Here is a 57,671-nt window from a genome sequence, read left to right as displayed (position 1 = left end):
GAAGCCATTCTAAGACCGTGATGAAGCAGGAAGTAAACACTAAGGTTATCGCTGTCCAGATGTGTCTAGACTTTGGTGATTTTGGGTAAGTTTTATAGAACGGAAGACAATTATTGATAGTGTTGAGTGGATATAGATATTAGAAGATAATATGAAGAGTTCAGTGGCTGTACTACCACCGTTTTTGGTGCTGGATCAATTGTTGCAAAGTTGGTTGTTGGAAGATATTGGTAGAGGAGATCGCACTACTCAATCTTTATTATCCCCAAATTCCGCGAGAGGACAAGCTAAGTGGATAGCTAAAGCACCTGGGATAATTGCGGGTTTACCAGTTGCGGCTAGGGTGTTTAAGCTTTTAAATAATGAGGTTGATTTTATCAGTTTGACTGATGAGGGTACACCATCTGAACCGGGACAGGTGATAGCAGAAATCAATGGTTCTCTGGATACGCTGTTGATGGGGGAACGGGTGGCGTTGAATTTGGTGATGCGGTTAAGTGGAATTGCGAGTTTGACTAATATATATGTGAAAAAAATAGCTGACTTACCTGCTCAGTTGGTGGATACGCGCAAAACTACTCCAGGGTTGAGGATTTTGGAGAAGTACGCTAGTGCTTTGGGTGGGGCGATGAATCACCGCATGGGTTTGGATGATGCGGTGATGATTAAGGATAATCATATTGTTGCTGCTGGAGGAATTGGGGAGGCTGTTACCCGCATTCGTTCTCATGTTCCTTATCCTCTGACTATTGAGGTGGAAACGGAAAATTTAGCTCAGGTGCGGGAAGCGTTACAGCACAAAGTTGATATTATTATGTTGGATAATATGTCTTTGTCTATGATGAGTGAAGCTGTATTATTGATTCGTGAAGAAGATAGTCGGGTGAAGATTGAGGCTTCGGGAAATGTAACCTTGGAGACTGTTCGCGCTGTGGCGGAAACTGGTGTTGATTATATTTCTACTAGTGCGCCTATTACTCAGTCCAAATGGTTGGATTTGAGTATGAGAATGGTAAACTGTCTGATAGCGTAGCGTGGCGCAAGCCATATCAGGATATCCACCGATTAAAGGATTAACAGGATGAGAAATTTACCAATTACCAATTACCAGGCTCAATTAGATGACTAGCAACTTGAGTTAATAGAGGAACTGGGAAATTCTCTCTACAGCAGTTTCTAAGATTTCTGGTTTTTGTACTAATGCAAAGCGAACGTATCCTTCACCGAATTGACCGAAGCCGACTCCTGGCGAAGCTGCTACACCTGTTTGTTTAACTAATTCGGTGCAGAATTCTATGGAATTATGACTCCATTGTGGGGGTAGTTTTGCCCAAATGTACATTGTGGCTTGGGGTGTGGGAACGTTCCAACCAATACGGTGTAAGGCTTTGATGAAGGTGTCGCGGCGTTGACGAAAAGTATCAACGGCAGATTTTACACCATCTTGGGGTCCGGTGAGGGCAGCGATCGCTCCGTTCAAAATTCCCAAATATTGGTTAAAATCAACGGTGGCTTTGATTTGCTTTAAGGCTTGAATTAATTGCGGATTCCCAATTGCATAACCAATGCGGAAGCCACCCATATTATAAGACTTAGACAGGGTAAAGAATTCAATGGAGACGCTTTTTTCGGGGTCTGCTTGCAATATTGAGGGAACAAGAGATTTTGAAGTTTGGGTTTCTGCTGCGAAAACTAAGTCTACGTAGGGGAAATCGTGAACGAGGACTATATTATGTTGTTGACAAAAGGCTACGGCTTCTTGAAAGAAGGATAACGGGGCGATCGCACTGGTAGGATTATGGGGATAGCTTAATACCATTAACCGCGACTGGGCTAAAATGTTGGCGGGAATATCACTAAAAACTGGTAAAAAATTATTTTCTGGTTTTATTGGCATGGTGTAAATTTGACCACTAGCCAAGTATACTCCCCCGGCATGGGAAGGATAACCAGGATCTAATAATAAAGCAAAATCGCCGGGATTAAGCACGGCTAAAGGCAAATGGGCTGTCCCTTCTTGAGAACCAATCAGGGGTAAAACTTCTGTTTCTGGGTCAACTGGGATACCGAATTTTTGCTCGTACCACTGGGCTGCGGCTTGACGGAAATTTTGAGTACCACGAAATAATAAGTAGCCATGAGTGCTAGGATCATAGAGAGATTGGGCGATCGCTTCTATGACGTGATTCTCGGCTGGTAAATCTGAAGAACCCAAGGACAAATCAATTAATTCTCTTCCAGCAGCCAAAGCAATGGTCTTGGCTGTGTCCATATCCGCAAATACATTAGATTTTAAAGGTTGTAACCGGGTGGCAAATTGCATTTTAATTATTAGTCATTGGTCATTAGTCATGAGTGAGTGATCAGAAACTATGGAGTTTTGATCACTGACGGGTAACTAATTATTATTTAAATGCTGATCTAAAAAACTGAGTAATTTATTTTTACTAATTACTCCTTCAGTAGATTCTAATACTGTTTCTCCTCTTAGTAACCTAAGAGCGGGAAGACCTTCTACCCGATATTCCTTGACAGCGACTGGATTGGGATCAGCTTCTATCTTAACAATTTTTAAGCGATCGCCATAAGTTGTTGCAGCCAAGTTAATCAGTGGTGACATCAATTGACAAGGACCACACCAGGAAGCCCAAAAATAGACCAATACAGGCTGCTCGGCTTTTAATACTTCTGTTTCAAACTCAGCATCAGTGATAGTGATTATACACTTGTTCATTATAATCTCCATTAGGCGGTATTGATCAAAGTTGACACACAGAATAGAGAATACTTTATCCCAATCTGTTCCCACTTCACTATTTATAGCAGGCAGAGGGAAATGTTTATTTCGTTTTACTCAAAAATCAGAAAGTACAAACTATATAGATTTGAAAAATGATTGTGAGACAACAGAGGATTTCTCACCTATGCCTACTTGCTTATAATTGTCAACTAGATAATACTTAAAAAATTCTGTTATTTTATCAGGCAAATATTATTACAGCATATTGCAGGTTAATAAAGGACAAAGCTTAGTGATAAAGCTATATGGCTCTAGGGGTTGAGTAATGCTGTAATGTCAGTATTTATAAAAATATTTTCAATGCTTATTGCAAATAGTTGACAAAAACAGCGATAAAGATTTATGCTATTTTTTGTCATTAACTACGCCAATTTAATACCTTAATCAAAATCACTAGTCGTGAAAACTCTTGACTAGTAAGCTTTTTATTGAGGATAAGTGAGTATTGTCGTGACAAAAGAACCAATAAGCATTTGGAAAAATTATTTTGTTAATGCTAAATAGTGTCAAAATAAGCCTTGGAGAAAATTTACTAATAGCTAAACTACAAGCTTATTCACAATTTTTGGCAACTAAATGCGATTACTTTAATTTATCCGAGAGGAGGATTACTTAAATGATGAAAGAAGAATATACCGACTTAGTCAACACAGAGTTTCCTAGACAGCTAGATATCGCCAAAATCAGCGTTTATGGCTTAAGTATTCTTTCAGCAGCATTGTTTCTTTCTCTGCCTTTTTTTAACATCTTCAATCCTAGTCCGTGGCAAAGATGGATAGGTACAGTACATGGCTTCGGTTCTTTACTATCCACAGTAGTTGCAGTGTATACAGGACATTTAGCCTTTCCCTTGCTGCGGGGAGGGAGTAAAATTTTACCGCAGATGCGGACTTTGACATTTTGGTCAACAGCGATCGCATTTTTAGGTATTGCCACAGGCAACTTAGCATATATGCGCTACCGAGCTAATATAGAATTTGGTGGCGCTCGTGCGTGGTTAATAGAAAATACACCATTAGGACAATACATATTAATGGAATATCACGAATTTACCGTGTTATTTACATTGCCAATAGGTGTAGCTTGTACGTTGATTTTGTGGCAATATGGCGACTCAATTTTAGAAAAAGAAAATCGCCCAGTTTTAACAGCAACTTGTGTGGCTTTAATGGGAATGATGTTTTTTGCAATGGGTGGACTAGTCACCGGACTTAGTATTGCAAAACTTCATACTTTGTAAGTTTTTCAATGTTAACTATTAACCAATAAAAATCAGAAAATGACTAAAGATCTATCACGGGCATCTGAATTTAAAACAGAGCCTATCTATGGCAAAATTTGGAGTTCATTGAAAAGATTTCCTGGTGTTTTAGCTAAAGGAGCAAACAAGCCGCCTGCAACTTCTGGTCCTGCCGCCGCAGCATTAATTAGTGGAGGAATAGGATGTTTTACGATGATGGTGGCACATCATTTATCAGACACATCTAAACAGCGAGAAAAAATACTTAAAGACCTTGGTGGTTGGATACCCGGAAGCCATAATCCTAGTAAACTTTGGGGAAACATTGGCAGCTATGCCGGCAAAGAAACTATGTTGCTGATTGGTTGGCTGGTCAGTTGGGTGATTCTTTACTTTTTGTGGAAAGACAAACAAATTAAATCTAAAACCATCTTTTTCTGGATATTTTTCCTATTTGTTGCGGCTACAGCTATGAGTTGGCATCCCCTGTTTCCATATTTACCTTTGCATTAAAGATTGAGGAATTTAAAAATGCTACAAACGCCAAGAGACGTTCTTGAAAAAAGAATGCACAAGTATGTTTTTGGTTTAGTAGGAGTGTTTCTTTTGTTTGCAATTACCTTACCGATTGCTTGTTTAAGAGTAAAGCAAGATAAAAGACTTATTAACTACAACTTCCATTTAAAGTCTTTAACTTTGGAAGGTAAATTAGTTGAACCCTCTAGTCCATCACAAGAGACTCAGCCACAGAAGCATTAAAAAATGAAAAAACTACAAAAATCAAGAGACCCACCAAGCGGTTTAAACTCTTGATTTGGTAACCACAAGATTTTGTTGTTGGTTTATAATCCGTTAAATATTGTCAAATATCTGGAACATATTTGCATTCATATTTTGACCCCAGAATTTTGCTTCAGTTGAGCGATGGCACTTCGTGCTGGCTAAGGGCGATATCACTTCGCTGATTGCTTGTGGACTGGGTAATATTTTCATGGGCATTTACCATACCAATTTTTAGGAAATTTTCTCAATGATATTCAACGCAAATGACACATCTTCTCTGCTTCCAGGCAGCACCGCCTTTCCAATAGGTAATTTATCCGACCCATTATTACCCCTAAATCCCCCACCCCTCGGCTCTGCTGCCCCTATCTATGGCACAGGGGCGGATGATGTGATCAATGCCGTAAGCAAAGTTGTCGTCTACGCTGGTGATGGCAACAACGTCGTTCTCACGGGCAACTACAGTGATGTGATTTATGCTGGCTCTGGTCGGGACATTATTGATGCAGGCAAAGGCAACAACTTCATTTCTGCGGGAGAAGGAGTAAACCTGATCACCACTGGGTTGGGTAATGATGTCATCTACTCCGGTGCGAGTAGTGATTTTATTGATGGGGGTGCTGGGAATAATGTCATCTTTGCAGGGGAAGGCAACAACCGCATCCTGACGGGTAAAGGCAACGACACAATTTATGCCGGGGCAGGGAACGACACGATCTACTCTGGTAAAGGCAACGACACAATTTATGCCGGGGCAGGCAACAATGTGATCAACGCAGGTACTGGGAATGACTCGGTGTACCTCGGCAGCACCGGCAAAGACAAGCTAATCCTGGAAGGCGGCACAGGTTCCGTCGCTGTGTGGGGGTTCAATACCACGTCCGACAAAGTGCGGTTGGGGGAAAGCTTACTGGGTAAATCCCTCAGCTTTACCAGCAGCAATGGCGACACCTTGGTGTATGCGGGTAATGATCTTCTCGCAACGCTCAAAGGAGTGGCATCTGGATCTCAGGCTTTGGTGGACAACGGACCACTCTACCGTTACGCAGCAACTGATTTGGGTTCTCTCAGTACCAACCCTAATGGTTCAGTTAACGTAGCTTCGATTAACGACTTAGGACAAATCGCCGGACGCTTTGACACAGGCGCAACTTTCACCAATACAAACGCCACCACGGGTGTAGTAAATACTAACAACCTCGTGCGTCAAGGCTTCATCTGGGAAAATGGCGTGCAAACTGCCATAACCAGCACTGGATTGAAAAATGGTCAGTCTGATTTCGGTGCAGCAAATGGCGAAACAGTCACCCTGCTCACCCCCAATGTTAACACCATTAGCGATCGCGGTGTAATCCTGGGAACGGCTGATGAAGTGCGACAACCGAATCCTCTAGCCACGGACCGCGCCCTAGTTTGGGAAAAGAACGGCAGTAGCTACAACCTGACAATCAACGACTTTGGGGGCGTGGAGAGCTACTTCTTGGACATCAACAACAGGAACCTCATCTCTGGTCGTAATATTGAAGCATCAGGTTACGACAACCCGCTTTACTGGGAAAATGGCGTGGTAACTGCCTTGACAGATCTGTCCGTGAGCGGCGACGGCGGCACAGCCCGTGGAGTCAACGGTAATGGTCAAATCGTCGGATATGTGGACAGCGACCGAGTTTTGGATGGATCTGCCAAGAACACCGCCATTGTGTGGAATAAAGATGCCAACGGTGTATATCAACTCACTGATTTAGGCACTTTTGGTGGAGACCAAGCTACCTTGCGAGATATCAACAACGCGGGTCAGATTATTGGTTCTTCAACTAGTGGTAGTGGCAGCACCGCGACTAGTACGCCATTCTTGCTCCAAGCAGATGGTACATTCACTGCGATCGGTAGCTTAGGCGGTAACACTGGTTCTGTTAACGGAATCAATGAATTTGGTCAAGTCGTAGGGGCTTCTCAAATCGCCGCAGCTACAAATCATGCCTATGTTTGGAGCGGCGGTGTGCTGTCTGACTTGAACAACTTGCTGACCACACCGCTTACCTATAACGGTGCGACTGTAACTTTGACAAGTGCCACTAGCGTTAACAACTTCGGACAAATCGTGGCGACTGGAACCTATACTTACGTGGATAACTCAACTGCAACTCCAACCACCAAAACAGGGACTCGATCCTACGTGCTGAATGTTGCTTAGTAGTATTTAGGAAGTCACCAGAATTAAAAGGGGTCTGACTCCCGATGGGAACAGTAAATAGGAAAAACTGTTCCCTAATTTATCAATAATTTAGCAATTACCTTATCATTAACTGTGGTAGCTTAGATGTTACCGTGAAAATTTGGCGATCGCATAGATTATAGATATTGAAATTAAGCCTTTTTCAGATATTTACAATTATCCTTTTGACAGCAGTTTTCATATATATGAAAAATCCCACACAAATCAGATGTGTGGGATTAACTGGATTAAATTATCTGTAAAAACTACAGATTATCCAATTGTTTGCGTAGAGCCTCTAATTCAGCATCAACTGGTTGAGCAGGTTTAGTTGTACTGGTTGGTTGTGCTGGAGTTGCGGTGCTGGGTTGTTCTGGGGTGAGTAGTTTTGGTTCGGGTGCAGGTGCGAGCGATGCTTTCATTGCAGCTAATTCATCATCAACATCACTACCAGATTCCAAACGTGCAAATTGGTTTTCTAAATCTGAACCTACTAATTCTGCGGTAGACTGAGCGCGAGATTCTTGAAGCAACACTTTTTCTTCCATGCGCTCAAAAGCGGACATGGCACTGCTGGTACTCATCCCACTCACCATATTTCCCAATTGTTCTTGGGCTTTGGCCGCAGTAATCCTGGCTTTGAGCATTTCTTTCTTGGTTTTGGCTTCAGAAATTTTGCTCTCTAACTGGATTAAATTCTTTTTGAGACCTTCAACTTGAACAGTTTGCTGATCTAGACTAGTTTTTAAAGCCGTAGCAGTATCAGTGTAAGTTTTCTTCCGCTCTAATGCTTGACGTGCTAGGTTTTCATCACCTTTTTGGAGAGCAAGTTGGGCGTTGCGTTGCCACTTATTAATTTCATTTTGTCCCTCATTATACTGCTTCTCTGTACGTTTTTGGGCAGCGATCGCTTGCGCTACCCCTTGACGCAACTTCACCATGTCCTCTTGCATTTCCAAGAGGGCTTGTTCCAGCATTTTTTCTGGATCTTCGGCTTTACTGACTAAATCGTTGAGGTTAGCACCAACTACTCGTTTAAGGCGATCAAATAATCCCATAAATTTATTTTTCCTTTAGAGGTTTACGCTCTTGGTTAGATAGTTAGCTTTTCTACTATATTAATAGCTACCCATGCCAATGTAGTCTTTCCAGTCTGGATTACTATCTTTTTTTCTATTCTGAATCATGAACCTATCAATTAGCTATATTAACCAAGCAAACTTATTATTCGGGTGTTTTGGGTAAATTATGATCTGGTTGCGGATTTTCTCCTTGATTTAGCATATAAGTTTTCATTGCTGCCAGTTCTGTATCAATATCATGATCAGAATCTAAGGATGCAAATCTTTTTTCTAGATCATCACCACCCAGTGTACTAGCAACTTCTGATTGTGCTTCTATCTGTAAAACTTTTTCCTCCATTCGTTCTAATGCACCTAAACTAGATGTGGCAGAAGCACCAGTTAGCATTTCCTGAAGCCGATAAGAAGCTTCGGCCGAACGTGCGCGAGCGATATACATATCTTTTTTGGTTTTCACTTCAGCCAGTTTTAACTCTAGAGTCCGCATATCTTGCTTTAATTTGGCGACTACATCTTTTTGATGTTGAATTTGACTGGTTAAGGTTGTAGCGGTTTCTTGGTAAAATTTGCGTTTGCTGAGGGCTTCCCGTGCGAGAGACTCATTGCCTTGCTGGAGGGCTAATTGGGCGCGACGATACCATTCTTCACCTTGGGATTCTCCTGCGGCTGCTTGGCGTTCTGTGCGCTTTTGGGTGGCGATCGCTTGAGCTACCCCTTGACGCAATTGTACCAAATTCTCCTGCATTTCCATGAAAGCTTTTTCCAGAATTTTTTCTGGATCTTCTGCATTGCTGACTAAACTATTGAAATTAGCGCGAATCACCCGCAGAATACGGTTAATAACTTCCATGTTGGCTCTACCGAATGAGTATGAATTAGCCAGACTTCGCCCCGCTTCGCTAACACGCAAAGGCGCAAAAGCGCAAAGGTAAGAGTTTTCGGAATTAAAATTAAGTAAATTTCATTCCTGAATTCAGCAATACCAAGGTTTTTTTTATTATGGCTCTTCTAACCGTCCTTTGATCCCTTTTGCTTCTAGTTCTTGCAATTTCCGCTTAATCTCATCCTTGGTTTTCAATGCACCTAAATAAATAAATTTTTGATTGGGTGATAAATAAGCATCAGGAACTACTTGCTTTGCTGCTGTTAAAGCTTTGTCGCCTTGATTATCAGCAATAATATAATAGTAGCCGTTAGTTGACAGTTTCACATCTTCTGTAAGGGGTGATGCGGTGGCTGTAGGCTTTGGTAGAGGTGTGGAAAGAGTAGGAAGAGGGGAAAGAGTGGGTAATGAAGTTATAGGAGTTATAGGAGTTATGGGGGGTTGAATAGCTAGGGGAGTGGGGACGATTTGGGGAGTAGGTTTAATCTTTGGTGTTAAATCTACGATATCTTGAGGATTTCTGATTTGTCGAAATTCTTGGGTAGCTAAATTAGGATATTTGGCTATGGGAGTGATTTTGGGTTCGCTAGTTGGTTGAGAATTATTTTCTATTACTTCAGTATTTACCGCAATTGGTGATGAATTATTGTTTGGTAAGTTACTGAAATTAAATTTAGGCAAAGTTTTGGGATTTAAGACTACATAACCTAAAGTTAAAGTTGCTAACAATAGCAATAGCATTGAACCAATTTCCAGAGGGGATAGCACACTGTCACGGGATTTGGGAGAATTAGGAGTTTGAGTTTGTGGTGCTTCGGCAGTCAAACTCCGTAATAATGCTTCACTAGATTCTAAATAATCATCTAGTTGTTTAGGAGTATCGTTTGTGGTGAGGAGGGTTTGGTTTTCAACAGATTGAATTTTGGTGGGAACTATACTACTGCTAGATTTTTCTAAGTTTGGAGGGGTGGAGGTTTCTTCTATTTCGGAAATAGCAAAGTCTTGGGGAAAATTAATTGCTTCAGTCTCTTTCGTCAACAACGGATTTTCTGGGGGAGTGGCTATGGGAGGAACTGCTGGTAGTTGAATATCTGTTAACAAGGCTGTTTTTTTATTTCTTGTGTAACTTTCTACACTGCTTAATGGTTGTTGTCTGGCGTTTTTGCGTGTCCGTCGGTATCTGGTTAATTCTTGATCTAATTGTACTTCTAAACTAGCCAGTGCTGTAGTCAGAGCAGGGTTTAAGACTGGTGTTTGTGAAGAATCTATAAGAGGATTTTGATTCATTGTTTAAGATGGAGTTAGGGTAGATGATTAAATTAATTTTCAATATAGTAGCGAAAATTGTTTGCCAGTATTCAGCTATTTTACTTAACTTACTGGTTAGAAGTATAGCTGAGAAAATGCTGCTGTTGCCTATTCCCTAACTAGTAAATTCAGGTGTACTGTATTCAATTTGCACAATTTTGACAGGCAAGACTTAGGCGTGAGCGATTTGTAGAATGCTGCCCGTCCTACAATAGTTAAAATAGTAAAACTACTAACAAAATATGTCTTTTAAGTCAATTGATCAGGTTTTAGGGAATATTCAACGTTCACCACAATGGCAAGCACAGGTATTTCCACGGTTGCTGAAGTGTTGGGTGGAAGTTGTGGGGACTGCGGTTGCTGCTCAAACTCGTCCTTTGTCAGTTCAACGTGATGTAGTGTGGGTAGCAACTTCTAGTGCTGCTTGGGCGCAAAATTTGACCTTTGGACGGAAAACTATATTGATGAAATTAAATGATAAGCTGTCCACCTCTTTGGTGGATATTCGTTTTTCGACAGCAGAGTGGAAAAATTCCTCAACGACGGGAACAGAACCAACTGTTTCGGCATCTGAACATCCTAGTTATGTAGTTGATGATTTAACTACTGAGAAGTTAGTTATATCTAGTCTTGACAATGCTTTGGGTGTTTTTGAGAATTGGGCGAAGAAGATGCAAGAGCGATCGCATCATCTCCCTTTATGTCCCCAATGTCAATGTCCCACTCCACCGGGTGAACTAGAACGCTGGGATGTTTGTTCTCTCTGCTGCACTAAGCTGTTAGGGTAGAAAATAAGCCCTGAATTAAAAATATTGAACTATTATAAATCATTGAGTAAAGTAGATGCTAAGGATGAATTTTAAATCCATCTAAAGTCAGGTTTTTCCAAGATGAGCAAATCTAAAATAAAACTTTTAACCTTGATCCCCATTACGTTTCAGACAAAAACAAGTGTGTGAACACTTCAATAATCATTTACAAATATAACAAGAATCTAAAGACATCATAAAGTTTGTTTATCGCTAATAATCGCTAGAACCTATATCCAATAATGAGTTTTCGCCTTTCATGCCTATTTTGATGAAGAAGCAAGATATATAAGTGTGATAACTAGTCCTACGGTATTGAAGATGAAGGCACATGAAACTAATTAAGCGTTTAACATCTACCTGTCGTTATTGTCGTTATTACCAACCACAGGGTCGTCGTGGTGGTATGTGTGAAAAGTTGAGCGCACCAGTTCAAGGGGTTTGGAAGGCCTGTCCTTTCGCCTTAGCAGCTTTTGCACCTGCTTGGGAAACGTTAGAAGAAGCTTGGAGTTTACCAGTAGCCAGACCTATTTTTTCGGCTGCTCAAACTCTTCCGACCGATTTGGATCATCTTACAGTAGCCTCTGTTGAAGATATCCCTACTTCCGCTGCACAAGAAGTAAAAAATCAGAGCGTACTAATTTAACTACCTATTATTACGGTCATCAATTTTCCTTCTACCTTAATAAAATTTGACTGGCAATTTGTTAGATCTTCGGAAATCGCACCTTCCACAACAGGTGCGATTTTGGTATATTTCAAAATCTCAAACTTTGCGCCTTTGCTCCTTTGTGCCTTTGCGCGAAAGATAATTCATACAGCCATTATGCAACGGCGAATAAATTTAAGGCAACCAGGGAAAATCCCGAAAGTTAGGGGGACGTTTTTCTAAAAATGCTTGTTTTCCTTCTGCTCCTTCTTCTGTCATGTAATAAAGGAGAGTAGCGTTACCGGAGAGTTCTTGTAAACCAGCTTGTCCGTCGCAGTCGGCGTTAAATGCTGATTTGAGACAACGAATGGCTATGGGACTTTTTTCTAAGACTTCTTGCGCCCATTTTATGCCTTCTGTTTCTAGTTGTTCTATGGGGACGACTGTATTAACTAAGCCCATTTCTAAGGCTGCTTGGGCGTTATATTGACGACAGAGAAACCAGATTTCTCGCGCTTTTTTTTGCCCTACTATCCGTGCTAAATAACTTGCACCAAAACCACCGTCAAAACTGCCTACTTTGGGGCCTGTTTGCCCAAAAATGGCGTTATCGGCAGCAATGGTTAAATCACAAATTAAATGGAGAACATGACCGCCGCCAATAGCATAACCCGCGACGAGGGCAATAACGACTTTCGGCATGGAACGAATGAGGCGTTGTAAGTCGAGGACGTTTAAACGGGGGATTCCAGCATCATCTACATATCCTGCTTGTCCCCGCACACTTTGATCTCCACCTGAACAAAAGGCGTATTTACCGTCTGTGTGGGGTCCTGCACCAGTAAATAAAACTACGCCAATGGTGGTATCTTCTTTGGCATCCCAAAAGGCTTCGTATAGTTCAAATACGGTTTTGGGACGGAATGCGTTCCGTTTGTGGGGACGGTTGATGGTGATTTTGGCGATACCGTCGGTTTTTTGGTAGATGATGTCTTCGTAGGTTTTGACGGTTTTCCAATCGGTTTCTATCATGGATAATCTGCGATGCTGTGCTTGAGAATTTTATCTGTTTAACACTATCTACCCCTTAATGCAATAGATAATTGTCTTAATCTTTCGCTGACTTCTAAATTAGATTCTTGTGATTTTAAATTGTTTGGTATTTCTGCCAATAAAAGTGGATTTCCTTGTAACCATTCATTCATCGCTACCCCTGTCTAGTGAAATCTTTGCTGGGCAATATTTTCAGGCTTTTATTTCTCTAAATTTTTAATTCCTAAATTTGTTTTAATATCTGCAAAATGTGGGTTAGATGTCAGAATTTGTGTCATAATCAATCCTAAACGCATTCTGAGTACAGGGTGAGTCTAATGATAGGCACGATTATAGACAAGCGTTATCACATTATTCAAAGTCTGGGACAAGGTGGATTTGGGACTACCTTTTTAGCAGAAGACACCAAGCGACCGGGAAATCCTTTTTGTGTTGTTAAGCAGTTTACACCAGCCAGTACAGATCCAGCTACTTTAACAATACTTAAAAGGCTTTTTGACCAAGAAGCAGTAACGTTAGAAATGTTAGGCAAGCATGACCAAATTCCCCAACTTTTAGCCCACATAGAAGAATATCATAAATTTTATATAGTTCAGGAATATATAAAAGGTAATGATTTAAGTGATGAATTAACATTAGGTCAAAAAATGAGTGAATCTGATGTTATTCAACTCCTAATAGAAATTTTAGAAGTATTAGAATTTGTTCATAAATACAAAGTTATTCACCGAGATATTAAACCAGATAATATCCGTCGTCGTCATTTAGATAATAAAATTTTCCTGATTGATTTTGGTGCAGTTAAAGAAGTTCGTACACAGCTAGTTAATAAACAGGGACAAATTACTTCTACTGTAATTATTGGGACTCCTGGTTATATGCCACTTGAACAACAAAGAGGTAAACCACAATTGAGTAGTGATGTTTATGCAGTGGGAATAATTGCTATTCAAGCGCTCACAAGTTTATTACCTGATAAATTAGAAGAAGATGTAAAGACGGGGGAAATTATTTGGCGTAAATATGCAAATGTTAGTCCCAAACTAGCCACAGTTTTAGATAAAATGGTAAGTTATGATTTTCGTAACCGTTACCCTACAGCAAAGGAAGCATTACAAGCAGTTAAAAGCTTAGTGAACAAGCAGAAGATCCCCGACTTCTTAAAGAAGTCGGGGATCTATTATGGACTGCTAGGAATTACAATAGTTATTGGCTTAACTATTTTCTTTATTACTAAAAAATATGATTGGAATGGATATGAAAATTCTCAATATGGAATCACAATCAAATATCCAAAAACATGGGAAAGACAAGATTTAGAAAACCCAATTACAGCCGAAGTTGTGACTTTTATCTCTCCTCAACAAAGTGATAAAGATAATTTTCAAGAAAAGGTGACAATTAGCGTTGATAAGTTTTCTGGTACATTAGATGATTTACAAAAAGCTAGTATTCAGGAAATTAATAATACTGTATCGGGTGCAAAGATTGTTGATAAAAGTGTAACGACTTTGGCAAATAAAGAAGCTAGTAAATTGGTGTTTACGGGTAAAAATGGTAAAGATATTTTAAAGAATATGCAGGTTGTGACTTTAAAAGGTGATCAGGCTTATACAATTACTTATACTGCGAAAATAGATGATTATGATAACTTTGTGGAAACAGCAGAAAAGATGATTAATTCATTGGAAATTAATTAATTGTCTGAATCAGGATATCCAGGATTTGAGGATTTTCAGGATGAAATTAACATTCTTTTCATGTATCCGTATATGTTAATTGTCAGAATCAGGATGTCCAAGATTTGAGGATTTTCAGGATAAAATTAACATTCTCTTCGTGTGTTCCTGTGTGTTATGTTTCGCGCAAAGGAGCAAAGACGCAAAGAAGAAAGTAACTGTGAGAATAATAGAAAATTATCAAAATCTCATCATTCAATTACAATTAAACATCCTGTTAATCCTTAAATCCTGGATTTCCTTATTCAGACGTTCTTTGGGGCTTTGCATGAGATAATTATTAATTAGTTAAGCTTCATTATGGCTGAATCTTTCTAAGAACTTCCAAAACTTTTTGATAGCCTTCTGTGTTTCCTTGTTCATGAAAGAGGTTTGCAGCTTGCTGAAAATCACTAATTGCTGCTTGTTTGTCTCCTAATTTATAACGGACAATTCCCCGGTGGATGTAGGCTAGGGCTAAGTTAGGATTAAACTTGATAACTTGGTTAAAATCATCTATTGCTGCTTGTTTGTCTCCTAATTTATAACGGAAATTTCCCCGGTTGTTGTAGGCTGGGGCATAGTTAGGATTAATCTTAATGGCTTGGTTGAAATCTTGTATTGCTGCTTGCTTATCTCCTAATTCAGCCTTAGCAACTCCCCGGTTGTTGTAGGCTGGGGCATAGTTAGGATTAATCTTAATGGCTTGGTTGAAATCTTGTATTGCTGCTTGCTTATCTCCTAATTCAGCCTTAGCAATTCCCCGGTTGTTGTAGACTTGGGCTAAGTTAGGATTAATCTTGATAGCTAGGTTATAATCAGCTATTGCTCCTTGCTTATCTCCTAAATCATTACGGACAATTCCCCGGTTGTTGTAGGCTAGGGCATCGTTAGGATTGATCCTGATCACTTGGTTATAATCAGCTATTGCTCCTTGCTTATCTCCTAAATCATTACGGACAATTCCTCGGTTGCCGTAGGCTTTGTCATTGTTAGGATTCAGCCTAATTGCTTCATTATAAGCTACGATTGCCCCTCGATTATCTCCTTTGTTTTGCTTATCCAAACCCTGAATAAAGAAGTCGTCAGCTTTTGGTGCTGTGACTACTCTCTCTGGCGGTGGAGTTACACCCACATCTACCCCAGATTTAGCTGATAGTCGCAAAAAAGTATTAATAGGAATCCCCAAATTAAAACCTGATTTGATATAAGCAACTTCAGGATTAATCTTTGAAGTTGCTATCTCTGCTTCTGATTCATCTCCTTTTCCATGAACTCCTATTAATTCCCCTTGCTCATTAAACACAGGTCCACCACTCATCCCTGGTAAGGTAATATTGCTATACACCAAGGCATAGCCATCTTTAAGTGGTCTGGAAGCGTTTGCGGTAATCTTCCCATCAGTGAAATTGTAAATTGAACTGGAAATAGAAGCAGCTTTGGCTTTTGGGAATCCTGCTACATAAGCTATTGTTCCTTCAGAAGATTGATCAGAATTGCCGATTTTAGCAACTGGATAATTATTGCTGCTAGTAAATTGGAAAGTAGCTAAATCTACTCCTGGTAGAGGTTTAACAGTGCTGTAGTTGAGTTGGTAGCGTTTACCATCTGGAGTGACTATTTCAGCTTTATTTTTACTAGTGACAACATGAGCAGCAGTGAGAACAGTGTAAGTGTTGCCTGAACGCTTAACAATTACCCCTGAACCGGGAGCAGAACTATCAATTAAAACAGTGATTTGTTTGGCAATTTTCGCTACTTGACCTGATGATAGTGCGAAGGCTACTTGCGTTTGTACCAGTGCGATTGATACCCCTATCAGCACTGCTGGAAATGTGTATTTATAATTCATTTATTTTTTCTCCTCTTTCAAAATCTGGGATAATAAACTTGGTGCAGTATGAAAACCAGCCCGCCTCAGAATGAATTCTGAGTCTAATAGCAAAAGTCGTCTAAAGACGACTGAAGAAAAATTTATAGTCCGTTTTAACGGACTTTAGTTATTAGCCCTGAACTTGAGTTCGGGGCGGTTTATTTTTATAACGAAATCCGAATTAGATATCTCGAATTTATCCATCATTTGCACAACCCTATCTATCGGTATAGCCCAACTTAAACGCACAATTTGCTGATGTAAATTCTCCTCTACTTGCGAACCATCAACAAACACAGAGGGAGCATCCCATAAAGGATAAGCGTGCATCCCATTTACACCTACAACCTCACCCTGTTTATTCAATAAAGCACCGCCACTCATTCCCTTTTCCAAATGATTTGTATATCCCACCTGATAACCAGCTTCTAAGGCTTTTGATAACACCAAAGATACCTTACCACCAATAAATACAAAGCTGATTTTTTCGCTTTCTTCCTCCATAGGAAACCCGGCAATAAATACCTGATCTCCTATTTTGGGAACAGTACCCAAATTTGCAACAGAATAGATTTTTTTAATAGTCGAAAATTGCAATATTGCTAAATCATAATTCTGAAAATTTACATTTTTTTGTACATCTGCTTGATAGATTTCCCCATCTGGTGTTTGAATACGATAAGGGGGGTTATCTGCTCGTAAAACATGGGCATTTGTTAATACTGTATAAACTGAATTTTGTTTATTTAGTAATATTCCTGAACCCAAAAAATCTGTTGATAATATCTTGACAGTAATAGCCGCCGCTTTTTCCTGCAACTGTGCCACTGATAATGGAATTGGCGGTTTTGTCATGCTAGTTTCTTGATCAGAAATACTAACACTTACTGCTGAACTTGAAAGCAACATTGACAAACCGCCAATACAGGCGACAAATTTTAATATCCGCCAAGTCATGTTAATTTAATCCGGTTCAACAGTGGCATTATCGAGGTAAAGCTGGAAATCAATATTAATAGTGTCACCTGCACTTTCATTGAGTGTATTACCAGCAGCCAAACCCCGACGGTCTAAGAGTCTGCGGAGAGTAGCACTGGGATTAACTCCACGTTTGAGGGTAAATAATAAATTATTACTTGTACAAGCAGTATTTTGGCTAGTACCAGCACAAACAACTGGTTCACCTCTGAGCGTCCCAGTGGTGATATTTTTCAGAGTACCGTTGTCATTACTCCTTTGAAATCTGCGCGATACTTCGTCACAACGACGTTGAGCAGTCCAAGGTGGTGGAAAGTAAGCATTAGAAGTCCAGCGAACTATTGTTACTTTTCTACTATCTTGAGTACGGACAAAGGTAACAGGTATACCTTTACTTTTGCCACAGTAAAAGGTCTCACCTTTAGCGTGGCTGGGTTGGTTGGTAGTCGCAATTGTCGTTAATGCTGTCAAGGAAGCGAGAATAACAATTTGTGTCAACCCTATCCACCCTTGACTAAATAACCTTTGTTTCATAACTTTAGGTAATTTTTGCGATATTAATTTGATACTGTTATTATAATAAATTATATGTAAACATGGACAAGTTTGGGCAACTCACGGACTAATTTATATTCAAAACGTCTTAATCGTGTGATTCTATAGTAGGGGTTTAGCAGTACCAAACCCCTACAAATCTAGGTTTTTCCTAATCTTGTAAAAGTTAATTTCCCAAGCGTGTTTAGTATATAGCAGAAAATAGAGTTCTCTTAATTATTCATTTTCATTAACTTGTGTAAAATTCACCTGTTCATATAAGTCACTCAAAGCAATCTGAAAATCTATGGTTTCCAATGTCAAAATATCCGATTCAGACTGTAATTCTGTGAATATCCATTTACTATCGTCGGTTTTCACATATTGCATAACATGATATTGATATTGATTAATTAAAATATATTCTTTAAATTCAGGGATAGAACGATAGTACATGAATTTATCACTTTGGTCATAATTGCTAGTTGATTTAGATAAAACTTCAGCAATTAATAAAGGATTCATGACAGTAGTTGTATTTGCACCTGTGTAAATAGGTTCTCCTTGAATTACCATGATATCAGGGTATGTATGCTGACGATAACGCGGTATCCACAAACGCACATCACCAATATACACATCATAATTTTTCTTCTTTAACGCAAATTTCAGATAAGCATAAAAGTTACCTGCTATTTTATTATGATTTGTTGTTCCTCCAGTCATAGGGATAATTTCTCCGTCTCGGTATTCGCTTTTATATTCTGCTTTCTCTTCTAGTTCTAAATATTCTTCTGGGCTGTAATACCGTGTTTGTGTTTGCATAATATCAACAGAGAGTTAATTATTGTGATATTAGTAATATTCTATCATACACTAATGTTATACTCGTGTAAGTTCATTTTTGTTAATGTTCATGAAATTTCCTCTAAAAATATAACAAAATATCTAAATAACTTAATGATGAGGTAAAGACAATGGTAACAGTATCAATTAAAGATGAATAAATCGAAGTTTTATCTGCATTAGGATATTTACAAGAATCAATGAATTTGGCTCTTAAACAATATTTCTATTTCTCCTCCCTCTGTGTTCTCTGTGCCTCTGTGGTTCGTTTATTTATTTAAATTATTTTTTAGAAATCATAGATTAACTTTTTCCACAAAAAAAAGGTGAGCTTTTACAGCCCACCCCACAAAATCAGAAAATATCCTGTGATAATTAACCTAACAAAGCCTCAGCTTTAGCTAAAACATTATCAACAGTGAAGCCAAACTTCTCCAAACAAATACCACCAGGAGCAGAAGCACCAAAAGTATCAATACTTACAGTGTCGCCTTCGCTACCGATATATTTGTGCCAGCCGAAACTACTAGCAGCTTCTACAGATAGACGCTTAGTAACAGCTTTAGGAAGAACAGATTCTTTGTAAGCTGCATCTTGTGTGTCAAACAAGGTTGAAGAAGGCATAGAAACAACGCGAACCTTCTTACCGACCGCAGTTAATTTTTCCGCTGCACTAACGCAGAGACTGACTTCTGAACCAGTACCAATCAAGATGATATCTGGTGTACCTTCAGAATCAACAATTGTATACGCACCCTTAGCAACACCTGCAATGGATGTACCTGCCAAGTTAGGAACATTTTGACGAGTAAAAGCCAATAAGGTAGAAGCTTTTGCTTTAGACTTCTCAATTGCGACTTTGTAACCACCGGATGTTTCATTGCCGTCAGCGGGACGAATTACGGTTAAATCAGGAATAGCCCGCAAAGAAGCAAGGGTTTCAATGGGTTGGTGAGTAGGACCATCTTCACCTTGGCCAATGGAGTCGTGAGTCATGACCCAAATTGAACCAGCTTCGGAAAGAGCAGCCAAACGAATAGCAGCCCGCATATAATCTGTAAAGATTAGGAAAGTTGCACCGTAAGGAATCAAACCTGAGTTGTGCAACGCCATACCGTTACAGATTGCACCCATGGCGTGTTCCCGCACGCCGAAGTGAATGTTGCGATTAGCGAAATGTCCTTTTTGGAAATCACCAGCGCCTTTGAGTTCGGTGAGGTTGGAGTGGGTTAAGTCAGCAGAACCACCAATTAACTCAGGTAAAACAGCCCCTAGTTTGTTGAGGCAGTTTTCTGAGTGTTTACGGGTAGGTAATGCTTTATCTTCTGGTGTATAGGTAGGTAATACTTGATCCCAACCTTCTGGTAATTTGCCGCTAATGAAACGGTCAAATTCAGCCGCTTCTTGGGGGTATTTAGCTTTGTAACCAGCATAAACTGTGTTCCATGCGGATTCGTAACCAGCACCGCGTTCTACTGCTTTGCGAGTATGATTAAGGGCATCTTCAGGAACTACAAAAGCGTCATATTCCCAACCTAAATTTTTGCGGGTAGCGATGGTTTCTTCTGGTCCCAAAGCCGCACCGTGAATACCAGCGGTATCTTGTTTGTTAGGAGAACCATAACCAATGGTGGTTGTCACCTTAATCATGGTGGGTTTGTCGGTGACAGCTTTTGCGGCTTCAATGGCTTGGGCAATTCCGGCTAAATCGGTGTTACCATCTTTAACGTGGAGAACGTGCCAACCGTAGGATTCAAAGCGTTTAGAAACATCTTCAGTGAAAGCTACATCTGTAGAACCATCAATGGAGATGTGGTTGTCGTCATAAAGAGCAATGAGTTTACCTAATCCCCAGTGTCCGGCAATAGAAGCAGCTTCACCGGAAATACCTTCCATGTTGCAACCATCACCAAGAATTACATAGGTGTAGTGGTCAACAATTGTGGCATCAGGCTTGTTAAACTTAGCAGCTAGGTGTGCTTCGGCTACTGCTAAACCAACTGCATTGGCAATTCCTTGACCTAAGGGGCCTGTTGTAACTTCTACACCGGCTGTGACAAAGTTTTCGGGGTGGCCTGGGGTCTTAGCACCCCATTGACGAAATTGCTTGATGTCGTCTATGGTAACGCTATCGTAGCCTGTTAGGTACAGTAGGGCATACTGCAACATTGAACCATGACCTGCGGACAAAACAAAGCGATCGCGGTTGAACCACTGGGGATTTTTGGGGTTATAGCGCATGAAGCTATCCCAAAGCACAAAAGCCATTGGAGCCGCGCCCATCGGTAGTCCTGGGTGTCCTGATTTAGATTTTTCTATGGCATCTACAGCCAAAAAGCGGATCGAATTAATACAAAGTTCTTGGATGGATTGGGTTGCAACAGCCATAATCTCTTTATTGTTAACGACGGGTTAGGACTCTTTTTAGCTTTTTCTTGCTGGGGTCATTATAAAGTGATCCCACTTTCTTCATCATCTCATTCCCAATTGTCAATGGACAAGGGGGATATTCTGAGTTCTTGGTGATGAATAAAGCCGATAATTTGGTTATCCTAAACTAACTGTTCAGTTAGGAATGATCTCTATCATACTTGCCACAGGTTCACTTCTTTAAAAGCTAACCACTAGCAAAATTATTTGGGGATCAATAATACAAGTCGTGGTAATGGGTGATTAGGTTATTAACGTCACCTGTCACCTAATACCTGACTAGGAAGTATCTTTAGGGATTAAATTTCTTGAAGGCTAGGGTAACATTATGACCACCAAAGCCAAAGGAATTAGATAGAGCTACCTCTACTACTTGAGCGCGACTGGTATGGGGGACATAATCTAGATCACATTCTGGATCAAGATTTTCGATGTTGATGGTGGGAGGAATTTTATCATGAGCGATCGCTAAAATTGTCGCTACAGCTTCAATCCCACCAGAACCGCCTAACAGATGTCCTGTCATGGATTTAGTAGAACTGATGGCTACTTTATACGCATGATCTCCCAACGCTTTCTTAATCGCCGCGGTTTCATTCACATCATTAGCTGATGTGCTAGTTCCATGAGCATTGATGTAACTAACCATTTCCGGTGTCAGTGACGCATCTTTTAAAGCTAACTCAATCGCTCTGGCTGCACCTAAACCACCCGGAACAGGAGAAGTCATGTGATAAGCATCACAGGTCATCCCGTAACCAACAATTTCCCCATAAATCCTTGCGCCCCGGCTGAGGGCGTGTTCTAATTCTTCGAGAATTAAAATTCCTGCTCCTTCACCCATGACAAAGCCATCACGATCACGATCAAAGGGACGACAAGCATGAGCCGGATCATCATTGCGGGTGGACAGGGCGCGAGCAGCCGCAAATCCTGCCACTGACAGGGGTGTAACTGCGGCTTCACAGCCACCGCAAATCATCGCTGTGGCATATCCGCCTTGAATTTGACGAAAAGCATCGCCGATAGAATTAGAACCCGCCGCACAAGCTGTTACAGAGCAGGAATTCGGACCTTTTGCCCCAGTATGAATTGCTGTTAATCCTGCTGCCATATTGGCGATCATCATGGGAATCATGAAGGGACTACAACGACTAGGACCTTTATTAGGATCTAAGTAAATGGTTTGTTGGTCTTCTAAAACCTTAATTCCACCAATTCCCGAACCGATAATTACACCAACTTGTTCAGCGTTGAGATCATCAATTACTAAACCTGAATCAGCAACAGCTTGTTTAGCTGCTGATACACCCAATTGGGCAAACCGATCCATCCGCTTGGCTTCTTTGCGATCTAAGTAAGTGTGTGGATCAAAGTTTTTGACTTCACCCGCAATGCGGCAACTATGTTTAGAAGCATCAAAGGCGGTGATATAGTCAATCCCATTTCGTCCGCTTAATAATCCTTCCCAATATTCGGCTGGTGTGTTACCAATGGGTGTAATCGCGCCCACACCTGTTACAACAACGCGGTTACGTTTATAGTCTGTCATGATTGCATTAAATATGGCGAAAAAGCAGCAGGGGAAACAATTAAGAGGGCTGAGTTCCGAGTTAAGTATTCTTAGTTAAGACTATACTGTTTGCTCAATATTATGGACTTTTGGTGCTTTTTTTGAAGTCAAACTTACAGTTTAGACACTTAACACTCATCTCAGGACGGGTTTATCCAGTTAATTTGTATACTCTTAAAGTATTTGTTTAAACCCGTCAATTCTGAATCAAAATTTGCCTATGCAGATGCAGTAGCGTGACTAGAGATATAATCCACAGTGTCTTGAACAGTTTTAATTTTTTCAGCCGCTTCATCAGGAATTTCGATATCAAATTCTTCTTCCAAAGCCATAACTAACTCCACTGTATCTAGGGAATCAGCCCCTAAATCATCAACAAAATTGGCTTCTGGTGTAACCGTATCCGCATCCTCTATGCTAAGTTGCTCAACGATAATTTTTTTAACTTTTTCAAAAGTTGCTGCTTGGCTCATAAATAAAAGTCCTTAACAAGTTGCTATGATTTGCTCTAAATGAACAAAGTTTTTTTTGGGCATATACATCTTATCGGAAAGGGTGAACCTGAGTATAGGTTCTATCATTAAAACTGAGGATTAGAGATTAAGGAGATCCTGGAAATGAGAGATAAAGGTTTAATAACCACAGTAACCACCCAATTAATCAATCCTCATCACCTCTAAACAATAAACCAACTATACTTTTATGCTATCTAAACCGCTAAAATACGCTTACTATCCAGGCTGTGTAGCTCAAGGGGCTTGTAGGGAACTGTATATATCAACCCAATCTCTCACTCAAGCCTTGGGTATTGAATTGGTTGAACTGAAAAAAGCCTCTTGCTGTGGTTCAGGCACATTTAAAGAAGATTCCCAATTATTAGAAGATACCGTTAACGCCAGAAATATCGCTTTAGCAGAATCATTAAATCTTCCTTTACTTACCCATTGCAGCACTTGTCAAGGTGTTATTGGTCATGTTGATGAACGATTAAAAGAATGTCAATCAACAAATCCTGATTACGTGAATAAGGTTAATGGTTTATTAGAAAAAGAAGGCTGTTCACCCTATCGGGGGAGTACAGAAGTTAAACATCTTCTTTATGCTTTAGTCACAGATTATGGCTTAGAGGAAATTACCCAGCGTGTTACCAAGAAATTAAGTGGATTAAAATGTGCAGCTTTCTATGGTTGTTATCTCCTCCGCGCTCAGAAATCTATGCCCTATGATGATCCTTTTAAACCCGAAGCAATGGAAAATGTATTTCGGGCAGTAGGGGCGACACCTGTATATTATCGTGGCAGAACTCAATGCTGTGGTTGGCCTTTATCTAGCTATGCGACAACCGAATCTTTCCAAATGGCGGGAAATCACATCCAAGAAGCTTTAAATAATGGTGCTGATTGTATTGTCACACCATGTCCTTTGTGTCATTTGAATTTAGATTCTCGTCAACCAGAGGTAGAAAAAGTAATTGGGGAAAAGTTAGGTTTACCGATTTTACACTTACCCCAGTTAATTGCTTTAGCTTTAGGTGTCAGTCCCAAAGAATTGGGTTTAGACAGACATATTGTGTCTACAAAACCCATTTTAGAAAAATTAGGTTGGTAAAATATCACCGAGAATTTAGGAGAATTTAGATCCCCGACTTCTTAGAGAAGTCGGGGATCTGTGGATCACTCATTTTTACCAATCACCGATTTTTGATATTCTTCCTCACTAATTAAATCATGATTATTTTCCACACGATCTAAAAATACTAATCCTTCTAGATGATCATATTCATGTTGAAAAATTCTGGCAACAAAATCCGTTAATTCTTGTTTTTGTAAATTGCCATAACGGTCTGTATACTCAACTTCAATTGTTTGATATCTAGGGACTAAACCCCTAATTCCAGGAACACTTAAACAACCTTCCCAACCTTTAACCATTTCCGAAGAATGGGCAATAATTCGGGGGTTGATCATTGCTGTTGGTGGCATTTCTGGTGCGTGGGGATATCTGGCATTAGGACGGGAAGCAACGATAAATAAACGGTAGGATGCTGCTATTTGTGGTGCAGCAATTCCCACCCCATTAGCTTGAGCAACTGAGGTAATTAGTTCATCAATCAGGTTTTGAATTTTCTCATCTTGAATATTCTCAACCGCAGCAGCTTTTTGTCGTAATATCAGATTACCTAATTTAATGATTGGTGCTAATTCATTCATTATGTTTCAAATCTATTTTTTTTAATTCCTGTTTCCATCCTGTTCATCCTTTAATCGGTGGACATCCTGATTCTGACAGTTTCTAAGGAATTTTATTGCTTGTTAACTGGTAAAGGTGCAGGTTTAACTAAAAATTGAGAAACTTTACCATTACGATCTACTTGCACTTGGAGAGGAATACCGATTTTACTATTTTCTACTATTCTTTGCACCTCATCAACTTTCAAAACTGGTTGATTATTAATACTCTTTATAACATCTCCTGGACGCAATCCAGAAACCGCTGCGGGTGAATTAGCAACAATCCTGATTAAGAGGATTCCTTCATTTGCAGATAAATTTATTTTCTCGCCAAATCTGGCAATGATTTTTTCCTTAACTTCAGGTGTGAGTGTGACCATTTGTATGCCTAAATAGGGATGATCAACTCTACCTTTAGCAATTATTTCCTCAGCAATTTTTTGGGCAGTATTAATAGGAATAGCAAATCCTAAACCTTGAGCGCCTTGAATAATTGCTGTATTCATCCCAATGACTTCACCACGGTAATTTAGTAATGGTCCACCAGAATTACCAGGGTTAATTGCTGCATCTGTTTGCAGATAATCAACACGCTTATCACTTGCACCGATATCACTACTAGAACGATCTGTGGCGCTGATAATTCCAGAGGTGACAGTATTATTTAAACCCAAGGGATTACCAATAGCGATAACGGCTTCTCCTGGTTGCAAAGTATCCGACTTACCTAAAGCTAGGGTGGGTAAGTTATTAGCTTCAATTTGAATTACAGCCACATCTGTTACGGCATCTTCACCTAATACCTTACCTTTAAAAGTCCGGCCATCTTTGAGAGTAACTGTAACTAAATCAGCACCGTCGACAACGTGGGAATTAGTTAAAATTTGCCCAGATGAATTAATGATAAATCCCGAACCGCTACCTCTTTCTACTCTTTCTCTTTGTTGAGAAGGGATTCTATTGCCAAAAAAGCCGCGAAAAAAGGGATCAGAAAATTCGTCTGGTGCTTGAGTGGTAACGGTTCTCGTTGAATCAATGCGAACAACTGCACCTCCTACTTTTTGTACGACTTTGACAACAAAGTTAGGATCTCCAGAAGCGGAAAAAATCGCGGGAGGAGCAATTTCTGTGGTGGGTGTAGTAGTTTTTTGTGATTGAGCATGACTAGGTTCTATTTCTGAGGTGATTTTCTTGAGACTGGTACAACCTCCCAGCATGAAAACTGCTACACCACAGACTGCAATCCATTTTTTCCCTTTATTTTCCAAGTTTTGGCGTAAAAATCTAGTATTAATATTTCTAGCTGCTAGGTTATAATTATTGATCTTCATCATGTGATTATTGCTCCGTATTCGTTAGTAGTGCTAGGATACTGGCTACCCCTGGTTTTTATCAGGATAATTATATAGCCTCCTATTTGATTTATGTATCTTTAGAGTAGTTCAGATTCCCGACTTCTTTTTTGGCTTGTAAATAAATTATGAATTGAAATCAGAAGTTGGGGATCTTATTGTATGTGATTACAAATTAGGAATTAGGAATTACGGATAAAGGTGGCGTTAATGGAAATTCCCATAGATGGTTTGTGGAATCATGTATTAGAGCGTTTACAGTTAGAGTTAGCTCCTCCTACCTTTGAAACTTGGATTAAGACAGCTAAAGCACAGCAGCTAGAAAACAACTGTTTGGTAATATATGCTCCTAATCCTTTTGCTCGCAATTGGCTGCAAAAATATTACATTCATACTATTGCTAATGTAGTCCAAGATATTGTGGGTTATCCCATCGAAATTTATATTACTGTAGTTGAAGATGAGGAAGTTTCTCATTTGGGTAAACAGGAACTAGGGGGGAAATTACCAGCAATAAATCATATTTTGGCAAATGCTCCGATAAATACGCAAAAGACTTCAGATTTAAATTCTAAATATGTTTTTCCGCGGTTTGTGGTCGGCGCTAACAATCGCATGGCTCATGCTGCTTCTTTAGCTGTAGCCGAATATCCGGGGAGGGAATTTAATCCGTTATTTTTATGTGGTGGTGTGGGTTTGGGGAAAACTCACTTAATGCAAGCTATTGGTAATTATCGCTGGGAAATCTGTCCTAATTCTAAGATATTTTATGTGTCTACGGAGCAGTTTACAAATGATTTAATTACTGCTATTCGTCAAGATAGTATGCAAACTTTCCGCGAACATTATCGGGCTGCTGATATGTTGTTAGTTGATGATATTCAATTTTTGGAGGGGAAGGAATATACTCAAGAGGAATTTTTTCATACTTTTAATACTTTACATGAGGCAGGTAAGCAAGTTGTAATTGCTTCAGATCGTCCTCCTAATCAAATTCCCAGTTTACAAGAACGGTTGTGTTCCCGGTTTTCTATGGGGCTAATTGCGGATATTCAAACCCCTGATTTAGAAACCAGAATGGCGATTTTGCAGAAAAAAGCTGAATATGAAAATATTCGTTTACCACGGGAGGTAGTTGAATATATTGCTTCTAATTGTACTTCTAATATCCGTGAGTTGGAAGGGGCATTAATTCGGGCTTTGGCTTATATTTCTATTTGGGGTTTACCTATGACTGTGGAAAATCTTGCTCCCATTCTCGGAACTCCTAGCCAGAAAATAGCCACAACTCCAGAGATAATCTTAAATATAGTCGCTGATGCTTTAAATGTTTCTATTGAGGACTTAAAAAGTAATTCCCGTCGTCGGGAAATTAGTTGGGCTAGACAAATCGGAATGTATTTAATGCGACAACTTACAAATTTGAGTTTACCCAAAATAGGGGAGGAGTTTGGTGGTAAAGATCATACGACGGTGATGTATAGTTGTGAAAAGATTACCCAGTTACAAGAAAGTGATCAGAGTTTAGTTCAAACTTTACACCAATTGAGCGATCGCATTCAAATGGCGACTCGTTCCCTAAAATAGAATTAATTTTCTGGATGTTTTCCACAACCAAGAAACTAATTTATCAAATTCAAATCTCTCTTATTCAGTCCGAATTTTAAGAAAAATATAATAAATGATTAATTTTTATTTAAAATTGCGGTAAAAATCCAATTTTTTACCGAAAAGCTGTGGAAAACTTTAATTTATTATTTATGAGTTTCATGGAGGATCATTATTTTGTAAAAATTGAGGATGGGTTTTCCACAGTTTTTCCACAGGGAAGCATCAATAATACTTATCTTTTTAGATCAGGAGCATTGACAAATGGACGAATTTATGGATGCGGCAATTTTGGAAGCTCAACAAGGTAGACAAGAAGGGGGAATTCCCATTGGTTCTGTGCTGGTTAAGGATGGTAAAATTGTCGGCCGCGGACACAATAAGCGCGTGCAAGACGGTGATCCTGTGACTCATGCGGAAATTGATTGCCTCCGCAATGCAGGGAGAATTGGTAACTACAGAGGTACAATACTTTACTCTACATTAATGCCTTGTTATTTGTGTGCTGGTGCTGTGGTGCAATTTGGCATTAAAAAAGTTATTGCTGGAGAATCAAAGACTTTTTCGGGTGCGAAGGAGTTTATGGTATCTCATGGTGTGGAAGTAGTGGATTTAAATTTAGATGAATGTGAACAAATGATGAGTGATTTTATTACGACTAACCCGGAACTTTGGGATGAAGATATTGGTTGCGATTCGTTGTTGGTTGAATAACGGTAATCAGTCTGTACATACAAGCATAATTCAAGTTAAAATAATAAATAGAGTTCAAGTTAAAAATATGACTCACATCACATCAAAAAAAGTGGTAAGAAGAGGAAGAATTTTTCCGGAATTGATTATAGCACCAGAAGAATTAGCTAGACGAGAAGCGGAAGATGAAATATTTTATCAACGTTGTCGGGCAATTTTTAATCGTGTCCGTTCTGAATATATCGAAAGTCACTATGGTTGGTATATTGCCATAGAACCAAATAGTGGAGAATACTTTCTTGATCAAGATAATATTCAAGCTCATAAAAAAGTCCTTCAAAAATATCCAAAGGCTAAAAATTATGTGTTTTGCTTAAATGAAACAGGAACGACTGGGAGAATATGATTCAGGGAAATTTTGGTAGTGAGGGGCAGCTATTTTTTGAGATTGATTTGATTACTGCTGATGGGTTAAATCTACCTGTAGATGCGATGTTAGATACAGGATTTACCAAGTTTATGGCAATTAATACTCAAGATTTGGATGGACTGGATTGGGTTTTTCTTGGTAATGAACCTATGCAAACAGCACAAGGTGAATCAAGGTTTAATATTTATTTAGGTAGGGTAATATTGGATGGTAAGGAGTATGAAATTCCTGTTCATGTGGGGGATAATATTACAGAAGTTTTACTAGGTTCTGAATGGTTAAAGTCGTTGCGTTTGGTGGTGGATTTTCCAGAAAGTATTTTGACTTTGGGATAATTTTTTATTTCGCGCAAAGTCGCAAAGGAAGAATTGCAAGAACAAAGGTTTTTGTAATGTTACCTATTGTCATGGTAATACTTGCAATTAAGCACAATTTAAGTTAAAATAATAACTAGAGTTCAAATTAAAAATATGACTCACATCACATCGAAAAAAGTGGTAAGAAGAGGAAGAATTTTTCCGGAATTGATTATAGCACCAGAAGAATTAGCTAGACGAGAAGCGGAAGATGAAATATTTTATCAACGTTGTCGGGCAATTTTTGAGCGTGTCCGTTCTGAATATATCGAAAGTCACTATGGTTGGTATATTGCCATAGAACCCAATAGTGGGGAATATTTAATTGATCAGGATAGGATGCAATCTCATAAAAGAATGTTGGAAAAATATCCTCAAGCTAGACACTTCGTTTTTTGTTTGAATGAAACGGGGACAACTGGCACAATATGATAGAGGGTTACTTTGCAGAAAATGGGCAATTATTTTTTGAGATTGAATTAGTTACTAATGATGGCTTGAATCTTGCTGTAGATGCCCTATTTGATAGTGGTTTTGCAGGTTTTATGGCTATTAATACACAAGATTTAGATGGATTAGAATGGTTGTATAGTGGGGAGGAAATGTTACGGACTGCTAAAGGTGAATCAAAATTTCAGATTTATTTAGGTCAAGTGATATTAGATGGAAAGCAGTATCAAATTCCTGTGAATGTGGGCAAAGGCATTAATGAGATTTTATTGGGTTCTGAGTGGTTAAAGTTGTTGCGTTTGGTGGTGGATTTTCCAGAGAATATTTTAACTTTGGGTTGAATATTTTTATTTCGCGCAAAGTCGCAAAGGAGCAGAGACGCAAAGAAAGAGAAGTGTTATAAAATATATATAGGTCAAATACCAGGATAAATTATGCCTACTCAAATTAATGCTCCTCCTGCTATTGATTATGCACCTCTGGAATTACAAGGGGAATTAATTGCTATGCAAGAATTAACAATTGAGGAATTATTAACTATTGCTCAAAGTCAAATTCCAGAAAGTCAGCAAGAATTACATTTTCAACTGTTAGAAAAAAATCAAAATAATCAATTAAGTGAATCTGATAGGTTATTGTTGAAATCGTTGCGGGTGAGTGCTGATTATTTAATGTTAAAAAAAGCTTATGCCTATGCACTTTTAAAGTGGCAAGGGTTTTCTCTTCCAGATTTTGAGCAATTAGTATAATACCAGTGTCATCTATTTCTAAATCTCTTCGTCAACAAGTTATTAATGAGGCTGGTTATAGATGTGAATATTGTCGCACTTCTAGCCGGTTAACAGGTATGCCTTTAGTTATGGATCATATTTTGCCTAGTTCATTGGGGGGAAATGATGAGCGAGAAAATTTAGCTGCTTGTTGTTATCGTTGTAATGAGTTTAAAGGAGCGAAAATAACAGCTAATGATCCTGTAAAGAATGAATCTATATCTTTGTTTAATCCTCGTCTACAAAGATGGTTAGATCATTTTCAATGGGCAAATGGTGGTACTCATATTATTGGGATAACTGCTATTGGCAGAGCGACAGTTTTAGCTTTACGATTAAATAATGAAGATGTTGTCCAAGCTAGGGCTATTTGGATTAGTTTAAGTTGGCATCCTCCTAATGATTAATGATGGGGATTTTTGGGGTTTTTGTGTCATGCAAAGACGCAAAGTTTTAATCTTGTGCAAAATCAGTAAATTGTCTGATATGAGGCGCTCTAAAAGCTAAAACTATATCGCTTTTTGGTACTCCTAATTCTACCAATTCATTAGCTACCCCTTCCTCAGTTAAATCTCTCTGAATCCAGATTTTTCCATCTTTAATATCTACATGAATCATTGTACCATAGGTTCTATTTTCACCTTCCCAACCTATATGAATTACTAAATAGCGATTTCTTTGAATATCAAATATTAACTCGATTTCTGTTCCTTCAGAGCAATGACCGTCTGTATGTGTTGCTAACACTTGTTGTACTAATTCAGGGTAATCTAATTTTTCCATAATATTGGGAACTGGTTTAATTTCTGCGATCGCTTTACCTGCTTCAATGATAATAATGCTTTCTCCTGCTGCTACTTGGTGAAGATAGCTAGTGAAGTTTTTCTGGATTTCATCAATGGTTACGGTTAGCATGAGATGATGATTTAGGAATGCTTCTAGTATAGCAATGATCAAGATTTTTTATTTTATGTAAAGACGCAAAAAATCTAAACCGATGCAAAACCTGTAAACTGTCTGACATAAGGTGATCTAAAACCTAAAACAATATCTGTTTTCGGAACACCTAACTCTACTAATTGATGAGGAATTCCTTCTTCCGTAAAATCCCTTTCAATCCAGATTTTACCATTTTTAATACTAATATGAATGGGAAACCAATAAATTCTTTTTTCATCCTTCCATCCTGTAACCAATAATAAATAAACATCCCTTTCTGTATCAAAAACAATTTCGAGATTTTCTGAATCTTCTACACATTCTTCCTGTGCATATTTTTGGATGAAATTTTTAACTATTTCTCGATAATTTAATGTTTCCATAAGACTATAAAGTTATGAAGCTATTTGATAAATTACAGGTTTATATCTTGGTTCGGGAATGGGTTTACCTTCTATTTCCGCAGCTTCTAACCAAGCAGTTTTAGCTTTGAGAACTTCTTGTAGTGCTTCTTCTTCAGTTAAACCAAATCCTGAACAATATTTTAAATCAGGAATATCAGCAATATAACCTTCATCTTCTTGACTGTAGAAAATATTAATGTGATAGTGTTTCATTATTCATTCTCCATAGTTAAGGAATATTTTTCAATCAAAATCAAAAATTGCCGAATTTGATAAGGAATAGCTTTACCATTGCGATTTTGTAAGTTAATAAGTTCAGGGATAGTTGGATGAGTAAAAATGTGATGACTACCGTTGATACGTGATAAGGAAAAACCAAAGGCTTCAACTAATGTCACCAAATCATCGAATTGAAGATTTTTAGATCCTGAAAGAACTTTCTCCAGTAATTTACGTTTTTTCGACATTACTTTATTTTATCATTGTTTTATATTAACTTCTATCCTACTTTCATTATTCTTTACCCAGTAATAATTCGTAGGTTGGTTTAAGCAAAGCGCAACCAAACGCAATAATCTTATAAAGATGTTGGTTTTTGTCATGTCAACCTACATCTACTCTTTATCCACTTTTTTCGGATGCTATGTGTCTGTGTAGATGTGAATTATATTCGCCTAGTTATAAAGACTTTTTGTTAAATTTTATTAACAACCGATAATTTAAGGACTTATGTTATAATCTATTTTGTATAAAATCATCCGTGTCTTTCAATAAAACATAATCTTGATTACATAAATAATGAAATCTATTGTTAAACAATTAAGTCTATTTGAATTAGAATTGACAAAAACAAATCCTGAAACAATAGTATTACCAAAAGGCTATAAAGGATTAGCTGCTTTTCATAAATATTGGGGTAAAAAACCAATTGAATGTTTAGCATTTTTAATTGAAAACTTAACAGAAAAAGGTGATATTGTTTTAGATCCATTTTTAGGATCAGGTTTAGTTGCTCGTGAAGCAGTAATTAGGGAAAGACGATTCATAGGTATTGACATTAATCCTGTAGCTGTAGAATTATCGAATTTATTAGTAAATTTACCAAATCCAGATATTTTAAAAAAAGCCCTTGATGAATTAGAAATAAGTGTTAAATCAGAAATATATAAAACTTACTTACTAGAAGATGGAAAATTTGCAACTCACTATTTATGGCATGAAAATGAACTAAATTCAGTTTGGCATTTATCGCCAAGAAGAAATGAAAGTGATAAAAGGATACCAACTAATTATGACTATCAAGCATTTAAACAATTTGAGGGATACGAACCTAAAATACCTCGACCAATTAAGTTATTTCAAAATAGCCGTATAAATACAAATGATACTTTAACACTAAAAGATTTATTTACTGGTCGTGCATTACATAATATAGATTTGTTACTTAATGCAATTCACAAACAACCAGATTCTATCAAATCTGCATTATTGCTATCATTAACTGCTGCTTCTGGTCAAATGTCTAAGATGGTTTTTGCAATTACAGGAAGAGGTAAAACAAAATCTGAACCAACAAATAAAATAGAAGTTGGTAGTTGGGTGATAGGATATTGGCGACCAACACTACATTTTGAAATTAATGTGTGGAATTGTTTTATTAAACGTGCCAATAGTTTACTAAAATCTATTCAAGAAGATGAATTTAAAAAAGGTTATTGTGTATCTAAAAAATTAACAGATGTTATTAACAATAAAGCAGATGTAGCAATTTTTCAAGGTGATAATCGAAAAGTTCTTAATAATTGCCCTGATGAAACTATTTCTTTGATATTAACTGATCCGCCACATAGTGATAGGATTCCATACTTAGAATTGAGTGAAATGTGGAATTGTTTAATAGATAAAGAGCCGGATTTTTCTCAAGAAATTGTAGTTTCTAATGCTCGTAGTCGAGGGAAGAATAAAAACAATTATGTGAATGAAATGACGGAATTTATGCAAACTGCTACTCGTATCCTGAAACCTGGTGGAATATTAGCTCTATTTTTCAATGCGAGAGATGCTGATAGTTGGCAGTTTTTAAAAGAGGTAATACCATCTGATAATCAATTACAATTTCGTGGATTATTTCCTATGAATTATTCAGCTAATTCAGTAATTCAAGATAGCAGAAAGGGAGGTTTAAAAAATGATTTCGTTTTAATCTATCAAAAACCTGGAAATGAAGATAATATAAAATTGATGTTGTTAGAAAAATTACCTAACTGGTCTAAAGAAATACCTGATATTCACTCAAAATAATCTGAAATCTGAAAAAAAAAATGAGTTATACGTTTTCTCAACTTTCTCGGCTTTATGATGAAAATAAATTTTTTGAATTAACATCATCTCCTGAAGGATTATATTTTTTAAAATTACGTTCTTTGGCTCGAAAAGATTATTACTTGCATTTATTTCAAAAAGCACAAATATCTTCAGATAATTTAGGAGTAAAGCAGTACCTTGAAACACTTTTTAAGTCTAATATTTCTTTAGAAACTATTCATGATTCTATTAATCAAATATATGAAATACAAAGAGAAGAACGTCGCATACATGAGCAAGATTTACTAGCAGAATTATATAAACTAAGAGTTTTTGACTGGGGTGGTATCCATCAAAATGATATTAATAAGTATCTAGTTGATAACTACATAAAAAAGATTACTAATTATGATAATTTAATAGAAAAAGTAAAAAATGAAATTTTACATAGTTTAAAAGGTTTTGTTCTGTGTTCTTGGTATAATAATTGGACATCAATTATTATTGAGGATATTTTTAAAGACCATGAGCGTGTTTTACCAACTGTGGGGCTAATTAAACAAGTTGATTTTTTTATTGATGATATACCTTTTGATCTCAAGGTAACTTATTTTCCAAAAGGTTTTATGGAAAATGAGAGAAGGAACAGAAAACTAACAATTAAGGAATTATCAGAGTTAAAGAAGACAGCCAAAATATTTAATCTTCCTTTTGATCAAAATCGTCCTGATGATGAACTATTGATTGATTTGATTACAGCTTTTGCTGAAAGTTCCCAGCAGGATGTAAAAGATTTTTATGATAATTTTGTGAAAATTAGAAGAGATATTATCAATAACACATTAAAACAACCACGTGAACTTTTGCGCTGGTTGTATGAAAATCAAGGTTCTCAAAGATTTGATGCAAGTAATAGGTTATTTTTGGTTCTTGTGGATACTAATTCTTTAGAAGATAGTTGGAAGCTAAAAAGAGATTATACTTTGTTAAAAAATAAAATTGATGAATATCTAAATACACGCTCTTTTAATAAGGATAAACTGTTATTAAATTGGTCTTTCAATAACAATCAATACCAAAGCTATGCTGATGTTTTATTTGTACTAAAGTAACACCAATAAATTATAAAAAAAGGGATAAGCAAAACGCCTATCCCCAAAAAATCAACTAATTAATGACTTACGTTCCAGACTGCCAAGAATTGGTATAGTCAATTTGCTCGGCTGTCAAACTATCAATGAAAATGCCCATAGCTTGCAACTTCAAACGAGCAATTTCTTCATCCACTTCTCTAGGAATAGAATGCAAACCAGCAGCTAAACTACCCTTATTCTTCACCAGGTATTCAACAGCTAATGCTTGGTTAGCAAAACTCATATCCATAACTGCGCTGGGGTGTCCTTCAGCAGCAGCCAAATTAATCAAACGTCCTTGTCCGAGTACAACTACGGATTTACCATTTGTCAATTTATACTCTTCTGTGAAAGGACGGACATCCTTGATTTCCTTAGCATTAGCGGCTAAGTATTTCAAATCAAGTTCCAAATCAAAGTGACCAGAGTTACAAACGATCGCACCGTCTTTCATGACATCGAAGTGTTCACCGCGAACGACGTGCTTGTTACCAGTCACAGTAATGAAGATATCACCGTGAGGTGCTGCTTCCGCCATTGGTAGCACACGGAAACCGTCCATAACGGCTTCAATTGCCTTGATGTGGTCAATTTCGGTGACGATGACGTTTGCACCCATGCCACGGGCGCGGAGGGCTGTACCCTTACCACACCAGCCATAACCGACAACGACAACAGTTTTACCAGCTAACAAAATATTTGTAGCGCGGATAATCCCATCTAAGGTAGATTGACCAGTACCATAGCGGTTATCAAAGAAGTGCTTGGTGTCTGCGTCGTTGACGTTCATCGCAGGGAATGTAAGAACGCCTTCGTTAAACATGGCGCGTAACCGCACGATACCTGTAGTGGTTTCTTCGGTGCTACCAATTAAATCAGCGATTTGGTTTTGACGATGTTGAACCAATTCTGCTACCACGTCGCTACCGTCATCAACAATGATGTTGGGGCGGTGATCTAAAGCTATTTGGACGTGACGGCTATAGGTAGCGGCATCTTCGCCTTTTTGAGCAAATACGGAAATTCCATGATCAGCTACAAGACTTGCAGCTACGTCATCTTGAGTTGATAAGGGGTTACTAGCAATTAAAACTGCATCAGCACCACCGGCTTTCAGAGCGATCGCTAAATGTGCTGTTTCTGTGGTAACGTGGGCGCAAGCTGAAATACGCAATCCAGCAAAGGGCTTTTCTTTCTCGAAGCGATCGCGGATTTGCTTCAATACGGGCATTTCTCTGCCAGCCCATTCAATGCGTTGTCTTCCCAAGGGAGCTAGGCCGAGGTCTTTAACCTCGTGCTTTAATCTGGGAGTGGTTGCAATCATGAAAATTATCCTTTAAAAAAATGAAACAGGTTTATAAGCCTTTACGTACTTTAACAAGGTTTTCTCATTACTAGCCATATTTTCTGAGAATTAGTAATCAGCTATTCAAAAAGTCCTGTGAACTAGCTTCACCTCTGATATGAGCCGTGTTAACACTAGATCGGGCTTTTTCTTTTTTCATCATTCTCTGGTAAGAATATAGCAACGACTTAGGACATAGGCGACAGGATATTAATTCTTCCTCTATTCCCATTGGTGTCAACTTCAGGTAAAACCGATAACCCAACTGGGAATTAATTCCCAGTCTGATAGCAAAAGTCATCTCAAGATGACTAAAGAAACCAAAAATTACTTAGTAAACTTTAGTTTACTTTAGCTATTAGCCCGGAACTTAAGTTCCGGACGGGTGTGGAAGCCTTCAATCACACAAGGAGGTATTTTAGTGATACTTCGATTTTTAGCGGTAGCAGGGACAATGGTAATTACCATCGGTTCTGTCACCAAAGCCACAGCCCAGTTTTCTCCTTTACCTTTTCTGCCCACTCCCAGTAGTTCAAGCAATAAGGTAGATGATAAGATGGTATCTGGCTGGATTAATTTAGATGGTCGTCCTTTATTTAGCATCACAGCCTCAAAAACCAAATTTCCCGAACGTTTTCAAAACATTCAACAGAATTTACAGGATATCACCCATAATTATTTACAGGCATCTGCAACAGAAGTTAAAGTGCAGAATCGCACAGTTAAAGGATTACCGACGATTTTTGTTAATGACCAATACCTGATGACCATTACCTACGAAGATGTTGGACAGGCAAACCCGTTAACATTAGCAAATCAAATTAGTGATGACTTAAAACAACACCTGCAACAAGCCAAGCAAGAACGACAAACTCGGTTTTTAATTCAGCAAGGTGAAATTGCTGCTGTGGGGACACTGGCAATGATCATCATCAGTTGGGGTGTCAGGCGTTGGCAAAAGCGTTTAAGCAAGAATGCAGCCGATTCTATCCCGGCTATTTCCAAAGATACTGCACCAATTACCAAACTATTAAATCAACAACAACAGCAGCATCTTCAAGAAGTCAAAACTAGACTTTTTCAAATAGCACAAGCAGGGATTTGGGGCAGTGGTAGTTTAATTATTTTAGGACTATTTCCCTACACACGCGCCTTCCAAATTGGGATTCTCACCATTGCCCAAATTCCCATTAAATTAACTATTGTCGCGGTGGGAACTTATGTAGCTGTGCGGTTTACCTATGCCTTAATAGATCATTTTACCTCAACCATAGTGAGTGGTGGGGCTTTATTAACTCCAGAAACATCCGAACGTTTGCAGTTGAGAATATCCACATTTTCCGGCGTAACTAAAAGTATCACTACGATTATTTTTGTGGGTGCAGGTAGCTTACTAGCTTTGATATCTTTGGGGATAGATATCGTTCCGCTGTTAGCTGGTGCTGGTTTAGTCGGTGTGGCTATATCCCTCGCTTCCCAAAACTTAATCAAAGACGCAATTAACGGCTTTCTGATTATTTTTGAAGACCAATATGCCCTGGGTGATATGATTACTGTGGGTACTGTGGGCGGTTTGGTGGAAAAGTTGAATCTGCGAATGACTCAAGTTCGAGATTCGGAAGGACGCTTAATTACTATCCCCAATAGTGAGGTGAAGATTGTAGCTAATCTTTCTAGTCGTTGGTCACGGGCTGATTTAAGTATTCCGGTTTCTTACCAAGCGGATGTAGATGAGGCTTTGAAGATAATTAAAGATGTGGGTTTGGAGATGAGTCAAGATCCCGAATGGAAACATCAAATTCTGGAAAAGCCAAATGTTTTGGGTGTTGAGCATTTTAGCGATCGCGGTGTGATGATTCGTGTCTGGATCAAAACCCAACCGCTTAAACAATGGAACGTAGCGCGAGAATATCGTCGTCGCCTAAAAATCACCTTAGACGCAGCCGGAATTTATATTCCCGTACCGCAACAAGCAAATTGGATTAATGAGGTGCAGTTATTGAATTCTCAGGATGAGTTTTCCACAAGTGCAACATCAGAAACTTAAATTATCAAGTTTCTTTAGTCACATAACCATCTTTCATCTCAGTCCAGAAAATCGTAGAGGCGTTTCGTAAAACGTCTTTGCGTTTTTATATGTTTATCTATAAAGTAGTTGCTTTTATTAAAGGCAATTTTTGATCATGCTCTTGCCAGATTAGTAAATTTGTACTATACTATGAAAATAGTCTTCAAACCTGGAAAGACTTATGGAATAAGGATTTTAAGGACTACACCTATGATGAAGCATTATATTCTCAATCTTAACCCAACGGCCAAGCATGAATGGGATCGTTGTATTATCCGTGATCCTTTAACTGCAAAACGTCCAGATATAGCTAAAATAATTTCTGAAGCCGTAGGTGCAGATACAGGTAGTTATTTAGTCAGTGTAAATATTGAAGTCACGGTATTACAGGAAGCGCCAATACCATCACCAGAACAGCTTTCTCTGTCATTTCCAGAAGTGTCTGTACCCACCCAATTGAGGGAAGCAGCATAGAGATCCCCGACTTCTTTAAGAAGTCGGGGATCTAGAATCCAATCATAAGTTACAATAAAACTATCAAATTTGACTGTAAAGCCATGTCTGAATCAGTTCAATATATCACTAACGCACAGGGAGAAAAGGTTGGGGTACTGTTAAACTTAGAAACCTATCAACAACTAACTAACTTATCTGTAGATTCTGAATTATTGATTGGTTTAAGTATAGATGAGTTACAAGCTTTAGCAGAAAGTTCTTTATTTCCTAAAACTCAGACGCAATTACAGGAGTTATTAATTAAAAATTCTCAAAATCAATTATCAAAGGTTGAAACTGAAACTTTAGATAAATTATTAGCACAAGTTGACCAATTAAATATTATTAAAACTAGAGCTAGATACACATTAAATATTTTATAAAATCAGCAGCAAGTAGCATGAGTGTTTATATTTCTGCTTTTAGATCCCCGACTTCTTTAAGAAGTCGGGGATCTGGGATTTGTGGTATTTACCCTTCTATAATTTTAATCTCTTCTGCTGTTAGTTCGTAAAGTTGATAAACTAGCTGATCTATTTCTGTTTCAATATTTTTAACATCTTTACCTTTAGCAGCAAGACATTTTTGTATAAGGTTTTCTATAGCTTTACGCTGTGATTCCGTAGCAGGGGGAATAGGGAAATCTTTCATGAATATCGAGCTTGGTTCATAGAAATCACCCTGTAATTTTGAGAGTAGATGATGAAATAAGAACGTCACTACACTAGAGTTAAGAATTGCTAGTAAAACTTTATCATTTGTAGGAATAATAAATGCTTTTTGATTGGCGTAATAGCCTGATTCATCCCATGCAAATTCATTACGCTTACAGATATTTGGATAAATAATCTTAGGTTGCTCAAATTCTTGCCAGTAAGCAATATTATCCTGGATTTCATACCATTTATAAGTACCTGCTTTTCTACCAGTACCAGGTGTAAGCTGTTTTTTGTATTGGCTTAAATAATTCTCAATTGCTGGATATTTTTGAATATCAATTCCTCTTCTGGTGAAAATTAGCCATAAATCTTGATACTCAACACACCATCTTTTAACATCACGGCCACGCAACAAAGGCTTGATAACTTCAGCAGAAGAAGGATGTTCAACAATTAGTCTATCTCGTGTTTCTCTATCTACAACGAAAGCCTCATTAAAACCTGTCAAAATACCACGATAAAATTTACCATTAACATACTCTCCTAATGCTGTCCCAGAATTTTGCAATTTCGTTAATAAGTTTAAGATTTGAGAAGATTCTAACCGCCAACCATCAGATTTTAAATTTCCCTGCAAAATTATCAAACTATCCTCTTTTAATACAGTCACAAATTCGGCAATATTTTGTTTTTTTATTGCATTCCATGACAAAGCCTGTATTTGGTTTACGTCTGATTTAACCTTGCTTAATATGATAATACTAGGATAAGCAATCGCTTCTTCAAAAACTGGGAAATCACCAAAATCAATTAGATTGTAAATGGTTGTTGAATTTGTTAAAAAGTGACGTAATTTTTCACCATAACCTGCTCGAAAATATTTATTAGAAGAGATATAAGTTAAATGACCTTTCGATTTTAATAACTTTAAACCTATTTCATAGAAATAAACAAATATATCAGCAGTTCCTGTATAGCATTGATAATTCTGCTGCAAAATTGGCTTCAATTCCTTAATTTCTTCTTGTCTGATATAAGGAGGATTACCAATAACGACATCAAAACCGACAAAAACACCCTCATTATTCAAAACTTCAGGAAACTCAAAACGCCATTCTAGAGCATTTTCATATATTTTACCACCTTCTATATCCTCAATCTCAACCCGTAACTTATCAATCTCATTATTTAACTTAGCGATTTTTTTCTCCCGCGTCTTTTTCTCAGCTTTCGTCTCCTCAAATAACAAAATTTGATTCTCTAAATTAAAAAGTTCACCCTCTAACTTTCTGAACTTAGTTTTATTTGGATCACTTGCTTGTAATGTTGTTTTAAAATTACCTTTAATATCATTAATCAATCTTTCCATTTCCCGCTTTTGCTCTTTATTTTCAGCATTGCGGTAAGTTTGAACAGCATTTCTATAAGTTTCCATACTGCATTTATTTCTATTTAAAGCAGTTCGCAAATCAGCATCTAAAGAAAACCGACTAATTAAAGAATTACCACATTTAATATTAATATCAATATTGGGTAAAGTCTCCAATTCTCCTATATTCCCCTCTCCTCCCAGGAGAGGGGTTAGGGGTGAGGTCTTATAATAAGCATTTTTTAAAAGTTCAATCCATAACCGCAACCGACATATTTTCACAGAGTTGGGATTTATATCCACACCAAATAAACAGTTTTCAATAATCGTTTGTTTTTCATGAAATAGAGTTTCTTGAACTCGTTGACTTTCCTTGCTTTTAGGATTGTAATCAAATAATAACTTTTCATCATCAATCACAATCAATTCATCATTGACAACTTCAATATCATACTCTTTTAATCTTTTACCTTCCCTATCAAGTAAAATCTTCAATTCGCTTTTAATCGCAATAATTTCATTCAAAGCCGAAACTAAAAAATGTCCTGAACCCACAGCAGGATCACATATTTTCAAACTATTGATAATTCTATTAGCTTCTTTTTTATCTTCTATCTTTTCATATAAATCATCAATATTTTCACAATTCCAACCTTTAACTTCATTAAACTTCTGTATAACTGCTTTTCTAATTGTTTCCCGACACATATACATAGTAATAAAACCGGGAGTAAAGAAAGAACCATCTTTATAACCGTTAATTTTCTCAAAAATCAAACCCAGTACAGACGCATTAATTAACCTTTTATTCTCTTCTTGAATTTCTTCCCCGCTTTCACTACTAAAATCATAAGCATTGAGAAATTCAAAGAGATATTCTAAAGCATTAATTTCACCAATGCGTTTTTTTCCGTTGTTGTCTTTTAAGACAGTCGCGGGAAAAATTTCTAGTTTCTCATTTCTAAGATTCTGAATAAAAATACTTGGACTTGATTGTTCAATATCTGTATGTTCAAATAAAGAACTATTTAAATAAGGAACATGAGAAAATATCTTTTTTACAGTTTCGTTTCTTTCGTTTTGTTTGCGAGCTAATACGCTGAAGAAAAGACTGTTAAGATCATGATAATTTTGGACTTTCTCTAAATTCAAGAATCCGAAAGACAGATCATTTTTATGATATTTGATTAATTGCGCTTCTAATAGTTTCAGAAACAGGATTCTATTTACCCAAGTAATTGCTAATGCTAAACCAACGTTGAAAAGTTGTTCTTGATAAGTTTCTCCAAATCGTTCTGGCTTTTCTATGCGAGAAATTTTATCTAAACTATCAAGTTGGACAATTGCATTTTCAATTAGTGAACCTGGATTTCTCTCATTTTCCTTTTTGCGTTGAATGAGTTTTTTACCACCTTCCTTAGTTTCAGTTAACCCGATAATATGTAATAATTCGCTGTAAAATCCTTTATCAAGAGTATTACTATCATTAGCAAAAGGTAATTTTAATAAATGTGATGGTGAAAACAACTTAAACAGTGGGATTAATTTATGATCATCGGGATTTTCACCAGGTTGTAAATATTCCTGACATTCTCGAATATCAAAATATGTAAAAGGAATTTGTTCTTGAATTTCTGCAATAGCAGGTTGAGCAATTTCCTTATAAAAGAAATCCGTTTTTTTACTTGTTAATCTTCCCTCTGCAAAATCTGTAAATTGCTTAACCAAGGTTTTATTTTCAATAAATGCTTTATCAAAACTATTTGCATCAAAAATAAACCATTCATAAATATTAGTAACTATTAAATATTTAACTTCTATATTTTTCTCTATCAGACGTTCCCGCAGAAAATATAAAACCAATTCTTGAAAAGCTTTAGTATTCAAATTATCAACTTTCAGCATTTCACCTTTATTGGTAGGTTTTTTAGCTTCCAGAATTACACCAACACTACTTTTAGCATCTTTACCATTATGAATAACAAAATCATTGCGTCCCTTAGTATTAATGAAATGATTTGTGCTATAATATGTGTTCTTTAAAAAATCACCAATCAGATTTTTATGAAACTCTTCAGATTCAACTTCATTAATTTCCTCAATGAGACTTTGCAGATTCTTTTTAAAATGCTCAATATCATTTCTATTGGGTTTAACCTTGAGAAAGGCTTTATTTAATGATTCTCTGGGTTGCATTTTATGTAAATTCATTTTTCTTAAATGTTTATATTGTAGGTTGGGTTGACGCAAGGAAACTGTCTGATAGCGAAGCGTGGCGCAAGCCATATCAGGATGTCCACCGATTAAAGGATGAGCAGGATAAAAATAGGAATTTTAAGTAATTATTTTTCAAACAACCTCTAATGTACCAATATTTCTTCTCTCCGTGTCCTCCGTGCCTCTGTGGTTCGTTTCAAAAAAGGTACTTGGCACTACTGTCTGGGCTGTAGACAAGATATCGAAATCTCTAAATGACTAAGAGAACTCCACATAATATTTGATAGTTTTGATCATGTTGGGTTGACGCAAGGATACCCAACCCCATACAGGCTTTTAGTTAAGCCCAAAAATTAAACATAGCATTAGCCGATTCTATCTATAATAGTAGCACAAAAAGTCAAGGGGTATTAATCAATCCTGTAAAAACCTATTTCCGTTAACTTATTGACAACATTCTCAATAATCTTGAGAATAGAGAGAGATATTCTCAATAAACATCAACTTTACCAATTTTCCAAAAATGTTCATTTAAAAAACTTATACTTCTCAAATAACGGTTGGTTGCTTTGGTTGAGACAAGGAAGCACAAAATTTAAATTCAAAATCAAGTCAGGGTAAAGCGCAATGCTAAACCCCTACTTTGCTATCATTATGCCAAGTGCATAAAAATCATTTTTAGCAATTCAGCGCGAGTAAAAGGTTTAGTTAAATATCCCGAAGCACCGACAAATCTCGCTTTTACCTTATCTATAATTCCCTTATTGCTAGTCACAAAAATAATGGGAATATTTTTAAACAGGGAATTATTGCGGATAATGCGACATAGTTCATAACCATCAATTCCTGCCATATTTAAATCCAGTAAAATCAGATCCGGCTTATGTCGAATAATTGACATAACTGCTTTTACTGGTTCATTAATAGTCACCAAAGTAAAATTCTCATCTTCTAAATAACGGCTAATTTCCTTGAGAATTGTGGGACTATCATCTACAGAGATAATTTTGTAAGTCTTTTGTGTAGTTCTCGGATTGACTTTTACTTTTTGGGAATCAGCATCTATGTTACTATCAACAGTTTCGGGTTGTAAATCATCTGGAGGTAAATCAGCAATGTCTGTTACTAGCTGTTCAACCGCAACATTATTTTCAGAAATAATTAAAGTTTCTGGAGGAGGATCTTTGCTTAGTGCTACATCGGAAATAAATAATTTTTCCTTCACCGATTCTGTGCTATCTTCAGAAAATGGTAATAGACTGCCATTTGTTTTTGGTAATTTATCAAATGGAGGATCTGGTTCATGTAATACTATCGAACCCTTGACAATATAGGGGTATAAACTTAAAGCTAGTTGCAATTCATCCTGATTCATGATAATCGCTAGATGACGTAAGCTAAAACCCTTCATCCAATTAGTGATATTCTCTTTTAGTGGTGGTAATCTTTTATCCTGAAATTTGCTACTAACTAACAAATATGGACGCTGATAGGGAGAAGAGATATATCTACCAAGATATCGCCAATTTTGTAACTGATTTTGACATTCTTCGATGATAGTATTGATATCTAACTGACAAATTTTTGTCAAATCATGGATTGGTTCTGCTAATTCATAAGTGCCTGTTTTAATGAGGATAAACCATTCAATTACCTCTTTGACTAATTCTTGAATAAGTAATGTTGCTTGAGTAGGCAGAAGATGTTGTTCAGTGACAAGCCAGTTAATCGCTTCGTATTCTGGAGGTTGGTTTGGGAAATGATCATGATCTTCAGCTTCAAACACCAAGCGCATTTGTACACGCACTTCATTATCTACGAGCGGGATTTGTTGATGGAGACGACGCATTTGTCGTTCTAATCTATCAAAAGGTTCTACGGAATGAGTCGCATAGATAATTTTTCCTTGTTCTATATATATCAACCAAGATACAGAGTTACTAAATGCTTGTAAACAGGTAGTTTCATAACAATTGCTTAATTGTCTTAATAAACCCGCGGGAGGTAGTTTGGTAAATGTGCCAGTATTTTTCATATTTTTACAATTTTTTGGGCGGATACATCAATATAGTATGGGAAAAGATTAAATATCAGGCTGTAATATGATATCACTGGAAAATATAGTCATGATCACAAGTTATTAAATTATGAATATCAACGAAAAACATTTTCTAAAAATTCTCCTACCTAGCGATCTTGAATGTAACAAGTTTTGTGGTTTTTTGTGCTAATTCTTGAGCATTTGCTTAGATATAAATCTCCTGCTTGTCAGATCTTTCAGCTATTTGATTTTGATAAATCACATAGTAATCCGAGGGAGAATGCTGAGATATTTCGGATAATTTAAATTCATCAACCGTCAGAATGATATTCGTCCTGTTTGGGGATTTAAAAATAATGAATTTATTTACCTGAAGACAGACGAAATCTCACATAGAATCTTTAAAAATTTATGGAGGTAAATGTATATGTTGATTATAGCACTCAGCTATCGGACAAGAGCAAGAATAGCAAAGAAGAGAAAGTATTCATTTCCTGGAAATTACACCCAGGAAATTAGTTGTAATTCCCTCTGAGTGAGGTTATTCATACTTGAATTATGCAACACCTAGTTATGAGGAGTTGGAGAGATATTTGGCAAATTTACCGCAAATCAATATCTTTACTGAAAAACTCAAGTATTTTCGACAAAATACCATAATTTTAGTCATGCTAGCGCTAGAAACTATATACTTTGAGTAAAAGGAAAATAAGACTTTGGATTATAACATAACACAAAAAGTTATGATTGATACGTTTAATCTTGACGAAGTTGTAGAATTTGCGGAAAATCCCGAACCCCGTTGCCCATGCGTGCTATTGCTAGATACCTCCGGCTCAATGCAGGGGGAACGAATCGAAGCTTTAAATCAAGGTTTGTTGAGTTTAAAGGATGAACTGGTAAAAAATTCTCTAGCATCCAGAAGAGTGGAAGTGGCAATTATCACCTTTGATAGTAGTGTAAATGTCGTGCAGGACTTTGTAACTGCTGATCAATTTAATCCGCCAATTCTCACAGCCCAGGGTTTAACCATCATGGGTTCAGCAATTCATAAAGCATTAGATATTATTCAAGAGCGTAAATCCCAATATCGAACTAATGGTATTGCTTACTACCGTCCCTGGGTGTTTATGATTACCGATGGTGAACCCCAAGGTGAACTAGATCATGTTGTCGAACAAGCATCCCAAAGACTGCAAGGAGATGAATCTAATAAGCGGGTGGCCTTCTTTACTGTGGGCGTAGACAATGCGAACATGAGCAGATTAAGTCAAATCGCTGTGCGGAGTCCACTCAAGCTGAAAGGATTAAATTTTATTGAGATGTTTGTATGGTTGTCCGCAAGTATGTCAGCGGTATCCCATTCTCAAGTAGATGAACAGGTAGCACTACCACCAATTGGGTGGGGATCTGTTTAGATGAAAATTACAGCTTGTTGTTTAAACTGAACTAGCTGTGGAAAACAAATTATATGAATACATCAAAACAGATTTCTCAATGGCGCATAGTAGCTGCATCTGTATGTGGAACTAGTCACTCAAAAAACCAGCAACTTTGTCAGGATGCTCACCATTGGCAACTATTAGCCAATAATGTGTTGGTAATAGCAGCAGCCGATGGTGCGGGTTCTGCTAAACTAGGAAAGGTGGGATCAATGATTGCTGTAGAAACGGCAATAGAGCATCTTTCTCGCCAAGAGATTACCAGTAATACCCTGGCTAATAATGATTTTTTGGGTTATTTGCTAACTGATGCTATGTTAGCAGCCCGCAAAGCCATAGAAATTGAGGCGGATATTTGTCACAATCAACCTCATGATTTAGCAACTACCTTAATTGTCATGATTGCTACACCAGAAATTGTGGCTGTGGGGCAGGTTGGTGATGGTTTAGCTGTAGCTAAAAATAGTATGGGTAATCTGATAGCCTTAACCATCCCCAGCAACGGTGAATATATCAATCAAACGACCTTTTTAACATCTCCCGATGCCTTAGAGACAGCACAACTGAAAATATGGCGGGAAGAGATAGTTAATGTTGGTGTGCTTACCGATGGGTTACAGATGTTAGCTTTAAATATGATTGTTGGTGAACCTCATAAACCTTTCTTTTTACCTTTATTCGAGTTTGTAGCTAACGCTGAAGATAGAATATTAGCAAAAGAACATTTAATGAGATTTTTAAGCTCTGATAAGATTACTCAGCGGACTGATGATGATTTGACTTTAGTTCTAGCTGCATTTATTAACTCATGAGTTATGGTAATCAGGAATTATTTGCAGGTTGGTGGATAACTCCTGCGTCCTCACACCAGCTAAAGCCATCCTCTTGAGTTGCTGAACTTTTGACTGATTCCAATTACTTCACATAACCTTAATTCTGCCATGCAGGTACTACGTCCTTTTCCCAACCCGGAAATTCTCAACCTCTCTGTCAGTGTGGGACATGGTGGTGAAGCTTGTATCTATGCAGTGCCATTGGATGACAATCTAGTGGCGAAAATCTATCACAAACCAACTATCTCCTATGCCCAAAAACTGCGGGCAATGCTGGCTAATCCTCCTGTTAATCCGACGGACAATTTAGGGCATATTGCCATTGCTTGGCCACAGGAGTTGTTGCAAGCAGCAGATAGTAGCGGTAAGATTGTGGGCTTTATTATGCCCCGGATTCGGGGAATGCGGCCAATTATGGATTTTTATAATCCGGGGATTCGCCGACAACATTGCCCATTGTTCTCTTATCAGTATTTATTGCGGACTGCCCGTAACCTAGCCTCAGCTTTTGCGGCTTTGCACGCCAGCGGATACTGTATTGGTGATGTGAATGAGTCAAATATTCTGGTTAGTGATACGGCATTGGTGACATTGGTAGATACAGATTCGTTCCAAGTGACCGAACCATTAGAAAATCTGGTCTATCGTTGTTCTGTGGGTAAGGCTGAGTATACTCCGCCAGAATTACAGAATAAAACTTTTGCTGATTATGACCGCGAAAATTATCATGATTTATTTGGGTTGGCTGTACTGATTTTCCAATTGTTAATGGAAGGAACTCACCCATTTTCTGGGATATTTCAAGGTGGGATAGAACCTCCAACCTACCAGGGGAGGATACTTTCTGGGCATTTTACCTATAGTCAAAAGAAACAAGTCCCCTATTTGCCCACTCCGATTTCCCCTGGTTGGGATCTGCTTCATCCCAGCTTACAGGATTTATTTGTGCGTTGTTTTGAAGATGGTCATGACAATCCCCGGTTACGTCCTAATGCTCAAACTTGGTTATTGGCATTAGCGGCAGTGGAGGAAAGTTTGCTGACTTGTGCGGCTAATCCTCAGCATCTTTATCATAATCATTTAGATAAATGTCCTTGGTGTGAGAGGACTAGACGATTAGGTGGAAGAGATCCGTTTCCATCACTCGTAGCGATCGCTTCTAAACAACATCTGCAACCACGCCAAAAACCTCAGTCTAAACGTCGCTATGTTCCGACTCCACGGATTACTCAGCCATTAAAATCAAATTATCCGGTCTATCATTGGCAACCCATAAACCAGCAGTTTTATCATGTTCCGTCTCGGAAAAAGTTAAACCCCAAGATATACGGTTTCATTGTTGGGGTGATGGGATTGGGTCTTTTGGGTTATTTGGACGTAATGATTAAATTTACCCGTCCTTTTGTTTCCCAAAATCCTTATACTCAACAAAGTTTGATGTCTCGTGCTGCTAATCAAACTCCTGATTTACCAAAGCTTTCTTTTACGGATTATTATCAGCGTGGTCATACTGCTTATCAACGGCAAGACTATGAACAGGCAGTGGTCAACTTTACCCAAGCTATTAAAAAGAATCCCCAGTCTGCCAAAAGCTATATAGATTTGGCTAATTCTCAGTACAATTTAAATAATTATGAAGCTGCATTAGCTAATTATAACCAAGCTTTGAAGTTAGATCCTCAAGAAGTTAAAGCTTATGTAAATCGCGGCAATGCTTATTATATGCTTGCTAACTATAGTAGTGACCCTAACAGAGAATATAAACAAGCAATCGCGGATTTTAATGCTGCCATCAATATAAATAAAAATGATGCTGAGGCTTATATCAGAAGGGGTGTTGTGCGATTTGAAATCAATAAATACATCAATAATTCTTTTCAGGAATACGAAAAATCAATTGCCGATTTTACTGAAGCCATTAAACTCAATTCATCAAAAGTAGATGCTTACTTTCAACGGGGTTCGGTTCGCTATCAAATGGCTCAATATAGCACTAATTATGCAGCAGAATATAAACAAGCGATCGCCGATTTTACTGAAGCAATTAAACTCAATTCCCGGTTGGCTAAAATTTATCTAAAACGTGGTATGGCCTACTATGAACTAGCACAATATGGAGAAGGTATAGCTGATAAAAATCATGTTCAAGCAGTTGCGGATTTAGAAGCAGCCGCTAAAGTTTCTTTAGAAGAAAATGATATGGATAATTATCAACAGTCCCTCAGTAGCATTTGTATTGTTGTCGCTAATAAATGTGACGGTTTATTATCTAACTCAACCCTACTTGGACAAAGTAATTGATATAGAAGGAGTCAGGAGTCAGGAGTCAGGAGTCAGGAGTCAGGAGTCAGGAGAAGAAAAAATAAGAAGGAAGAATAAGGAAGAATAAGGAAGAATAAGGAAGAAGAAAAAATAAGAAGGAAGAATAAGGAAGAAATTAAAATCATCTAAAATGTCAATAATCGGTAAAAATAACAGTTAAAATGCTACCTCTGACTTCATCAAGAAATCGGGGGTTTTTGTTTTTGTGATTAAAATTACTATCGCAGTATGTGGATTGAATTAGGTACAAAATTTACGAAAAAAGACCACCACCAAAGGACTTTTATTTCTTCTTCTTCCTGCTTATTTTTTCTTCTTTCTTCTTCTTTCTTTCTTTCTTTCTTCTTCTTTCTTATTCTGACTCCTGACTCCTGACTCGGTGACTCCTGAACTCCTGAACTCCTGAACTCCTGACTCCTGACTCGGTGACTCCTCCTACAAATATTTTACAGATAAAATATCTTAATTTACTTATTCTTTATAATTTTCTAGAAAATAATAGTTAAATTATGTTTATCTACCCAATAAAGAGAAAGAAAAAAGCATTCAAGTTCTCTGCCATCATTGTGCATTCTCTTCATTTCCATTAGTTGAAATTATCACCCACCTGCAAATTTTTGAGGTAACTACATGAAAGCAGTGATTTTAGCAGGAGGTCTGGGTACAAGGTTAAGTGAAGAAACCAGTATCAGACCCAAACCCATGGTTGAAGTTGGTGGTAAGCCAATTCTCTGGCACATAATGAAGACTTACTCAGCTCACGGTATTAATGATTTCATTATTTGTTGCGGTTACAAAGGGTACGTTATTAAAGAATACTTTGCTAACTATTTTTTACATATGTCAGATGTGACATTTGATATGCGATTTAATCAAATGAATGTCCATTCTGGATATGCTGAACCTTGGCGCGTCACCTTAGTAAATACAGGTGATAATACAATGACCGGTGGGCGGTTAAAGCAAGTTCGTGAACATATTGGGAATGAAACCTTTTGCTTTACCTATGGTGATGGTGTCAGTAATATCAATATTACAGAATTAATTAAATTCCATCAAGAACAAAAGACATTAGCAACACTCAGCGCAGTGCAACCAGCAGGAAGATTTGGCGCAATTTCTTTAGGACAAGAACAAACTAAAATTACCAGTTTTCAAGAAAAACCTGAAGGTGATGGTGCTTGGATTAATGGGGGCTATTTTGTTCTAGAACCACAAGTAATTGATTTTATTGCTGATACTTCAACTGTGTGGGAGAAAGAACCATTAGAAAAGTTAGCTAATTTAGAACAGTTAGCGGCTTACAAACATGATGGTTTTTGGCAACCCATGGACACATTAAGAGATAAAAACTATCTTGAAGACCTTTGGAAAAGTGGTAAAGCTCCTTGGCAAGTTTGGGAATAGAAATTTTGGATTTAGGAAAAATTACTAATGTATGATTTTGCGATTATTGGTGGGGGAATAGTTGGACTTTCCACAGCCATGGCTTTAGGAGAACGTTATGCAAATGCCAAAATACTAGTCTTAGAAAAAGAGAGTGAATGGGCATTTCATCAAACTGGTAATAATAGCGGTGTAATTCATTCGGGGATTTACTATAAACCAGGAAGTTTTAAGGCGAAATTCTCCCGTGATGGCAGCCGTTCCATGGTAGAATTTTGCCAAAAGTATGATATTGATCATGATGTTTGTGGCAAGGTAATTGTTGCCACTAATGAACAAGAATTACCCCGCTTAGAAAATCTCTACACCCGCGGTTTAGAAAACGGTATTCCTGTTAAAAGAATTAGTCCTCAAGAAGTCAAAGAAGTTGAACCTCATGTTAGTTGTGTAGGTGGAATTCGGGTATTTAATACAGGGATTGTTAATTACAAACAAGTTTGTTTAAAATACGCCGAATTAATTCGCAATCAAGGGGGAGATTTACGTCTCAATACCCAAGTTGTGAAAATTACCCGCAGTGGCAAAAATCAGGTATTAGAAACTAACAAGGGCAGTTTTGAAACTCGATTTGTGATCAATTGTGCCGGATTACATAGCGATCGCATTGCAAAATTAGGTAAGGCAAACCCCCAAGCCAAAATAGTTCCCTTTCGCGGTGAATATTACGAACTTACCCCCGCAAAACGCTATCTGGTCAAAACTCTCATTTATCCAGTTCCTAACCCAGATTTCCCCTTTCTCGGCGTGCATTTCACCCGGATGATTGATAACACAGTTCACGCAGGACCAAATGCAGTTCTCAGTCTCAAACGTGAAGGTTACAAAAAAACCGACTTTGATTTTAGAGATTTTGCCGAAGTTATCACTTATCCCGGCTTTTGGAAATTAGCAGCAAAACACGCTGACGAAGGGATTCAAGAAATCATTCGTTCCTTTAGTAAAGCAGCATTTGTCAAAAGTCTGCAAACACTAATTCCCGAAGTTCAAGCAGAAGATGTAATTCCTACTCATGCAGGAGTTCGCGCTCAAGCATTAATGAATAATGGTGCGCTTGTTGATGACTTTTTAATCATTGCAGGTGAGAACTCTATTCATGTTTGCAATGCACCTTCACCCGCTGCAACTTCTTCTTTGGAAATTGGTAAAGCTATAGTTAAGCAAATACCAGAACCTACTCATTTGCACAGTTTAGCATCTTTGTAGAATGAACTACATTTTTTTATCGGGCTTCGCTAACACGCAGAGGCGCAGAGGCACTCAAGAGGAAGACAAGAGAATTTTATTTGCGGACTTTTCAACAAACAACTTAATTTTACACATCAAAAGTTTTAACAATCATGAAGATTTTAGTAACTGGAACAGAAGGTTATCTTGGTTCTTTATTGCCTTCTTTATTAATGAAAAGAGGACATGAAGTTCTTGGTGTTGATACTGGATTTTATAAAGTTGGTTGGCTATATAACGGCACTCACTTAACAGCTAAAACTCTCAATAAAGATATTCGTGATATCAGTCCTGAAGATTTAGAAGGGGTGGAAGCTATTGTTCATATGGCGGAATTATCTAATGATCCGACTGGACAATTATCTCCTACTATTACTTATGATATTAATCATTTAGGTTCAGTTCGTCTTGCTAATTTGGCAAAAGCAGTAGGTGTCCGTCGCTTTGTTTATATGTCTTCTTGTAGTGTTTATGGTGTGGCTAGTGAAGGTGATATTACAGAATCATCACCAGTTAATCCCCAAACAGCTTACGCCGAATGTAAAACATTAGTAGAAAGAGATGTTCAACCATTAGCTGATGATGATTTCTCTCCTACTTTCATGCGGAATGCTACTGCTTTTGGTGCTTCTCCCAGAATGCGATTTGATATTGTTTTAAACAACTTGGCTGGCTTGGCTTGGACTACCAAAGAAATTAAAATGACCAGTGACGGTACACCGTGGCGGCCATTAGTTCACGCTTTAGATATTTGTAAAGCCATTGTTTGTGCTTTGGAAGCACCCAGAGATATTATTCACAATCAAATCTTTAACGTTGGTGATACAGCGAATAATTATCGAGTTAAAGAAATAGCAGAAATCGTTGCTGATGTCTTTCCCGGTTGTCAATTATCTTTTGGTACTAACGGTTCAGATAATCGCAGCTATCGAGTATCTTTTGAAAAGATTAACACTATTCTTCCCGGATTCAAGTGTGATTGGAATGCTCAACTTGGGGCTGGACAATTATTTAGTTTGTTCAAGCAAATTGATATGAATGAAGATACTTTCTTGTCTAGAGGTTTCACCCGCCTCAAACAATTAGAGTATCTAATTCGCACAGAACAAATTGACAAAGATTTCTTCTGGAATAAGCAAGAGAATTATTAATTTATTCCGAAAATATCGTAGGTTGGTTTGAGTGACAGCAAAACCCAACATGATTAATAATTTTGTTGGGTTTTGGGTAACATACGTCAACCCAACCTACATTTTCTTAACCGAACATTATTGCATCAAAGTGGATTAAATCGAATTTTCTCAATTTAAGATATTCGATTTAAACACTTCTCTTAGATTTATACCAAGTAATATCCTCATACCAGGATTACCAGATAATGCAAAAGTTACTAACTATTGCTATTCCTACATACAATCGTGCTGCATTGCTAGATAAACAACTGGCTTGGTTAGCAATAGCAATTAAAGGTTTTGAGTCGGAATGTGAAATTATTATTTCTGATAATTGCTCAACAGATAATACACCAGGCGTTGTCAAAAAATGGCAATCTGTTTTTAGTAATACTGTATTTATAGCGAATAGAAATCGGGAAAATATAGGGTTAATGCCTAATATTGCTTTTTGTCTTCAAGCTGCTGGTAGTAAATATGTTTGGACTGTGGGTGATGATGATCCAATTCAGGAAAGAACCCTAGCTCATGTCGTAACTACAATTAAAAGAAATCCCAGTTTATCACTGATGTTTCTTAACTGTTGTGGACGTGATCACAAAACAAATCAAGTTTTGGTAAAACACTGGTTTCCTAGTGATAGTGATGAAATAATTACTAATAGTAAACCTGTATTTGAACAGTATTTACAGAATAGTTTTGGTGGGGTACTGTTCATGACGGCTACCATTTATAAAACTGAACTAGTTCAGCAAGCTTTACAACAGTGGACTACTTCTTGTAAAAATTTGGCATCCCAAGCATATTGGACTGGATTTTGTGCGGCTCATGGAAATGTAATTGTCACTCAAGATAATTATTTGGAATGCACAATGCACGCTAGTTCCTTAGAAGAAAATCCTCGCTGGTCATTAATGATGCGATATGTCTACATCCCAGAAATTTATCTGAAATTATTAAGTTTAGGATATTCTGCTAAATTTTGTCAACGCATGATTCTAGAAAATATTTTCAAATTAAGTGATTGGAAAATATTATTTGGTGCTTTAAGAAGATGGCCAGTTCTAGCCACAAATATTATAATTACTTACTTGCAATTGGTAGGTAAATTTATATATCAATTGAATTTTAATCAGCAAAAATCATCAATCAATATTTCACATCTCAGTAATTAAATAGAAGATAAAATCCTTCTCTATTAACCATCAAAAACCATGAACAAACTCCTAACTATTGCTATTCCTACTTACAATCGAGCCGATTTACTAGATAAACAATTAACTTGGTTATCTCAGGCTATTAAAGGATTTGAAACAGAATGTGAAATTTTAGTTTCTGATAACTGTTCTACGGATCATACTCAATCTATCATTAATAAATGGGAGAATCTTCTCCAAGATATCACATTCAAATCAAATAAAAATCCTGAAAACATAGGCGTAATGCGAAATATTTTTCATTGCCTAAGTTCTGCCACAACCAAGTATGTTTGGACAATTGGTGATGATGATCCCATTCAAGAAAGAGCAGTCGCTTATGTGATGGATAAAATTAAAAATATTGATAATTTATCATTATTGTTTTTGAATTTTTCTGGTCGAAATCAAATTACTGGTGAAGCAGTACATCCACCAAAAATAGTTGGTAATCGCTGGTTTGATGCCGATACTGAAGATGGTAAAGGTGATGGTAAAGCAATATTTGAACATTGTTTTACTAAAAGTGTAGGAGCAGTAATTTTTCTAACTGCTACAGTATATCGTGCTGATTTAATTAAACGCGCTCTCCAAATTTGGCCAACTGCTAGTAATAATTGGATATCTTTAGCATATTTAGCTGGTTATTGTGCTGCTAATGGCAAAGTAATTGTCACTAAAGATGTCTATTTAGAATGTATTGTTGGTGTGAGTTATTGGCAAAAACAACCAAAGGCTGCACTTTTAATGCAATACCAACATATACCTGAAGTGATTTTAAAACTTGAGCAAGTTGGTTATTCTAAAGCATATTGTTGTCGGATGCTTTTACAAAACTACCATGAAGTAGACTTGAAAGTTTTTTTAGGAGCGATGAGAAGATGGCCTGTATCGGCTATTAAGACAGTAATTCCTTTTTTAGGTTTAGCTAGTGTGGCCGTATTGGAATTAATACCAATGAGAGAATTTAAAGTAGCAGAAACAGAAATGGACAGAACAACGACTTCAGAAGTCAGAAACTATAAGGGATAAATCAGCAATTGTTTGGACAAAATAAGTTTTGATTGGGAGGTATTTGGATTGTGATTAATAAAGTTGCAGAAAAAATCTCAGTCTTAAAAGATGAGTTAGCTTATCGAGTATCACTTTGGCATCATGGTAAAAATTTACCTGCTATTAGTGCAAAAGATCAATTGATTGTTGATACCCTAAAAACATCAGGTGTTTATATCACATCTTTGGAAAATTTAGGTTTTTTATCTACAGCTACAATGTTAGCTACTGCTAATACTTGTGCAGATAGTATGGTAAATCCCAGAGATATCCATGCAGGATATAAGTTACCGCAAATTTATACGGTTACAGATTTACCAGAATTCTTTAATTGGGGAATTGAAACCCGATTACAAAACATCATTGAACATTATATAGGTTTACCTATCGCTTTTCATGGTGTTCATGTGCGGAAAGACTTTCCTAATAAAAAACAACTGGAAACTTTACTATGGCATAAAGATTCTGAAGATAGACGCATGATTAAAGTCATTATCTATCTAAATGATGTGACTGAAGAACATGGACCATTTGAATACATTCCCCTACCGACTAATGCTTTAGATCAGGTTAAAAATTATCAAGTTGATTATGAATTATGGCGTGTTAATTTTTTGGGAATTAACGATGATAAAATGATGAAAGTTATTCCTAAATCAGCTTGGAAATCATGTCCTGGTAAAGCTGGAACTGTGATTTTTGCAGATGTGAGAAATATTTTCCATCATGGGACTGTGAGAAACCAAGAGCGGTCAACACTATTTTTTACATACACAGCTAACTCTCCTAAACGACCTGAACTTTGTACACAATATCATGATGATACCTTTCCCAAAATAAATCCCCAATTAGGATTAAAGGTATAAACCTAAAATGCAAGAATTGAAATCTTGTAAGGGCGAAGCATTCGGGTGATAATCTATCGCCAAAACCATTAGTAAGGGCGAAGCATTCGGGTGATAATCTATCGCCAAAACCATTAATTTTATGTCCGAATGCTGATGCCTACGGCACGCTACGCGAACGCCCCTACGATTCTGTTATGCTCAATAAAACTTTCCTAAATAACCATGATTTTTACCTCTACTAAACTTGCTGGTGCTTTCATTATTGACTTAGAAGAAAAGCCTGATTCTCGTGGTTTTTTTGCTCGGACTTTTTGCGCTGATGAATTTATTGCTCATGGATTAAAACCAACAGTTGCCCAATGTAATCTTTCTTTTAATCATAAAAAAGGCACATTGCGAGGAATGCACTATCAAACTCTTCCCGCAGCGGAAACCAAATTAATTCGCTGCACTCAAGGAGCTATTTATGATGTGATTGTGGATATGCGTCCTGAATC

At 37.5% G+C, this 57,671-nt stretch carries 56 protein-coding genes (1 of these 56 running past the window's edge); 32 read left to right on the top strand and 24 right to left on the bottom strand.

The annotated features are described in order from the left end of the window. The first annotated feature begins 151 nt into the window (after window positions 1-151). Entirely contained in the window at window positions 152-1,033 is an 882-nt protein-coding gene (gene nadC / locus FJR09_RS04520) for a carboxylating nicotinate-nucleotide diphosphorylase (protein ID WP_015081569.1), read from the top strand. A gap of 105 nt (window positions 1,034-1,138) precedes the next feature. On the opposite strand, the gene FJR09_RS04515 is transcribed toward nadC, so the two are convergent. Further along, window positions 1,139-2,323: an LL-diaminopimelate aminotransferase gene (locus FJR09_RS04515; protein ID WP_041458151.1), complete on the bottom strand. Its 1,185-nt coding sequence runs from the start codon at window positions 2,321-2,323 to the stop codon at window positions 1,139-1,141. A 75-nt stretch (window positions 2,324-2,398) separates the two neighbouring features. Then, window positions 2,399-2,734 (bottom strand): co-chaperone YbbN, encoded by a 336-nt coding sequence (locus tag FJR09_RS04510; RefSeq protein WP_041458152.1) that lies wholly within the window; start codon window positions 2,732-2,734, stop codon window positions 2,399-2,401. Window positions 2,735-3,416: 682 nt separating this feature from the next. Here FJR09_RS04510 and FJR09_RS04505 point away from each other — a divergent pair. The 4 genes from FJR09_RS04505 (at window position 3,417) to FJR09_RS04490 (ending at window position 7,017) form a co-directional block, all read left to right on the top strand. Next, the gene (locus FJR09_RS04505) at window positions 3,417-4,040 is read left to right on the top strand and encodes a hypothetical protein (RefSeq protein WP_015081572.1); all 624 of its coding nucleotides are present in this window, start codon (window positions 3,417-3,419) and stop codon (window positions 4,038-4,040) included. 39 nt (window positions 4,041-4,079) lie between these two features. Beyond that, window positions 4,080-4,553, top strand: coding sequence for a hypothetical protein (locus FJR09_RS04500; RefSeq protein WP_015081573.1), 474 nt, complete (start codon window positions 4,080-4,082; stop codon window positions 4,551-4,553). A gap of 18 nt (window positions 4,554-4,571) precedes the next feature. Beyond that, window positions 4,572-4,799, top strand: coding sequence for a hypothetical protein (locus FJR09_RS04495; protein ID WP_015081574.1), 228 nt, complete (start codon window positions 4,572-4,574; stop codon window positions 4,797-4,799). A gap of 271 nt (window positions 4,800-5,070) precedes the next feature. Further along, window positions 5,071-7,017: a serralysin-like metalloprotease gene (locus FJR09_RS04490; RefSeq protein ID WP_015081575.1), complete on the top strand. Its 1,947-nt coding sequence runs from the start codon at window positions 5,071-5,073 to the stop codon at window positions 7,015-7,017. Between the two features lie 287 nt (window positions 7,018-7,304). Here the strand turns inward: FJR09_RS04490 and FJR09_RS04485 are convergent, their stop codons facing one another. The 3 genes from FJR09_RS04485 to FJR09_RS04475 all read right to left on the bottom strand — a co-directional run bounded on the left by FJR09_RS04485 (window position 7,305) and on the right by FJR09_RS04475 (window position 10,290). Next, window positions 7,305-8,096: a PspA/IM30 family protein gene (locus FJR09_RS04485; RefSeq protein ID WP_015081576.1), complete on the bottom strand. Its 792-nt coding sequence runs from the start codon at window positions 8,094-8,096 to the stop codon at window positions 7,305-7,307. Between the two features lie 166 nt (window positions 8,097-8,262). Further along, window positions 8,263-8,970: a PspA/IM30 family protein gene (locus FJR09_RS04480; protein WP_168653250.1), complete on the bottom strand. Its 708-nt coding sequence runs from the start codon at window positions 8,968-8,970 to the stop codon at window positions 8,263-8,265. Window positions 8,971-9,117: 147 nt separating this feature from the next. Then, on the bottom strand, window positions 9,118-10,290 hold the full coding sequence (locus FJR09_RS04475; protein WP_168653249.1) for a hypothetical protein: 1,173 nt from the start codon (window positions 10,288-10,290) through the stop codon (window positions 9,118-9,120). A 263-nt stretch (window positions 10,291-10,553) separates the two neighbouring features. On the opposite strand from FJR09_RS04475, the gene FJR09_RS04470 reads away from it, so the two are divergent. Then, the gene (locus tag FJR09_RS04470; protein ID WP_015081579.1) at window positions 10,554-11,099 is read left to right on the top strand and encodes a DUF721 domain-containing protein; all 546 of its coding nucleotides are present in this window, start codon (window positions 10,554-10,556) and stop codon (window positions 11,097-11,099) included. Window positions 11,100-11,451: 352 nt separating this feature from the next. Further along, window positions 11,452-11,766, top strand: a complete 315-nt coding sequence (locus FJR09_RS04465; RefSeq protein WP_015081580.1) for a hypothetical protein — start codon at window positions 11,452-11,454, stop codon at window positions 11,764-11,766. 198 nt (window positions 11,767-11,964) lie between these two features. Here FJR09_RS04465 and menB read toward each other — a convergent pair whose 3' ends face one another. Next, complete coding sequence (gene menB / locus FJR09_RS04460) at window positions 11,965-12,801, bottom strand: 1,4-dihydroxy-2-naphthoyl-CoA synthase (RefSeq protein WP_015081581.1); 837 nt, start codon at window positions 12,799-12,801, stop codon at window positions 11,965-11,967. Between the two features lie 338 nt (window positions 12,802-13,139). Between menB and FJR09_RS04455 the strand changes: the two genes are divergently transcribed. Beyond that, a complete protein-coding gene (locus FJR09_RS04455) occupies window positions 13,140-14,522 on the top strand; it encodes a serine/threonine-protein kinase (RefSeq protein WP_168653248.1) in 1,383 nt (460 codons plus the stop codon). 337 nt (window positions 14,523-14,859) lie between these two features. Here the strand turns inward: FJR09_RS04455 and FJR09_RS04450 are convergent, their stop codons facing one another. The 7 genes from FJR09_RS04450 to acpP form a co-directional block, all read right to left on the bottom strand. Beyond that, window positions 14,860-16,392: a tetratricopeptide repeat-containing serine protease family protein gene (locus tag FJR09_RS04450; RefSeq protein ID WP_168653247.1), complete on the bottom strand. Its 1,533-nt coding sequence runs from the start codon at window positions 16,390-16,392 to the stop codon at window positions 14,860-14,862. Window positions 16,393-16,536: 144 nt separating this feature from the next. Next, entirely contained in the window at window positions 16,537-17,370 is an 834-nt protein-coding gene (locus FJR09_RS04445; RefSeq protein ID WP_015081587.1) for a serine protease, read from the bottom strand. Window positions 17,371-17,376: 6 nt separating this feature from the next. Next, window positions 17,377-17,925, bottom strand: a complete 549-nt coding sequence (locus FJR09_RS04440) for a COP23 domain-containing protein (RefSeq protein ID WP_168653246.1) — start codon at window positions 17,923-17,925, stop codon at window positions 17,377-17,379. Window positions 17,926-18,162: 237 nt separating this feature from the next. Then, window positions 18,163-18,750 (bottom strand): Uma2 family endonuclease, encoded by a 588-nt coding sequence (locus FJR09_RS04435; protein WP_148762988.1) that lies wholly within the window; start codon window positions 18,748-18,750, stop codon window positions 18,163-18,165. A 396-nt stretch (window positions 18,751-19,146) separates the two neighbouring features. Further along, window positions 19,147-21,159 (bottom strand): transketolase, encoded by a 2,013-nt coding sequence (tkt, locus tag FJR09_RS04430; protein WP_168651587.1) that lies wholly within the window; start codon window positions 21,157-21,159, stop codon window positions 19,147-19,149. A gap of 334 nt (window positions 21,160-21,493) precedes the next feature. Further along, the gene (gene fabF, locus FJR09_RS04425) at window positions 21,494-22,753 is read right to left on the bottom strand and encodes a beta-ketoacyl-ACP synthase II (RefSeq protein WP_168653245.1); all 1,260 of its coding nucleotides are present in this window, start codon (window positions 22,751-22,753) and stop codon (window positions 21,494-21,496) included. 239 nt (window positions 22,754-22,992) lie between these two features. Next, on the bottom strand, window positions 22,993-23,247 hold the full coding sequence (gene acpP / locus FJR09_RS04420) for an acyl carrier protein (protein WP_168653244.1): 255 nt from the start codon (window positions 23,245-23,247) through the stop codon (window positions 22,993-22,995). Window positions 23,248-23,476: 229 nt separating this feature from the next. Between acpP and FJR09_RS04415 the strand changes: the two genes are divergently transcribed. Beyond that, window positions 23,477-24,382 carry a CoB--CoM heterodisulfide reductase iron-sulfur subunit B family protein gene (locus tag FJR09_RS04415; RefSeq protein ID WP_015081593.1) on the top strand — a complete coding sequence of 302 codons (906 nt, stop codon included), beginning with the start codon at window positions 23,477-23,479 and terminating at the stop codon, window positions 24,380-24,382. Between the two features lie 65 nt (window positions 24,383-24,447). On the opposite strand, the gene def is transcribed toward FJR09_RS04415, so the two are convergent. Both def and FJR09_RS04405 read right to left on the bottom strand, forming a co-directional pair. After that, the gene (gene def, locus FJR09_RS04410) at window positions 24,448-24,984 is read right to left on the bottom strand and encodes a peptide deformylase (RefSeq protein ID WP_168653243.1); all 537 of its coding nucleotides are present in this window, start codon (window positions 24,982-24,984) and stop codon (window positions 24,448-24,450) included. A gap of 92 nt (window positions 24,985-25,076) precedes the next feature. Beyond that, window positions 25,077-26,339: an HhoA/HhoB/HtrA family serine endopeptidase gene (locus FJR09_RS04405; RefSeq protein WP_015081595.1), complete on the bottom strand. Its 1,263-nt coding sequence runs from the start codon at window positions 26,337-26,339 to the stop codon at window positions 25,077-25,079. Between the two features lie 228 nt (window positions 26,340-26,567). Here FJR09_RS04405 and dnaA point away from each other — a divergent pair, with 228 nt between their 5' ends. The 8 genes from dnaA (at window position 26,568) to FJR09_RS04365 (ending at window position 31,071) form a co-directional block, all read left to right on the top strand. After that, window positions 26,568-27,944 carry a chromosomal replication initiator protein DnaA gene (gene dnaA, locus FJR09_RS04400; protein ID WP_015077981.1) on the top strand — a complete coding sequence of 459 codons (1,377 nt, stop codon included), beginning with the start codon at window positions 26,568-26,570 and terminating at the stop codon, window positions 27,942-27,944. 285 nt (window positions 27,945-28,229) lie between these two features. Next, complete coding sequence (locus FJR09_RS04395) at window positions 28,230-28,679, top strand: nucleoside deaminase (RefSeq protein WP_015077982.1); 450 nt, start codon at window positions 28,230-28,232, stop codon at window positions 28,677-28,679. 67 nt (window positions 28,680-28,746) lie between these two features. Then, a complete protein-coding gene (locus FJR09_RS04390; protein WP_168653242.1) occupies window positions 28,747-29,064 on the top strand; it encodes a hypothetical protein in 318 nt (105 codons plus the stop codon). Further along, window positions 29,061-29,423 carry an aspartyl protease gene (locus FJR09_RS04385; RefSeq protein WP_168653241.1) on the top strand — a complete coding sequence of 121 codons (363 nt, stop codon included), beginning with the start codon at window positions 29,061-29,063 and terminating at the stop codon, window positions 29,421-29,423. Before FJR09_RS04390 ends, FJR09_RS04385 begins: the two co-directional genes overlap by 4 nt. Window positions 29,424-29,558: 135 nt before the next feature. Then, window positions 29,559-29,876, top strand: coding sequence for a hypothetical protein (locus FJR09_RS04380; RefSeq protein ID WP_168654020.1), 318 nt, complete (start codon window positions 29,559-29,561; stop codon window positions 29,874-29,876). Continuing rightward, entirely contained in the window at window positions 29,873-30,235 is a 363-nt protein-coding gene (locus tag FJR09_RS04375) for an aspartyl protease (RefSeq protein WP_168653239.1), read from the top strand. Before FJR09_RS04380 ends, FJR09_RS04375 begins: the two co-directional genes overlap by 4 nt. Window positions 30,236-30,328: 93 nt before the next feature. Further along, the gene (locus FJR09_RS04370) at window positions 30,329-30,643 is read left to right on the top strand and encodes a hypothetical protein (protein ID WP_015077985.1); all 315 of its coding nucleotides are present in this window, start codon (window positions 30,329-30,331) and stop codon (window positions 30,641-30,643) included. A 5-nt stretch (window positions 30,644-30,648) separates the two neighbouring features. Further along, entirely contained in the window at window positions 30,649-31,071 is a 423-nt protein-coding gene (locus FJR09_RS04365; protein WP_015077986.1) for an HNH endonuclease, read from the top strand. Between the two features lie 46 nt (window positions 31,072-31,117). On the opposite strand, the gene FJR09_RS04360 is transcribed toward FJR09_RS04365, so the two are convergent. The 4 genes from FJR09_RS04360 to FJR09_RS04345 all read right to left on the bottom strand — a co-directional run bounded on the left by FJR09_RS04360 (window position 31,118) and on the right by FJR09_RS04345 (window position 32,474). Further along, window positions 31,118-31,447 carry a XisI protein gene (locus tag FJR09_RS04360; RefSeq protein WP_168653251.1) on the bottom strand — a complete coding sequence of 110 codons (330 nt, stop codon included), beginning with the start codon at window positions 31,445-31,447 and terminating at the stop codon, window positions 31,118-31,120. Window positions 31,448-31,653: 206 nt separating this feature from the next. Continuing rightward, entirely contained in the window at window positions 31,654-31,986 is a 333-nt protein-coding gene (locus FJR09_RS04355; protein ID WP_015077987.1) for a XisI protein, read from the bottom strand. Between the two features lie 12 nt (window positions 31,987-31,998). Beyond that, window positions 31,999-32,220, bottom strand: coding sequence for a type II toxin-antitoxin system HicB family antitoxin (locus FJR09_RS04350; RefSeq protein WP_015077988.1), 222 nt, complete (start codon window positions 32,218-32,220; stop codon window positions 31,999-32,001). Then, window positions 32,220-32,474, bottom strand: a complete 255-nt coding sequence (locus FJR09_RS04345; protein ID WP_015077989.1) for a type II toxin-antitoxin system HicA family toxin — start codon at window positions 32,472-32,474, stop codon at window positions 32,220-32,222. The genes FJR09_RS04350 and FJR09_RS04345 overlap by 1 nt, the downstream gene beginning before the upstream one ends. Window positions 32,475-32,805: 331 nt before the next feature. On the opposite strand from FJR09_RS04345, the gene FJR09_RS04340 reads away from it, so the two are divergent. Together FJR09_RS04340 and FJR09_RS04335 are read left to right on the top strand one after the other, a co-directional pair. Further along, on the top strand, window positions 32,806-34,308 hold the full coding sequence (locus FJR09_RS04340) for a DNA methyltransferase (protein ID WP_015077990.1): 1,503 nt from the start codon (window positions 32,806-32,808) through the stop codon (window positions 34,306-34,308). Between the two features lie 20 nt (window positions 34,309-34,328). Further along, window positions 34,329-35,423, top strand: coding sequence for a hypothetical protein (locus FJR09_RS04335; RefSeq protein ID WP_015077991.1), 1,095 nt, complete (start codon window positions 34,329-34,331; stop codon window positions 35,421-35,423). Window positions 35,424-35,490: 67 nt separating this feature from the next. Here the strand turns inward: FJR09_RS04335 and ahcY are convergent, their stop codons facing one another. Together ahcY and FJR09_RS24555 are read right to left on the bottom strand one after the other, a co-directional pair. Continuing rightward, on the bottom strand, window positions 35,491-36,768 hold the full coding sequence (ahcY, locus tag FJR09_RS04330; protein WP_168651585.1) for an adenosylhomocysteinase: 1,278 nt from the start codon (window positions 36,766-36,768) through the stop codon (window positions 35,491-35,493). Between the two features lie 97 nt (window positions 36,769-36,865). Continuing rightward, window positions 36,866-37,090 (bottom strand): hypothetical protein, encoded by a 225-nt coding sequence (locus FJR09_RS24555; RefSeq protein ID WP_217361108.1) that lies wholly within the window; start codon window positions 37,088-37,090, stop codon window positions 36,866-36,868. 120 nt (window positions 37,091-37,210) lie between these two features. Between FJR09_RS24555 and FJR09_RS04325 the strand changes: the two genes are divergently transcribed. The 3 genes from FJR09_RS04325 (at window position 37,211) to FJR09_RS04315 (ending at window position 39,735) form a co-directional block, all read left to right on the top strand. Beyond that, window positions 37,211-38,836, top strand: a complete 1,626-nt coding sequence (locus FJR09_RS04325) for a mechanosensitive ion channel family protein (RefSeq protein ID WP_168653238.1) — start codon at window positions 37,211-37,213, stop codon at window positions 38,834-38,836. Between the two features lie 231 nt (window positions 38,837-39,067). After that, window positions 39,068-39,331, top strand: coding sequence for a hypothetical protein (locus FJR09_RS04320; protein WP_168653237.1), 264 nt, complete (start codon window positions 39,068-39,070; stop codon window positions 39,329-39,331). An 83-nt stretch (window positions 39,332-39,414) separates the two neighbouring features. Beyond that, window positions 39,415-39,735, top strand: coding sequence for a hypothetical protein (locus FJR09_RS04315; RefSeq protein WP_015077995.1), 321 nt, complete (start codon window positions 39,415-39,417; stop codon window positions 39,733-39,735). Window positions 39,736-39,823: 88 nt separating this feature from the next. On the opposite strand, the gene FJR09_RS04310 is transcribed toward FJR09_RS04315, so the two are convergent. Together FJR09_RS04310 and FJR09_RS04305 are read right to left on the bottom strand one after the other, a co-directional pair. Next, window positions 39,824-43,666, bottom strand: a complete 3,843-nt coding sequence (locus tag FJR09_RS04310; protein ID WP_015077996.1) for an Eco57I restriction-modification methylase domain-containing protein — start codon at window positions 43,664-43,666, stop codon at window positions 39,824-39,826. Window positions 43,667-44,249: 583 nt separating this feature from the next. Beyond that, entirely contained in the window at window positions 44,250-45,632 is a 1,383-nt protein-coding gene (locus FJR09_RS04305) for a response regulator (RefSeq protein ID WP_015077997.1), read from the bottom strand. 749 nt (window positions 45,633-46,381) lie between these two features. Here FJR09_RS04305 and FJR09_RS04300 point away from each other — a divergent pair. The 9 genes from FJR09_RS04300 (at window position 46,382) to FJR09_RS04260 (ending at window position 57,192) form a co-directional block, all read left to right on the top strand. Then, on the top strand, window positions 46,382-47,056 hold the full coding sequence (locus FJR09_RS04300) for a VWA domain-containing protein (RefSeq protein ID WP_015077998.1): 675 nt from the start codon (window positions 46,382-46,384) through the stop codon (window positions 47,054-47,056). 53 nt (window positions 47,057-47,109) lie between these two features. Continuing rightward, the gene (locus FJR09_RS04295; protein WP_015077999.1) at window positions 47,110-47,892 is read left to right on the top strand and encodes a PP2C family serine/threonine-protein phosphatase; all 783 of its coding nucleotides are present in this window, start codon (window positions 47,110-47,112) and stop codon (window positions 47,890-47,892) included. A gap of 129 nt (window positions 47,893-48,021) precedes the next feature. Next, window positions 48,022-50,214, top strand: a complete 2,193-nt coding sequence (locus FJR09_RS04290; RefSeq protein WP_168653236.1) for a tetratricopeptide repeat protein — start codon at window positions 48,022-48,024, stop codon at window positions 50,212-50,214. 651 nt (window positions 50,215-50,865) lie between these two features. Continuing rightward, complete coding sequence (gene rfbF / locus FJR09_RS04285) at window positions 50,866-51,642, top strand: glucose-1-phosphate cytidylyltransferase (protein ID WP_015078001.1); 777 nt, start codon at window positions 50,866-50,868, stop codon at window positions 51,640-51,642. 27 nt (window positions 51,643-51,669) lie between these two features. Then, complete coding sequence (lhgO, locus tag FJR09_RS04280; RefSeq protein ID WP_015078002.1) at window positions 51,670-52,884, top strand: L-2-hydroxyglutarate oxidase; 1,215 nt, start codon at window positions 51,670-51,672, stop codon at window positions 52,882-52,884. Between the two features lie 134 nt (window positions 52,885-53,018). After that, entirely contained in the window at window positions 53,019-54,056 is a 1,038-nt protein-coding gene (locus tag FJR09_RS04275; protein ID WP_015078003.1) for an NAD(P)-dependent oxidoreductase, read from the top strand. 227 nt (window positions 54,057-54,283) lie between these two features. After that, a complete protein-coding gene (locus FJR09_RS04270) occupies window positions 54,284-55,252 on the top strand; it encodes a glycosyltransferase family 2 protein (RefSeq protein WP_015078004.1) in 969 nt (322 codons plus the stop codon). A 39-nt stretch (window positions 55,253-55,291) separates the two neighbouring features. Then, window positions 55,292-56,305: a glycosyltransferase family 2 protein gene (locus tag FJR09_RS04265; protein WP_168651581.1), complete on the top strand. Its 1,014-nt coding sequence runs from the start codon at window positions 55,292-55,294 to the stop codon at window positions 56,303-56,305. 50 nt (window positions 56,306-56,355) lie between these two features. Continuing rightward, on the top strand, window positions 56,356-57,192 hold the full coding sequence (locus FJR09_RS04260; protein WP_015078006.1) for a hypothetical protein: 837 nt from the start codon (window positions 56,356-56,358) through the stop codon (window positions 57,190-57,192). On the opposite strand, the gene FJR09_RS25755 is transcribed toward FJR09_RS04260, so the two are convergent. Beyond that, a complete protein-coding gene (locus FJR09_RS25755; protein WP_256369501.1) occupies window positions 57,181-57,306 on the bottom strand; it encodes a hypothetical protein in 126 nt (41 codons plus the stop codon). The genes FJR09_RS04260 and FJR09_RS25755 overlap by 12 nt on opposite strands. A 90-nt stretch (window positions 57,307-57,396) precedes the next feature. Here FJR09_RS25755 and rfbC point away from each other — a divergent pair, with 90 nt between their 5' ends. Next, window positions 57,397-57,671: the 5' portion of a dTDP-4-dehydrorhamnose 3,5-epimerase gene (gene rfbC, locus FJR09_RS04255; RefSeq protein WP_015078007.1), read on the top strand. It continues 271 nt past the right edge of the window; 275 of the gene's 546 nt are visible here — the first part of the coding sequence; its start codon is at window positions 57,397-57,399; the stop codon falls past the right edge of the window.

This window comes from Dolichospermum sp. UHCC 0406 (assembly GCF_009712025.1).
In the GTDB taxonomy this organism is placed as follows: Bacteria; Cyanobacteriota; Cyanobacteriia; order Cyanobacteriales; family Nostocaceae; genus Dolichospermum; species Dolichospermum lemmermannii.
This window is presented reverse-complemented; position numbering and strand designations above follow the sequence as displayed.

What these genes read in the sequence shown, in the direction of transcription:
- nadC (WP_015081569.1), top strand. Translation starts at nt 152, where the DNA reads ATGAAGAGTTCAGTGGCTGTACTACCACCGTTTTTGGTGCTGGATCAA.
- FJR09_RS04515 (WP_041458151.1), bottom strand. Translation starts at nt 2,323, where the DNA reads ATGCAATTTGCCACCCGGTTACAACCTTTAAAATCTAATGTATTTGCG.
- FJR09_RS04510 (WP_041458152.1), bottom strand. Translation starts at nt 2,734, where the DNA reads ATGAACAAGTGTATAATCACTATCACTGATGCTGAGTTTGAAACAGAA.
- FJR09_RS04505 (WP_015081572.1), top strand. Translation starts at nt 3,417, where the DNA reads ATGATGAAAGAAGAATATACCGACTTAGTCAACACAGAGTTTCCTAGA.
- FJR09_RS04500 (WP_015081573.1), top strand. Translation starts at nt 4,080, where the DNA reads ATGACTAAAGATCTATCACGGGCATCTGAATTTAAAACAGAGCCTATC.
- FJR09_RS04495 (WP_015081574.1), top strand. Translation starts at nt 4,572, where the DNA reads ATGCTACAAACGCCAAGAGACGTTCTTGAAAAAAGAATGCACAAGTAT.
- FJR09_RS04490 (WP_015081575.1), top strand. Translation starts at nt 5,071, where the DNA reads ATGATATTCAACGCAAATGACACATCTTCTCTGCTTCCAGGCAGCACC.
- FJR09_RS04485 (WP_015081576.1), bottom strand. Translation starts at nt 8,096, where the DNA reads ATGGGATTATTTGATCGCCTTAAACGAGTAGTTGGTGCTAACCTCAAC.
- FJR09_RS04480 (WP_168653250.1), bottom strand. Translation starts at nt 8,970, where the DNA reads ATGGAAGTTATTAACCGTATTCTGCGGGTGATTCGCGCTAATTTCAAT.
- FJR09_RS04475 (WP_168653249.1), bottom strand. Translation starts at nt 10,290, where the DNA reads ATGAATCAAAATCCTCTTATAGATTCTTCACAAACACCAGTCTTAAAC.
- FJR09_RS04470 (WP_015081579.1), top strand. Translation starts at nt 10,554, where the DNA reads ATGTCTTTTAAGTCAATTGATCAGGTTTTAGGGAATATTCAACGTTCA.
- FJR09_RS04465 (WP_015081580.1), top strand. Translation starts at nt 11,452, where the DNA reads ATGAAACTAATTAAGCGTTTAACATCTACCTGTCGTTATTGTCGTTAT.
- menB (WP_015081581.1), bottom strand. Translation starts at nt 12,801, where the DNA reads ATGATAGAAACCGATTGGAAAACCGTCAAAACCTACGAAGACATCATC.
- FJR09_RS04455 (WP_168653248.1), top strand. Translation starts at nt 13,140, where the DNA reads ATGATAGGCACGATTATAGACAAGCGTTATCACATTATTCAAAGTCTG.
- FJR09_RS04450 (WP_168653247.1), bottom strand. Translation starts at nt 16,392, where the DNA reads ATGAATTATAAATACACATTTCCAGCAGTGCTGATAGGGGTATCAATC.
- FJR09_RS04445 (WP_015081587.1), bottom strand. Translation starts at nt 17,370, where the DNA reads ATGACTTGGCGGATATTAAAATTTGTCGCCTGTATTGGCGGTTTGTCA.
- FJR09_RS04440 (WP_168653246.1), bottom strand. Translation starts at nt 17,925, where the DNA reads ATGAAACAAAGGTTATTTAGTCAAGGGTGGATAGGGTTGACACAAATT.
- FJR09_RS04435 (WP_148762988.1), bottom strand. Translation starts at nt 18,750, where the DNA reads ATGCAAACACAAACACGGTATTACAGCCCAGAAGAATATTTAGAACTA.
- tkt (WP_168651587.1), bottom strand. Translation starts at nt 21,159, where the DNA reads ATGGCTGTTGCAACCCAATCCATCCAAGAACTTTGTATTAATTCGATC.
- fabF (WP_168653245.1), bottom strand. Translation starts at nt 22,753, where the DNA reads ATGACAGACTATAAACGTAACCGCGTTGTTGTAACAGGTGTGGGCGCG.
- acpP (WP_168653244.1), bottom strand. Translation starts at nt 23,247, where the DNA reads ATGAGCCAAGCAGCAACTTTTGAAAAAGTTAAAAAAATTATCGTTGAG.
- FJR09_RS04415 (WP_015081593.1), top strand. Translation starts at nt 23,477, where the DNA reads ATGCTATCTAAACCGCTAAAATACGCTTACTATCCAGGCTGTGTAGCT.
- def (WP_168653243.1), bottom strand. Translation starts at nt 24,984, where the DNA reads ATGAATGAATTAGCACCAATCATTAAATTAGGTAATCTGATATTACGA.
- FJR09_RS04405 (WP_015081595.1), bottom strand. Translation starts at nt 26,339, where the DNA reads ATGATGAAGATCAATAATTATAACCTAGCAGCTAGAAATATTAATACT.
- dnaA (WP_015077981.1), top strand. Translation starts at nt 26,568, where the DNA reads ATGGAAATTCCCATAGATGGTTTGTGGAATCATGTATTAGAGCGTTTA.
- FJR09_RS04395 (WP_015077982.1), top strand. Translation starts at nt 28,230, where the DNA reads ATGGACGAATTTATGGATGCGGCAATTTTGGAAGCTCAACAAGGTAGA.
- FJR09_RS04390 (WP_168653242.1), top strand. Translation starts at nt 28,747, where the DNA reads ATGACTCACATCACATCAAAAAAAGTGGTAAGAAGAGGAAGAATTTTT.
- FJR09_RS04385 (WP_168653241.1), top strand. Translation starts at nt 29,061, where the DNA reads ATGATTCAGGGAAATTTTGGTAGTGAGGGGCAGCTATTTTTTGAGATT.
- FJR09_RS04380 (WP_168654020.1), top strand. Translation starts at nt 29,559, where the DNA reads ATGACTCACATCACATCGAAAAAAGTGGTAAGAAGAGGAAGAATTTTT.
- FJR09_RS04375 (WP_168653239.1), top strand. Translation starts at nt 29,873, where the DNA reads ATGATAGAGGGTTACTTTGCAGAAAATGGGCAATTATTTTTTGAGATT.
- FJR09_RS04370 (WP_015077985.1), top strand. Translation starts at nt 30,329, where the DNA reads ATGCCTACTCAAATTAATGCTCCTCCTGCTATTGATTATGCACCTCTG.
- FJR09_RS04360 (WP_168653251.1), bottom strand. Translation starts at nt 31,447, where the DNA reads ATGGAAAAATTAGATTACCCTGAATTAGTACAACAAGTGTTAGCAACA.
- FJR09_RS04355 (WP_015077987.1), bottom strand. Translation starts at nt 31,986, where the DNA reads ATGGAAACATTAAATTATCGAGAAATAGTTAAAAATTTCATCCAAAAA.
- FJR09_RS04350 (WP_015077988.1), bottom strand. Translation starts at nt 32,220, where the DNA reads ATGAAACACTATCACATTAATATTTTCTACAGTCAAGAAGATGAAGGT.
- FJR09_RS04345 (WP_015077989.1), bottom strand. Translation starts at nt 32,474, where the DNA reads ATGTCGAAAAAACGTAAATTACTGGAGAAAGTTCTTTCAGGATCTAAA.
- FJR09_RS04340 (WP_015077990.1), top strand. Translation starts at nt 32,806, where the DNA reads ATGAAATCTATTGTTAAACAATTAAGTCTATTTGAATTAGAATTGACA.
- FJR09_RS04335 (WP_015077991.1), top strand. Translation starts at nt 34,329, where the DNA reads ATGAGTTATACGTTTTCTCAACTTTCTCGGCTTTATGATGAAAATAAA.
- ahcY (WP_168651585.1), bottom strand. Translation starts at nt 36,768, where the DNA reads ATGATTGCAACCACTCCCAGATTAAAGCACGAGGTTAAAGACCTCGGC.
- FJR09_RS24555 (WP_217361108.1), bottom strand. Translation starts at nt 37,090, where the DNA reads ATGACTTTTGCTATCAGACTGGGAATTAATTCCCAGTTGGGTTATCGG.
- FJR09_RS04320 (WP_168653237.1), top strand. Translation starts at nt 39,068, where the DNA reads ATGATGAAGCATTATATTCTCAATCTTAACCCAACGGCCAAGCATGAA.
- FJR09_RS04315 (WP_015077995.1), top strand. Translation starts at nt 39,415, where the DNA reads ATGTCTGAATCAGTTCAATATATCACTAACGCACAGGGAGAAAAGGTT.
- FJR09_RS04310 (WP_015077996.1), bottom strand. Translation starts at nt 43,666, where the DNA reads ATGGCTTGCGCCACGCTTCGCTATCAGACAGTTTCCTTGCGTCAACCC.
- FJR09_RS04305 (WP_015077997.1), bottom strand. Translation starts at nt 45,632, where the DNA reads ATGAAAAATACTGGCACATTTACCAAACTACCTCCCGCGGGTTTATTA.
- FJR09_RS04300 (WP_015077998.1), top strand. Translation starts at nt 46,382, where the DNA reads ATGATTGATACGTTTAATCTTGACGAAGTTGTAGAATTTGCGGAAAAT.
- FJR09_RS04295 (WP_015077999.1), top strand. Translation starts at nt 47,110, where the DNA reads ATGAATACATCAAAACAGATTTCTCAATGGCGCATAGTAGCTGCATCT.
- FJR09_RS04290 (WP_168653236.1), top strand. Translation starts at nt 48,022, where the DNA reads ATGCAGGTACTACGTCCTTTTCCCAACCCGGAAATTCTCAACCTCTCT.
- rfbF (WP_015078001.1), top strand. Translation starts at nt 50,866, where the DNA reads ATGAAAGCAGTGATTTTAGCAGGAGGTCTGGGTACAAGGTTAAGTGAA.
- lhgO (WP_015078002.1), top strand. Translation starts at nt 51,670, where the DNA reads ATGTATGATTTTGCGATTATTGGTGGGGGAATAGTTGGACTTTCCACA.
- FJR09_RS04275 (WP_015078003.1), top strand. Translation starts at nt 53,019, where the DNA reads ATGAAGATTTTAGTAACTGGAACAGAAGGTTATCTTGGTTCTTTATTG.
- FJR09_RS04270 (WP_015078004.1), top strand. Translation starts at nt 54,284, where the DNA reads ATGCAAAAGTTACTAACTATTGCTATTCCTACATACAATCGTGCTGCA.
- FJR09_RS04265 (WP_168651581.1), top strand. Translation starts at nt 55,292, where the DNA reads ATGAACAAACTCCTAACTATTGCTATTCCTACTTACAATCGAGCCGAT.
- FJR09_RS25755 (WP_256369501.1), bottom strand. Translation starts at nt 57,306, where the DNA reads ATGGTTTTGGCGATAGATTATCACCCGAATGCTTCGCCCTTACTAATG.